This is a genomic window from Haloferax prahovense DSM 18310 (assembly GCF_000336815.1).
GTDB classification, from domain to species: domain Archaea; phylum Halobacteriota; class Halobacteria; order Halobacteriales; family Haloferacaceae; genus Haloferax; species Haloferax prahovense.
Map to the genome: position 1 here is coordinate 1 of NZ_AOLG01000011.1, position 53,449 is coordinate 53,449.

Genomic DNA, 53,449 nt, shown 5'->3' on the forward strand with positions numbered 1-53,449 from the left:
CGTCGTGACACCCGCCCCGACGGCCGCTTCCGTCAGCGCGACGTCGGGCGCTCTGAGGAGGATGTAGACGATTGCGACGCCGAAGCTGAACCCGGCGAACGCGATAATCGCGCTGAGGATGTCTCGGAGGAAGGCCACGGCGAGCGCGGCGAAGACGACGAACGTCAGCAACACCCCGTAGAGGAGTAACTGCACGTTCAGTCGCCCTCCTCATCGCTCGCGGTCCACGGTTCGATACCTTGGTCGTGGGCCGCCCGTGCGATGGCGTGAGCGGCCGTCGGGTTAGTGATGAGCATGAACAACAGAAGCAAGACCGTCTTGACGGCGGAGACCTCCGCGCCGAACAGGAGCGCGATGCCGCCGAGAGAGAGCACCGTTCCGAGCGTATCGCTCTTCGAGGTCGCGTGGGCGCGGGTGTAGAGGTCGGGCAGTCGGATGATTCCGACGACCGCGACGAAGCTGAAGAAGACGCCCGCGAGGACGAGTCCCACGACGAGGTATTCGAGCGGCGTCATCTCAGAGGACACCTCCGCGCTCGACGATGAACTTGGAGATGGCGATGCTGGCGAGGAAGTTCAAGAGCGCGTACACGAGCGCGACGTCCAGGAATCCGGAGAGACCGAACGCCGCGGCGACGAGCGCCAACACGACGACCGTGTTCGTCCCGATGGCGTTGATCGCGATGACGCGGTCTTCCATCGTCGGTCCGCGGACGACGCGGTACAGGAGGACGACCGCGAACGTGATGAACGCGCCCGCGGCACCGAGTAACACCGTCTCGAACGTCGAGAGCTGTCCGAGCATCGTTACTCGTCACCGTCCGTTTGGTCGTCGTCGGTCCACGAGGCTATCGTCCCGCGCTCGGCGGGCGTCGGGATACGCGCCGCCGAGCGTCCGTAAAAGACGAACCGAACGGCGCGTTCGAGTGCGCCGCCCGCGAGTCCGTCTCGGGCGGAGCCGGTGAGCGAGTGGATGATGAGACTGTCCCGGTCCATATCGACGGTCAGGGTCCCCGGCGTGAGCGTGATGCTGTTCGCGAGGGTCGTCACCGAGAGGTCGCCCCAAATCGCCGCCCGGTACCGCTGCATCTCCGGGTCGATGGGGAGGTCCGGGTGAAGGATGATGTAGGCCACGGAGAAGTTGGCCTTCACGATCTCCCACAGCAGGTAGGGAACGTAGAGGAGAAAGCGGGCGATGCGGGCGACGGTTCCGGTCGCGGACGGCGTGTTTACGAACGAGATGCGCGCGAAGACCGCCGTCACGACGCCGGCGGAGACCGCGCCGGTGACGAGGTTGAACGTGTCGAAGACTCCCGCGAGGAGGAGATAGAATCCGAACGAGACGCCGAACATGGCGAGGGCCTTCGAAACGTTCGCTCGGCTGGGAAGCCGGCCGCGCTCGACGACGCGGTCGACCGGCGCCTCTTCGACCAGCAACCCCGACCGCGCGAGTTCGAACTCGAGGGGCTGGAGCATCGGCGCGCTCCCGCCGGGTTGGTACTCCGGGTCGAGAACGATGCGGTCGAGGCCGCGGTCATGAGCGTACTCCAGGAGTACTTCGGCGAAATCGTTCGGTGAGAAGAGGTATCGGTCCTCGCCGACGACGGCGGTTTCGATAGAGACCGAGACGTCCTCGGCGTCGAGGTCGCCGTCGTCGTCGTAGTCGAGGTCATCGTTCGCCCAGACGCGCGCCCGTTCGAGGGCATCGGCGACGGCGTCAGCCGCCGAACGCTCGCTCTCGTCGACCAGTTGCCATCGGACGGGGTACACGAAGTGAACGGTCGATTCTTCGCCGGTTTCCGCGGCGATGCGCCGCGCCTCGCGGACCGCGTATGCGACGGTGTTCCGGAACGTGGACGACTCTCCGACCGGAACGAGAATTCGGGAACTCGTATCGGGCATCAGCCACCTCCGAAGTCGGACCGGACGATTCGTCGGGACGTTCGATACTGGCTCATTGGTACTACGTGTCTGTAGCGAAAGCCAAGCAAAACCCTTTCCGCTATCCGACGGTCAGACGCGGGTCGCGGTGTCCAATCGAGACCGCTGAAACGGCGTCGACATCCGGGGTTACGGCTCGTTCGTCGAGTCTCCGGCGAACGGGCTGTAGGGACAGGTGTACTCGTTGCGGATTATCTCTTCTTCTGCAATCTCGAACCCCATATCGCTGAGTTCGCGTCCGATTCGACTCAAGTCGTCGCTGTTTCGACCGAGCGCGACGATGTGGACGTTCTTCTCGCCGGACATAATCTCCCGAACCGAGATGACTCCCTCGACCGAGAGGGCGTTCTTCGCGAGCTCTTCTCGCTTCGAAATCGGCGCCGTACAGAAGATGATAGTGTGGAGCTGGTAGCCGAGCGCCTCGTAGTCGATGTCGAGGTGGCTCCCCCGGATAATCCCGCTCGATTCGAGCTTCGAAATCCGGTTTCGAACCGTACTCGAAGAGACGTTACGTGCGGACGCGATATCGTTTCCCGACGTGTGTCGCGCGTCTTTCTGCAGCGCATAAAGGATGTATCTATCGAGCTCGTCGATGGATGTCGACGCCATGAGCCGACCAATGGGGCTCCTGAAAATATGTGTTTTGGTCGCGTAAACCACCGATGAACGCGCGGAAAGCGGTGAACTGCCCGCCGAGGTCAGAACAACCGACGGTCGAGCGCGCGCATGAGTCGCCCGCGTCGAGCCGCGTCCTGACCGTGAACCGCGAGTACCGAACCGCTCCACTCGTCGATGACCGCCTTCGCGTCCGACGCCCCGTTCCACTCGTCGGCGGCCACAACGAGGAGGTCACTCTCGGTCGACGGGGCGTGGCGGCCACCGTCCGTGGAGAGCGTCCCCATCTCGACGGGAGCGCTACACAACTCGGCGATGTCGGCTTTGTACTGTTCGAGGGACTGTCGCCGGGCCGCCGAGTCGGTGGTGTCCCCGCAGTGACTCAGGTGGATTCGACCTTCGGACTCGCTCGCCAGCGCGTCCGCGACGGCGACTTTCGTCGGGTCGTACGGCCCCTGGCTCGCGAGCAGTTCGACGGTGCGAATCCCGTCGAGTTCGGGCCCCTTGAGTAGACCGGCTTCGCAGGGTGCGTGGCGGAGAATCCACGACGTATCGGTTCCGAAGAGCCGCTCGCTCACGCGCTTTGTCCCCGTCGGGTGCTCTACGAGGAGGAAGTCGACGTCCTGGTTGTCGGCGTAGTTGACGACCGCGTGTCGCGTGTCGTGGGTGACGATGGTGCCGCACCGTATCGGCACGCCGAACTCGTCGTCGGGCTCGTCGGTCTGTCGTTCGAACTCGACGTCTGCGGGCGATTCGACCGCTGACGCGTAGGCCAAGGACGTCTGGTCCGGCACCGTCTCGAACCGCGCGACCGTGACCCGCCCGTCGTTGGCGCGAGCGAGCCTCGAAGCCACCTGAATCAGCGCCCGCTCTCTGGCTTTCGAGATGTCGTGCGAAATTGCCACGAGGGCGTGGTACTCGTCGCGGTGCGCTTGGATGGCCGCTTCGGCTCGTTCGACCGCGTTGCGGCTGACCTCTTGGCGGACAGCGTCGGCGGCCGCGCCCTCGCGGTCGACGCGAGACCGGGCGTAGACGAAGAACCAGAGGGCGCCCGCGATTGTGAGAACGACTGCGCCGACGAGCGGGACGGTCCCCATCTGCGTGAGGAGGACGAGACCGCTGAGCGCGCCGAACACCTGTATCCACGGATACAGCGGCGAGGTGAACGACGGCTCGTACTCGACGTGTCCCTCTCGGAACGCGACGACGGCGAGGTTGATGAGGACGAACACGAGAAGCTGGAACGCGCTCGCGAGCTTCGCGATGTCGAGCAGCGGAACGAACGCGATGAGGAGCAACAGTACGACGCCCGTGAGGGTAATCGACGTGCTCGGGGTTCCGAACCGGTCGCTGATCGTCGACAGCGACGGCGGGGCAAGTTTGTCTCGGCTCATCGCGAACGGGTACCGCGACGAGGAGAGAACCCCGGCGTTCGCGGTACTGACCAGCGCGAGGACCGCAGCCACGACGACGGCGACGACGCCGGCGGTTCCGAGCGAAGCCTCCGCGGCGAGCGCCATCGGCGTCGCGCTCTCGGCGAGGACGCCGCGGTCGGTGACCCCGACCATCACGGCGACGATGAGGACGTAGAGGACCGTCGTGAACCCGAGCGACCCGAGGATGCCGAGCGGGATGTTTCGGTCGGGGTCTTCGACCTCCTCGGCGACGCTCGCTACTTTCGTCACGCCCGCGTAGGAGACGAACACGAGGCCGGTCGCGGTGAGCAAGCCGCCGACTCCGCCGTTGAAGAACGGACGGAAGTTCGTCGACTCGACGGTCGGCGTCCCGCCGAGGACGAACCAGACGAGCGCGACGAGCATGATGGCGACGATTCCGACCTGTAGCCTCCCGGTCTGTTTCGCCCCGACGAGGTTGACGACGACGAGGAGCGCCGCGAGCGCGAGTGCGACCGGCGTGACGACCGTGGAGGGGACGTCGAACAGCAACAGCAGGTACGGCACGCCGCCGACGAGTGCGAGCGCACCCTTGAACGAGAGCGAGAACCACGTGCCGATACCGGCGATGGTTCCCAACAGTGGACCCATCCCTCGCTCGATGAACAGGTAGGTGCCGCCGGCTTCGGGCATCGCCGTCGCCATCTCGGATTTCGACAGCGCCGCGGGCAGCACGAGAATGCCGGCGATCAAGTACGCCAGGATAACCGCGGGACCCGCGATGTCGACCGCAAGCGCCGGTAAAATGAAGATTCCGCTGCCGACCATCGCCCCGATACTGATCGCGAGCACCGAGAAGAGACCGAGGTCTCGTTCGAGTGTTTTTTCCACGGTTATCCACCCGCTCGGGCGTCCTCTGCCGGTTCGGCGCTCGACCCGACGACCATGTCAGTGACGAGCGACGTGACGCAGATGACTTCCACACCGAGGTCCTCGAACACGTCCGTGTTCTGCGGGTCGTTAACGAGCACGGTGACCCGGTCGACGTCGAACGTCGTCCGCGAGGCCTGCGTGAGAAGCAGGTTCGTCGGGTCGACCCGCCCCACGACGATGACCGCGTCCGCGTCTGCGTTCCACGCGGTTCGGAGGGACTGTGGCTCGTCGAACGCCGCGACTCGCGCGTCGATGCCGCGTTCGATCGCGTGGGCGACCACTGCCTCGTTCTCGTCGATGAACGTGACGGATTCGTACTCCTCCAGTAGTCGCTCGGCGAGCGCGCGACCCGCGTGCTCTCCACCGAGTACGAGTGGTTGGTGTATCATGGGTATGGTCGTGACTCAAACTGGGCGCAGCGTTCGGTCACTCACGCTATCTATGGGACGAAAGCATATATTTCAATCGGGTTTTGTAGCCAATCGACAAAATGAAAGGATGATATTTGTCGAATCGTCCTAGGATACTGGCGAAGGCGGAACCCCACCCGAACCACTACGCTGTCTGTTGGTTTTGGGATGAAATAACTGAAAATACGGGCAGCGTAGTTCAGCAAAAATCGGTGTGTTTGTACGATATCGAGCTCTCGGATACATTTGTTAACGGTTCCTACTAGCCACGAGGGGGTCGAAACGCCGCCCTCGAGACCGGGGTCAAATCAGGGAGTCAGGGCTCGCAGTAAACGCCGGTGTCAGGTGGTTTCCGGCCGGATTTGGCGGGGGCGAATTATTACCTCCAGTGTGACCCTCAAATTTATAATACTGACTCACAATCGGACATGCATGATACGTCCAGGCGCGCGCTCCGGGCAGGGAGACGCGCAGCGTCAGGGCAAGGGGGGAAACGAATGATAATCGACCCGTCACGAATGGCATCCGCCAACGGACCGGGACCCGACAGCGAGGTCGCAATGGACGCGCTTCGGGGGACTGCGAAGGGGGCAGTCTCTCTGGTCGCCGTCTACGGTGCGACGGCGTTCGACCTATTCCACGTCGGCGAGGCCGTCCGAGAGGATTTTGGGAGCCGCGACGAACTCGTGACGCATCTGAGTTCGCTCGCCGAAGAGACTCGGCGCGAGTTCATGGAGCGCGGACTGTTTTCCGGGCTTAGTCCGGTGCAAAGCAGCGTCGAGTATCGGTTCGAGGAACGCGACGGCTACGGCGTGTTGCAGGTCTACTGCGGCGGCCGCGGCATGTTGCTTTTCGTCGAACCCGACGAGACGGTCGAGCCGCTGGTGAAGACCGCCTCGAAGCTTCTCGGCGGAATGTAACCGTCCACGGAGCGGGGCGCTCCGTGCAGAGACTGTTGTCGGAGAGCGGTCGCGCTCGGCGTCGGTCGGTCCACGGTAGTCGATACCGCGAGACGTGGGTCGGCGTGTCCGAGAGCCATCGAACCGCCACATTTTATGCCTAACCGGGGAAACGAGCGCCATGGACCAGTTGCGGCAGTCCCTTCTCGACGCGCCGATCATCGAAAAAGGAGATTACGAGTACTTCGTCCACCCCATCAGCGACGGCGTTCCGATGCTGAAACCGGGTCTCCTGCGCGAAATCGTCATCAAGATTATCCGCAAGGCGAACCTCGAAAACGTCGACAAAATCGTCACGCCCGCGGCGATGGGCATCCACATCTCGACGGCCGTCTCGCTCATGACGGACATCCCGCTCGTCGTCATCCGCAAGCGCGAGTACGGCCTCGACGGCGAGGTCTCGCTCCACCAGCAGACGGGCTACTCCGAGGGCGACATGTTCATCAACGACGTGAACGAGGGCGACCGCGTGCTCGTCCTCGACGACGTGCTCTCGACCGGCGGCACGATGAAGGCTGTCCTCGACGCGCTCGACCACATCGGCGCGGACGTCGTCGACACCGTCGCCATCATCAAGAAGGCCGGCCCGAACGAACTCGACGACTCGGACCACCACGTCAAGACGCTCATCAACGTCACCGTCGAAGACGGCGAAGTCGTCATCGTCGACGAACACGGCGACGACTGACCCGACACCGACGCGGCCGCGACGCCTCACCGTCGCGCCGCCCTCCCCCGCGGATTTCCGCCTCCGCGGGGCCTTTTTGTGGCCGGACCGTACCCGGGAGCGATGACATCGGCGCTTTTCATCGTCAGCGAAGACGGCTACTGGGGAGAGGAATGTATCGAGCCGCTCACTACCCTGACCGACGCCGAGGTGGACGTGACGGTCGCGACGCCGACGGGCGCGCCGCCGGTCGTCGACGAGCGCTCTATCGACCCCGAGGAGGTCGGTGAGGAACTCGCCGAACGCGTCGTCGAGGTCCACGAGAACGACGAGCGACTGCAGAATCCGGAGCCGATTGCGCAGGTCGACGCCCGCGAGTACGACGCCGTGGTGTTCCCCGGCGGCCACGGAACCGCGTGGGACATCAATCAGGACCGACACGCCCGACAGGCGCTCTTGCAGGCGGTCGCTGGCGACGACTCGAAGGCGCTCGTCGTCTGTCACGCGGTCGGCATCCTCGGGTTCACCCGCGAGGCCGACGGCTCGTTCCTCGTCGAGGGACGCGAGGTCACCGGCTTCCCCAACGAGTGGGAGGACGGCATCGTCGACGAAAACGACCTGATGCCCGACGGCCGGAAGCTCCCGTACTGGGTCGAAGACGAGGTGAAGGCCGCCGGCGGCGTCTGGGACGCCGAACTCGACAGCGACACCAGCGTCACGGTCGACGGCGACCTCATCACCGCACGCGGTCCCGGCTCCTCGTCGGCGGCAGCGCGGGCGCTCTTGGACGAGTTAGACGCGGCATAAACGGCACCGGCCGGAGGGAACGAACCATCGTGGGGAACCCTTTTTCGTGACTCGTTCGTCGGTTCCGTCGTGAAACTCGCAGGGCTCTCGCTCGAACCCGGAGAGCGGTTGAGCGGGTCGGAACTCCGGTCCCGATTCGACCGCGGAATGACGGGCCGCGGCATCGAAATCTGTTACGACGACGACGACCAGCGGTATCTCCGCCTCTTTTCGAGCGACACCGGACCGTACGGCGACGACGTGACCGGCGGCCAGTTCACGTACATCGGAGAGGGGCGGACCGGCGACCAGACGCTCACCGGTGGCAACAAGTTCCTCGCGCGGGCCAAACACCATCCGTTACCGATATTTTTCTTCCATCGAGGGTCGGCCGGGGCTGACTGGGAGTACCAGGGTCAGGTCGAAGTCGTCGACTACGCGCACGGCCCGTTCGAGGGAGACGACAGGGACGTCTACCGATTCGTGCTCCGCCGCCGTCACGAAAGGCGAGAGCGGATCGACGAGGAAGAAGCCGCGGCCGACCTCGCGCCCGCGGAACGCACCGAGACGACGCGAAGCCGAATCATTCGAAACACGGCGCTTGCGACCGAGTTGAAAGAGCGGTACTCTCACACGTGCCAGGTCTGTGGAGAGCGTCGCCGTCGAGGTGTCCACGACGGCTACGCGGAGGCGCACCATCTCAAACCGCTCGGGCGACCCCACGACGGCCCGGACGTCGAGGCGAATCTCCTCGTTCTCTGTCCGGACCACCACGCTGACTTCGACTACGGAATGATAGCCGTCGACCCCGAGACGTACACCATCGCCCACGCCTACGAACGCGAGTTGGACGGCACCTCGCTTTCGGTCCGCGAGGACCACGGCCTCGACGCCGACTTTCTCGACTACCACAATCGGACCGTGGCGTCGTTTTAGACCGACCGACTACTCGATTTTGAACACGGCCTCTTCGATGCCCTCGCTTCGACACTCCGGGCACCGCGAGGGGTAGTTCACGGGGTCGTCGAAGGCGCTGAAGCCGCAGTGTTTGCACTCCGGCGGCGCGACGAGGAACTGCTCGCCGTCCGCTCCGTGGACTGTTTGGGCGACGTGCTGGAGGTGGCCGTACACCGACGACACCGAGACGCCGACGCTCGCCGAAAGCTCGGAGGCCGTCGCGGGGTCGTCGCGGAGGGCGTCGGCGATGCGCTGGCGGGCCGTCGTGTCGGACTCCCGGACTGTCATATCGCTCGATTGGGAGTCGAAGGGAAAATCCCTTGCGCCGCCTTCCGCCCGGAAGTGTCAGAAAGATAGAGAGGATGCAAAAAGGCCTTGTCCACGTGGTGGGATTTGGGGGATATGAAGGCAGTCGTCCTTGCCGGTGGGTACGCAACGCGTCTGTGGCCGATTACCAAACACCGACCCAAGATGTTCTTACCCGTCGGTGACCAGACGGTCATCGACACCATCTTCGAAGACCTGGAAGCCGACGACCGGGTCTCTGAGGTGTTCGTGAGCACGAACGAGCGCTTCGCCGGCGCATTCGAGGAGTACATCGACGAATCGCCGTTCGAAAAGCCGACGCTGTCGGTCGAAGACACCAGCGAGGAAGACGAGAAGTTCGGCGTCGTGGGCGCGCTCGCCCAGCTCATCGACCGCGAGGAGGTCGAAGAGGACCTCGTCGTCATCGCGGGCGACAACCTCATCAGCTTCGACGTGGGCGACTTCGTGGACTTCTTCTACGAGAAAAACGAGCCGTGTCTCGCCGCCTACGACGTGGGCGACAAGGAGCGCGCGAAGTCCTACGGCCTCGTCGAACTCGACGGCGACCGCGTCATCAACTTCCAGGAGAAGCCCGAAGACCCCAAGAGCACGCTCGTCTCCATCGCCTGCTACGCCTTCCCGGCGGACGACCTGCCCAAGTTCGACGAGTATCTCTCCGGCGACAACAACCCCGACGAGCCCGGCTGGTTCATGCAGTGGCTCCAGCAGAACGGCGACGTGTTCGCCTACACGTTCGACGGCGCGTGGTTCGACATCGGCACGCCCCAGAGCTACCTCGACGCCGTGGCGTGGTACCTCGGCGGCGAAAACTTCGTCCACGAGTCGGCGACGCTCACGAACACCGAGGTCGGCACCAACGTCCACGTGATGGCCAACGCGGTGGTCGAAGACTCCGTGCTCGAAGAGTCCGTGGTCTTCCCCGGCGCGGTCATCCGAAACGCGGAGCTGAAGAACTCCATCGTCGACGAGGAGACTCACATCGAGAGCCTCGACCTCTCGAACGCCCTCATCGGGGCGCACTCGCGGCTGACGAACGGCCAGTAACGCGGTCCGAACTGCAACCGCGGACGCTCTTTCTTAGCCGAGATACGCGTCGGTGATGTGGAGCCTGCCGCGAGTCCCCTCCCACTCCGTCTCGTACTCCAGTTCGATGGGGCGGTCCATGTGCGGACCGTCGGTGACGAGCGTCTCGAACTCGCCGCCCTCGCCGAGGATGTGGACGCCGTACTGCTCGTTGAGCGCCTCCAGTTCGTCGAGCGCGTCGGCGTCGAGCGTCCGGCCGAGCCACGACTCGTCGAGACCGTGGGCCGCGACCTGGATGATGGTGATTTCGAAGCCCGCCTCAAGCATGGCGTCGCCGAGTTCGCGGGGCTCTTCCTGCCACAGCGGGGCGAACAGGTCGATTTCGAGGCGGTCGCACATCGCCTGAATCCGGTTGGTCTGGAACTCGCTTTCGATGGCTCCGGCGGTGACGCCCGCGAGGTCGATGTCGGACTGGAGGTCCGACAGCGCCGCTTCGAGGGGTTCGAGTTCGGCGTCGCCCTGCGCGCTGGAGTCGGCGGCGTCGGTCGCTTCGAGGTCGCCGGGGTGGACCTCGACGAGTTCGATACCGGTGCTTTCGGCGGCGAGCGCGGCGAGGTCGGTCGCCGGCACGTGGTACATGTACGAGTCGTCGCTCGGATGGACGGTCAGAAGACGGGTGACGTTCAGACCCTCCTCGAGCGCGCGGTAGAGCGCCCACGAGGAGTCCTTCCCGCCCGAAAAGAGGCTGACCCACTCGGCTGTCATGGAGGCGATAGCGTGTTGGGGGAGATAGGCGCTACGGTGTGGACGCCGCGGACTCGTTTCGAGCAGCTCGCATTACATGTAACCCAAGTCGCGAAGCCGACCCATCAGGTCCTCTTTGTCCTGCGCGCGCCCCTCGCGCTCCGCGCTCGCGCCGAGGTCCTGCACCCACGCGGGCCGGTCGTCGGACTTCGCGGAGCCGGATTCGGTGCCGAGCGAGCGGTAGCCCTCGAAGTACTTCGGCGAGACGGGGAGGTCGGCGGGTTCGACGCCCTCGGGGAGGTCGTCGAGAGCGGCGGGGACGTGGCCCGCGGGATAGCCCTCGACCGAGTCGGGGACGATGTAGTTCCAGAACGCCGCCCACACGTCGGCCTCCTCGAACTGGAGGATGGAGTGGACGCGGTCGTGCGGCGGGTACTTCTCGGAGTCGTGACGGGGGCTGAAGAACGTCTCGTCGGCGCGGGCTTCCTGTTCGTCCCACCGGACGCCCGAGAAGACGCCGTCGAAGCCGCGGTCTTCGAGCGTGTCGTTGAGCGCGACGGTCTTCAGCAGGTGGTTGCCCTCGAAGGTGTCGGCGTCGAGGACGATGGTCTCGCCCTCGTAGCCGAGGCGGGCGAGTTCGCGGCGGGTGTCGTCGTCGAGGTCCGAGAGGGGAATCTCGTCGCCGGGCGACGCGCCGAGTCGCGCGAAGTCCTCGTTACGGGCGACGACGAGGTCGAGGCCCCATCGGTCGGCCCACTCGCGGACGAACGCCTCGGTCTCGTCGAAGTGCTCGAAGTGGTCGATAAAGACGACGGGCGGGACGGGAACGCCCATGTCGGCGGCGACCTCGCGAACGACGTAGAGGACGAGCGTGGAGTCCTTGCCGCCGGTCCACATGACGGCCGGGCGCTCGTACTGTTCGAGGGCGGTCGCGGTCACCGCGGCCGCTTTCTGGAGTTTGTCTTCGAGCGTCGGGTAGTCGGCGGCGGTCTGGTCTCGGCCGTCGGCGTAGTCGAGGTCGAGATAGTCGGGGAACGCGAGGCTCATGCCACAGATGTCGCTCGCTGAGGATATCCCTGTTTCCGCTGCGAGACAGTCGCAGTCGCAGTCACTCTCTGCAGTCGGCGTCGGGGAGCCAGCGTCGAAAAAGAACGTCTCGTCGGGTTAGCCGTCGACCGACTTCACATGTAGCCGAGGTCGCGCAGGCGCTCCATCAGGTCCTCTTTGTCCTGTGCGCGGCCCGCGCGCTCGGTCGTGTTCTCCATGTCCTGCAGCCACGCCGGTTCCTCGGCGGACTTGTCGGTCGAGACCTCGCTGCCGAGACTCCGGAAGCCGGCGAAGTACTTCGGCGAGACGGGCACGTCCTCCTGCGTGACGCCCTCGGGGAGGTCGGTGTCGCTCGTGGGGACGTAGCCGTCTTCGGGGTAGTTCTCGACGGTGTCCGGGACCGCGAAGTACCAGAAGGCGTCCCAGACGGCGCTCTCTTCGAACTGGAGGATGGGTTGGATGCGGTCGTGCGGCGGGTAGATGTCGGGGTTGTGACGGGGGCTGAAGAACGTCTCGTCGGCGCGGGCTTCCTGTTCGTCCCAGCGGACGCCGGAGATGACGCCGTCGATGTCGTACTCCTCGAGGGTGTCGTTGAGCGCGACGGTCTTCAGCAGGTGGTTGCCGACGTAGGTGTCGAGCAGGAAGGGGAAGGTGTCCTCTTCGTACTCGAGGATGTTGCGGATGTGGTGCTGGTTGTGCTCGGAGAGTTCCGAGACGGGGATGTCGTCGCCGGGTTCGAGGCCGTTCTCGTCGACGTACGCGCCGACGTCCTCGTTACGGGCCCAGATGACGTCGAGGTCCCACTCGTCGGCCCAGTGCTTGACGAAGTCCATGATCTCGTCGAAGTGCTGGTAGTGGTCGATGAAGACCGCCGGCGGGACTTCGAGGTCGTAGCGCTCTGCGACCTCCTTGATGAAGTAGAGCGTGAGCGTCGAGTCCTTGCCACCAGTCCACATCACGGCCGGGTTCTCGTACTGCTCGAGTCCCTGCTTCGTGACCTCGATGGCCTTCTCGATTTTGTCCTCGATACTCGGGTAGTCCTCCGGCGTCTCACCTTCGCCGTCGGTGTAGTCGACGTCGAGGTAGTCCGGGAAGGATTCGGCTTCCGACATGATGTGTAATTACATCTAATTAGGCGGTGTAAATGCTTTTTGCCCGAGGAAGAGTGTGGCGCGTGATACCGCCGAACACGATTTGGGCCGCTGACTCACGTGGCTCGGCGGTGACAGGATGAGAAGATACGACGCGTTTAGGAGATGAACTTGTTGTCGCGCCAGTTGATGCCGCTGTCCGAGGAACCGTTCTGCTGTGGGTTCTCGACGACTTCGACGGAGGCGGCACGCACCTCGCCTTCGACGATGCGCGTCGCCTGCAGTTCGTCGCTTTCCTCGGTGATAGCGGTCAGCGTCCCCTTCTCCGAGAGCATCGCAATCTCGCGGAGGACGAGGAACATCGGGTACTGGAGCGCCGTGTTCTGGAGCACGGTTTCGAGGTCGCCCTTGAAGCAGGCGAACTCGACGAGTTCGGAGGGAATCTCCTCTTCTTCTTCATCTCCCCAGTTGGGCGCGCCCGCGCGGGGCGGCTCTTCCTCGTAGACGCGGTTTTCCGTCACGCTCGCTTTCAACTGGGCCGTCGGCGTGTACTTGCTGAGGTTGTCGTCGGCGGAGACGGCTTTGATGATGAGGGTGTTGTTTCGGCGGGTGATGTCTACGTTCTCGACCTCAGGCGGAAGTTCTGGGTCGTTTTCGAAGTAGTCCATCACGTCTTCGAGTGGCAGTTCCAACGTCGAATGGAGTCGATATACGCGGCCTGACATTGTTGGCTTCGGTATCGACGAGAGCCACGGTGCGGGCGCACCCGGATGGCGATACCTGTGTGCATGTACGAGTTCGAGGCTTATATGGCCTCCCCTTCTCGTTAGGCGACAGATAAGAAGTCGGCGTCGGGCCGCAGTCCGGCGGTCTGCCGGGGTCGCTTCCGGCGGTCAGTTCGCGCCGGTCAGCGTCGCTTCGAGTTCGCCGCGCTCGTCGAGCTCTTCGAGGATGTCGCTGCCGCCGACGAACTCGCCGTCGACGAACGTCTGGGGGATGGTCTCCCAGTCGCTTTTCTCCTTGAGCGCCTCGCGGTAGTGCGGGAGCGCGGGCAGCACGTCGACGGTCTCGAACTCGTCGACGTACTGGGAGATGAGGTCGACCGCCTTCGCGGAGTAGCCGCACTGCGGCATCAGGCGGTTACCCTTCATGAACAGGACGACGCGGTTGTCCGCGACGGCTTCGTCGACGCGGGACTGTACTTCCTCTGGGTCCAAGCTCTCCGGTTGGAACGTCATGCGCCCAGATAACCGCCGGGCGGACAAAGGAGTTGCGTCGCCGGTGGGTTCGGTCCGCAGGGCCGACTCCGACTGCGCGGCGGCCCGTGCTGGGCGTTACTGCTCGCCGACGCGGACGACGTTGATGAGCGAGTGAACCGGGACGCCGTCTATCTCTTCGACGCCCTGCTTGTCGACGATGACCACGCACGCGAGGGGTTCGCCGCCCTCGGAGCGGATGGCGTCGATAGTCTCGCGGAGGGTCGTACCGCTCGTCACCGTGTCGTCGACGATGAAGCAGTTCCGTCCCTCGACGGGGGCGAAGTTCCGGGAGAAGCCGCCGCCGAGGTCCTCGATGTCGCCTTCGTCCCACTGGTGTTTCGCGGGCGAGTAGGCGGCGAGGGTGGTTTCGAGTTCGCGCGAGACCGAGGTTGCGAGCGGGACGCCCGCTTTCTCGATACCGACGGTCACGTCGGCCTCGCCGTTCGTCTCCATGAGCAGGTCGGCGAGCGCGCGCCCGACGTAGGTGAGGCGCTTGCCGCCGCTCCCGATGGCGTTCCAATCGACGTGGATGTCGTCGGGGCCGTCGGGCTCTACCTGGGGCTCGGGTTCGGTCGCCGCACCGCTCCGTTCGACCAGCCAGCTTGCGGTCTCGCGGGAGACGTTCAACTCGTCGGCAATCTCGCCCTTCGAGAGGCCACGGTCCGCGAGCTCCGCCGCGCTGGCGATGAGGTCGTCGACGTTCTTCATACAGTACCGAATTCGATGGCCGTTTTTATAGTGGTGTCGTCGTCTTCGAATGCTGCTTCGAACTCCGAAAGCGGGTGGACGCCGGTGACGAGGTCGCGGAGGAACCACCGCGGAAGCTTAGTGAACGTCACGGTCGCGGCCTCGAAGTGCTTGACGTGGGAGTTGACGCTGCCGACGAGCGCCTTGTTGTGGAGGACCATCTCGCGGTGGAACGCGCCGGCGTCGACTTCGAACTCCCAGTCGCTCGGCACGCCGAGGAGTGCGGCGACGCCGTTCGGCGCGAGCGCCTGGACCGACTGGATGGCGTGTTTGGGGAACCCGGTCGCCTCGTAGATGAAGTCCATGTGCTCGTGTGCGCCCGGAATCTCCTCGACCGAGGTCTCGCGGGAGTCGACGTAGGTCGCGCCGAGCTTTTCGATGATGTCGATAGTCGGGTCGGGTCGGTCGCGCCGACCGAGGCAGTAGAGGTCCTCGTAGCCCTTGTCGTCGGCGTTCAGCATGGCGAGCGTCAGGAGCCCGAGGCTCCCGTTGCCGAGGACGAGCGCCGACGAGGGGTTCCAGTCGAACGCGGAGCGGCTCGCGTAGGCGTGCTCGCGGGCCTTCTCGGTGATGGAGATGGGCTCGATGAGGAAGCCGAGTTCGGCCTGCGAGCGCGGGATGCGGACGAGGTAGTCCGACGGGCTGGTGAAGTACTCGGACATGAACCCGTGTGCGCCGACGATGCCGCGCTCGGCGTACATCCCGTCGGGAGCCATGTCGGGTTGGTCCTTCTCGAAGTACTCGTTCGTCCCCGACGCCGGCGGGCGGCGGACCGTCGGCACGACGATGTCGCCTTCCTCCAGTTCGGTGTCGTTCGGGTCGACGACGATGCCGACCGCCTCGTGGCCGAGCACGAGGTGGTCTTCGCCCTCGGGGAACCCCCCGTGGCCGCCGGCGATGACCTCGTGGTCCGTCCCGTCCACGCCGACCCGAAGCGTTCGGACGAGCGCCTCCCCGACGTCGGGTTCCGGTCGCGGCTTCTCGATGACGACCGGTTTGTCTTCCCCGCGCTTGACGGCGATTGCTTTCATACCCCCACCAATGCACCACTCCACCAAAAGACTTATTCTATGATGAGTAAATAATTCAGCCACGGTGAGCGCCCTGCGTCGTCGCACCAGCCCATGACGAACCGTCTCGCGCGGACCAGCCTGTCCAGCCCAACCGTGCCGGCGCTCTCCGAACCCGTGCCCGAACCGCGCCGAAGCCGATACCCCGTGCCCGTCGGCTTCTGAGGCGGTCTCGGTTTTCTCCTGACGGTCGCCCGACTCAGCGACGCGTTCGACCGACCGCAGAAAAGAGAGCATGTCGATTCGGCGGAGTGACGGCCCGACGGTTCGACGGCCCGACCGGCGGTTCAGTTCTCGATGTCGTCGACGAGTTCGTCCGCGAGACCGACGTACGTCGCGGGCGTGAGCGCGAGCAGTTCCTCGCGAGTCCCCTCGTCCACGTCGAGCTCCGCAAACAGGTCGTGGAAGTCGTCGAGGGTCACTTCGCGGCCGCGGGTGAGCTCCTTCACTCGCTCGTAGGCCTGCGTGTCGCCCTCGCGGCGGAGAATCGTCTGGACGGCCTCGCCGATGATGGCCGGCGTGTCGTCGAGTTCGTCGCGCATGACCTGCTCGTTCGGGACGACCTTTCCGAGGCCAGTCTGGGTCTTCTTGTAGCCGATGAGGCAGTGGGCGAACGCCGCGCCGATGTTCCGCTTGACCGTGGAGTCCGAGAGGTCGCGCTGGAGGCGCGAGGTCGTCACGTAGTCGGCGAGGAACGTCAGGTCCGCGTTGGCCTTCGAGAGGTTGCCCTCGGAGTTCTCGAAGTCGATGGGGTTGACCTTGTGCGGCATCGTCGACGAGCCGGTCTCGCCCTCGACGGCCTCCTGTCCCAGATAGCGGTCGGAGACGTAGAGCCACGCGTCGCGGTCGAGATCGACGAGGACGTTGTTGACGCCGCGGACGGCGTCGAACAGCGCCGCGAGGTCGTCGCAGGGGTTGACCTGCGTGGCGAGCGCGGTGTGTTCGAGGCCGAGCGACCCGACGAACTCGCGGGAGAACGCCCGCCAGTCAACGCCGGGGTAGGCGGCGACGTGAGCCGCGTAGACGCCCGACGCGCCCGCGAGTTTGCCGGCGAGGTCGTCGGACGCGGCCTCGACGCGGGCGAGCGTCCGGCCGAGGCGAGCGGCGTAGACGGCCATCTCCTTGCCGAACGTCGTCGGCGTCGCGGGTTGGCCGTGGGTTCGCGCGAGCATGGGCACGTCGCGGAACTCCTGTGCGAGCGAGACGAGTTCGTCTCGCGTGTCGCGGAGTTCGGGCACGAGCACCTCTTCGACCGCGCCCTTCACCATGAGGCGCTGGGCGAGGTTGTTCACGTCCTCGGAGGTGAGGCCGAAGTGAATCCACGGGTGGACCGACTCGTCGGTCTCGGTGCGGATGAAGTACTCGACGGCCTTCACGTCGTGGTTCGTCGCCGAGTAGCCCGCCGCGCCCTCGACTTCGAGTCGTTTCACGAGATCGGCGTCGTCGGCGTCGAACTCCTCGTAGAGCGCCCGGAGGCCGGCGCGCTCGCTCTCGGAGAACGAAAGCGGCGTCGCGTCGAGGTCGGCGAGCGCGAGGAGGTACTCCGCTTCGACTTCAACGCGGGCGCGCATGAGGGCGGCCTCGCTCACGTGCGATGCGAGGGGTGCGGTTCGGGAGGCGTATCGCCCGTCGAGCGGGGACACCGCGTACAGCGGGTCGTGCCGGTCGGCGTCGGTCATGTCTGAGTCGTCACGATGGGGGAGGTTAAACGCCGGGGGTTCGTCGCCGCCGCGGAGGCGATACTTGCGCACATGTATGCCTACTCAGACGCACTCTGCGGCTGCGTGTCGTCGCATATATACATAATCGAGCATATATTACCGTCGAGGACCGCAACCACTTTGAGGGCCGCGAGTCCCCTTTCTCACATGGTCACCATCGCCGGTCTCGCGAGCAACCGCGGACGAAACCTTCGCAACATCGCCGACCGCGCCCCCGGCGGGGCGGAACTCGGCGTCGTCGTCTCGAACAGCGCCGACGCGCCCGTCCTCGACTGGGCGGACGAACACGGTATCCCCAGCGAAGTCGTCGAGCGCGGCGACGACGAGGCCCGCGAGTCCCACGAGGAGCGCATCCTCGACGTCCTCGCGGACTACGACTTCGACCTCGTCTGCCTCGACGGCTACATGCGCGTGCTCACCTCGACGTTCCTCGACGCCGCGCCGACGACGCTCAACGTCCACCCGTCGTTGCTCCCCGCATTCCCCGGCATGGACGCCCACGAACAGGTGCTCGACGCCGGCGTCAAGACGACCGGCTGTACGGTCCACGTCGTCAACGAGGAGGTCGACGCCGGCCCCATCGTCACGCAAGAGGCCGTTCCGGTCTACACCGACGACGACGCGGATGACCTCAAATCTCGCGTCCTCTACGACGCCGAGTTCAAGGCCTACCCGCGCGCAGTCCGCTGGTTCGCCGAGGACCGCGTAACGGTCGAAGACGATTCCGTCACCGTCGAGGGCGACGTTGACGCCGGGTTGCCCGAGCGCCGCGTCACCTCCGAGGACCGCTACGACGAACTCCGATACGGCGAGAACCCCCATCAGGACGCCGCGGTCTACGTGGACGAGACGTGCGACGAGGCGTCGGTCGTCGGCGCGCCCCAGCTCAACGAGGGCGCGAAGGGACTCTCGTACAACAACTACAACGACGCCGACGGCGCGCTGAACATCATCAAGGAGTTCGACGAGCCCGCCGCGGCGGTCATCAAGCACACGAACCCCGCCGGCTGTGCCACCGCCGACACGCTCGCTGAAGCCTACGCCGACGCCCTCGCCACCGACCCGATGAGCGCCTTCGGCGGCATCGTCGCGCTCAACCGCGAGTGCGACGCCGAGACGGCGGAACTCATCATCGACTCGTTCAAAGAAGTCGTCGTCGCGCCCGGCTACACCGACGACGCGCTCGACGTGCTGACCGAGAAGAAGAACCTTCGCGTCCTCAATGTGGGCGACCTCGGCGAGCGCACCGAGACCTACACCGAGAAGGCGCTCGTCGGCGGGCGGCTCGTTCAGGAGCGCGACCTCTGGACGCCGACGCTCGAGGACCTCGAAGTCGTCACCGAGACCGAACCCACGGACGAGCAGTTGGAGACGATGCTGTTCGCGTGGAAGGGGCTGAAGCACGTGAAGTCCAACGGCATCCTCTTCGCCAAGGGAACCGAGACGGTCGGCGTCGGCATGGGGCAGGTCTCCCGCGTCGACGCGGTCGAACTCGCCGCGATGAAGGCCGAGGAACACGCCGAGGGCAAGGACGCGCAGGGTGCCGTCATGGCCTCCGACGCGTTCTTCCCGTTCCCGGACGGCGTGGAAAAGGCGGCCGACGCGGGTATCGAGGCGGTCATCCAGCCCGGCGGCTCGGTGAACGACGAGGACGTCATTGCGGCCTGCAACGAGCGCGGGATTGCGATGGTCTTCACCGGGCAGCGGTGTTTCAGGCACGATTAGTGCCTGAAACTCGTGGCCGGGTGTAACCCGGACACGGTGCTTTAGGCACGATTGAGCGGAGCGAAAGAGAGCCTAAAGCTCGAAGCACGACCGAAGGGAGTGCTTCGGTGTTTCCGCCACGATTAGTGGTGGAAACTCGTGGCCGCGCGTAGCGCAGACGCGATACTTCCGTCACGACTGAACAGCGTGAAGAAGTGACGGAAGTCAGCGAGACGAGCGGTGCGAGTCTCGCGCGATTTTAGACACGACTGGGCATCTCCGCTCTCACTTCCAGACCTCCCGAGACCGTTCCCACGTCCTAACACCGACGGTGTCCCTTCAAGTGTCGGCGAGGCGAACACAGAGGTATGTACGAACACATCTTGGTGCCGACCGACGGGAGCGAGGGGACGATGCAGGCGGTCGAACACGCGCTCGAACTCGCCGACGCGGAGTCGAAGATTCACGTGCTGTCGGTCGTCGACCAGCGGGTGTACCTCGCCGCCGGCGGCGACCAACAGGACGCGGTCATCCAGTCGCTCCGCGACGACGCGGTACAGGCGGTCGAGCGGTGCGCCGAGAAATGCGAGGGGAAGGCCTCGACGGCGACCGCAATCCGCGACGGCGTGCCGCACCGGGTCATCCTCGACTACGCCGACGAACACGACGTCGACGTGGTCGTGATGGGGACCCACGGGCGGACCGGTCGCGACAAACTCACGTCGCTCGGGAGCGTCACCGAGCGCGTCATCGAGAACGCCAAGCGCCCGGTGCTCGTCGTCCACATCGACTGAAACCGGCGCGTTAAGCGCACTCCGGTGACGCTCCGGGGCGCTCGCGGAGCGTCGCCGATGGCGGCGGTGGCGGTCGGGGCTGTCGGGCGACCGGCGTCGTGTCGCAGGAGTGACGTGGAGCGTTAGGCCTAAGCCCACCGTCCGGTTTCTCACGCGTATGGAGTACCACGAGGCGGTGAACTTCCTTTTCGACCTCCGGCGGTTTCAGGTCAAGCCGGGGACCGAGTCGATTCAGCGGTTGCTCTCTCACCTCGGCGACCCCCACGAAGGCGTGTCGTTTGTGCAGGTCGCGGGGTCGAACGGCAAAGGAAGCACCGCCCGGATGGTCGACGCGATACTGCGCGAGTCGGGCGCGCACGTCGGCCTCTACACCTCACCGCACTTCGACGACGTGCGGGAGCGAATCCGCGTCGACGGCCGGAAGATTCCGAAGGCCGCGCTGTCGGCGTTCGTGGCCGAAGCAAAGCCGTACCTCGTCGAGCGGGCCGCCGACGGCGAGCCGCTGACCTTTTTCGAGACCGTGACCGCGCTCGCGCTGTGGTACTTCGACCGCGCGGACGTGGACGTGGCGGTCCTCGAAGTCGGGATGGGCGGCGAACTCGACGCGACGAGCGCCGTCGACCCGGTCGCCAGCGCCGTCACCAACGTCTCGCTCGAACACACCGCCGTCCTCGGCGACACCGTCGCGGAAATCGCGAAGACGAAAGCCGCAGTCGCGCCCGCCGACGCGCCGCTCGTGACCGGGGCGACCGGCGAGGCGCTGTCGGTCATCCGCGAGGAGGTCGGCGACGTGCTGACCGTCGGCGACGCCGGCTCCGACGCCGACGTTCGCGCCTCTTACGGCGGCCGCGTCAACCACCAGGAGGCCGCCGTCACCGTCGAGACCGACGACGAGACGCTCGACGTTCGAATCCCGCTTTTGGGCGCGTATCAGGCCCAAAACGCCGGTATCGCCGTATCGCTGGCTCGGCAGGTCCGCCCCGACATCGGTGATGAGGCGATTCACCGCGGCCTCCGAAACGCCCACTGGCCGGGTCGGTTCGAGGTCATGGGCACGGAGCCGACGGTCGTCCTCGACGGCGCGCACAACCCCGACGCCTGCGCGCAGGTCGCCACCGTCCTCGACGAGTTCGACTACGACGACCTCCACCTCGTCTACGGGGCGATGCACGACAAGGACCACAGCGAGATGGTCGGAGCGCTCCCGGAGGTCGCGTCAGTCGTCACCTGTAAGGCGGATATCTCGCGGGGCGAAGACCCCGAGATTCTGTCGTCCGTCTTCGAGCGTCTCGACGGCCCCGAAGTGGAGACCGGCGGCGCGGTCGCCTCGGCGCTCGACCGGGCGCGCGCTCGCGCCGACCCCGACGACTGCGTGCTCGTCGTCGGCTCGCTGTACGTCGTCGCCGAGGCGCGCACGACGTGGACGCGGGCGGTCGTCCCGAAATCCCACCGCACCCTCGACGACGCCTGCCGGACGCTCGAACGCGCGAACGTCGCGGACGCCGCCGACCGGGGGGCGCGCGCGAAGCGGGCGGTCGACCGGACGGTCCACACCCGCGTCCAGCGCCGACAGGCCCGAGTGCTCCGCGAGGAACTGCTGTCCGTCGGCGGCGACTGCGCCGTCTCGGGCCACGAGTTCGGCGGCGAACTCGTCGACGTGGTCCTGACCGGGACGCTCGACCAGTTCGAGCGACTGACGGCGGCCCTCGAAGCCCGGCCGTACGCGCTCGCGGGGGTCGCAGCGGAGATTCGGGAGGCGCTCGGCGTCGGCGCGAGCGGCACCGACCGCGACGGCGCCGGCGAGTACCCGTGGGACGACGGCACGGCCGTCATGGGTATCCTGAACGTGACGCCGAACAGCTTCCACGACGGCGGGGAGTTCTACGACATCGACGACGCCGTCGAACAGGCGCGGGCGATGGTCGACGCCGGCGTGGACATCATCGACGTGGGCGGCGAGAGCACCCGTCCCGGCGCGGACGAGGTCCCCGTCGACGAGGAGGTTCGCCGCGTCGCGCCCGTCATCGAGGCCATCGCCGACCTCGACGTGCTCGTCTCGGTCGACACCCGGAAGGCGGCCGTCGGCGAGGCCGCCCTCGACGCCGGCGCGGACATCCTCAACGACGTGACCGGCCTCGAAGACCCCGAGATGCGCTTTCTCGCGGCCGAGCGCGACACGCCCGTCATCGTGATGCACAGCATCGACGCGCCGGTCGACCCGTCCCGCGAGGTCGACTACGACGACGTGGTCGAGGACGTCATCGACGAACTGACCGAACTGGTGTTACTCGCCGAGAAGGCGGGCATCCCGCGGCGGAACCTCATCGTCGACCCCGGCCTCGGCTTCGGGAAGTCGAAGGCCGAGAACTTCGAACTCCTCGGGCGCGCCGACGAGTTCGCCGCGCTCGGCTGTCCGATTCTCGTCGGCCACTCCCACAAGTCGATGTTCTCGCTCGTCGGCGAAGAGCCGGGCGACAACCTCGCGGCGACCGTCGCGGGCACGGCCATCGCCGCCGACCGCGGGGCCGACATCGTCCGCGTCCACGACGTGCCGGAGAACGTCGCGGCCGTGAACGTTGCGCTCGCCTCGCGGGACCCGAGTCGGTTCGAAGACGGCCCCGAGAGCGAAGACTGAGACACCGCTGCCGGCTCAGGTCCCGTGCTCCGACAAATTCTTGTCACACATTTGATTAGTCTCGCGTATGTCCCTCCTCCCGTACTGGCTCTCGACGGAGTTCCCACACGTGCTGGTCGTCGCGGTTCCCCTCCTGTTGATACTCTTCCCCGTCGGCGGTCTCGCCGCGAACGCGCTCGCCTCGCGGATGCTCGAACCGCGGCGGGACCTCGAACGCCGAGTGGCGGAACTGGAAACGAAACTCGACGAGCGGTCCGACGAGTGAGTGGCGTCTCCCGGTCGTTCGGGAGCCGAATCAGGTGCCGGACCGGGAGCCGGAGGCGGGGACAGCAGTCGGAGCCGGTGTTTTTCTGCGCCGAGTGCCTACTCTCTTCTCGTGTGCACACTCATCCTCGCGTGGCAGGTGTTCGAAGACGCGCCGGTCGTCGTCGCCGCCAACCGCGACGAGCAACTCGGCAGGCCCGCCGAACCGCCACGGCGGTGGGACGACGGCGACGGTCCCGCAATCGTCGCCCCGCGGGACGCCGAGGCGGGCGGGACGTGGGTCGGCTACAACGACGCCGGCGTCTTCGTCGGCATCACCAACCGCTGGGTCGAAGTCGCGGGCGGCGGCGAGCGTTCGCGGGGGCATCTCGTCCGCGACGCGCTCCGCCGTGAGACCGCCGAGGGCGCCGCCCGGTTCGTCGAACGCGCGGTCGACGACCACACCTACGACGGCTTCAACCTCGTCGTCGCCGACGAGAACGCCGCGCTGTTCTTCGAGTGGGACGGGAGCCTGTCGGTGCGGAACTTCGACCCCGGCGTCCGCGTCGTCGTCAACGTCGGCACGCCCGAGTCGTGGTTCGTCCCCGAACGACGGCCCGCGGTGGGCGAGCGGCAGGCCGACAACGCCCGGCGATTGGAGGAGGCGCTTCAGCCCGAGCCCGACGAGTCGGTAACGGCGTGGCGCGAGCGGGCGAAGGCGGCGCTGGGCGACCACGACTTCGGCGTCTGCGTTCACGACCCGGAGGGTCGGTTCGGCACGCGCTCGTCGTCGGTCATCACGCTCGGTGAGGCGGAATTCGCGTACGAATTCGCCGACGGCCCGCCGTGTCAGACCGCCTTCGAACCGGTCGAACGTCAGGATTAAACCGCTCGCACGACGTGTAGGTGGTATGAGCGCGAGCGAAGCCGAGCAAGACCTTTCTTCCGACGAGCACGCGGGACTGGAACTCATCCGCGAGTCGGGCGGCATCCACCAGAGCGACTTCTGGAAAGAACTCGACATCTCCTCCCGGAAGGGGAGCCGCATCGCCGAGGTGCTGGAGTCGCTCGGACTCATCAAGCGAACCGAGACCGTCTACAACGGCCACACCACCTACTACCTCGAGCCCGCCGCGCGCGACCTCAGCTTCTCGATGCTGATGGCGGGCGACATGCTCTCGCCGCTCATCGGTGAAGAAGAGATCAACGCCAACAGCAACGCCTTCTCGCAGTGGCTCATGAACCTCGCCTACGAGGAGTACTGAGACGACCGCGGTCTCGTTCGAGAACCCGATAGACGACCGCTTTCCCGATTCTGTTTCCGGTCCGTTTTCGTTCCGTTCGGGTCTGTTTTCATCCCATCCAGCGTCTCGCTTGCACCCGTGAGCGACCGTGAGCGACGTGACCGCTCTGCCCGCCGCGTCCGAGCAGACGGCGCAGTCGCTCGGGGGATGGGAGTCGAAGAAGAACGCGCGAGAACGGGAACCGCGGGACGCGGTTTACTCTTCGGTCTGTTCGTCGTCCTCGGTCGCCAACAGGTCGTTGGCTTCGAGGTAGCTCTCGATTTCGTCGTTAGACAGCTCGACGAAGCGCTCCGTCTCCGCGGAGACGGTCGCCACGTCGACGCCGTCGGGCGAGGTGCCCTCCTCGCTGGTCGAGCCGATGGCTTCGAGCGCGAGTTCGATACCCTCGTCGAGGGTCAGGTCGTCGCGGAAGTTCTCTTCGAGGTGCTCTTGGTGGTCGCCGCGGTCGGCCCCGATGGAGACGGCCTTCCACTCGTAGGGAGTCCCCGAGGGGTCCGTCTCGTAGAGGCGGGGGGTGCCGTTTTCGACGCCGCCGATGAGGAGCGCGACGCCGAACGGGCGCGCGCCGCCGACCTGCGTGTACTGCTGGATGTGGTCGGTGACTTCCTTGGTCAGCGTCTCGATGCCGATGGGTTCGCCGTAGCGGAGGCGGTTTACCTGCGACTGGCGGCGGGCGAAGTCGATGAGCTGACGGGCGTCGGCGACGTGGCCGGCGCTCGCGATGCCGATGTGGTCGTCCGCCTTGTGAATCTTCTCGACGCTCGTCGGCTCCATCAGCGGCGAGCGAGAGCGCTTGTCCGCCGCGAGGACGACGCCCTCGGGCGTTCGCACGCCGATGCTCGCGGTGCCGCGCTTGACGGCCTCACGAGCGTATTCGACCTGATAGAGTCGACCATCCGGCGAGAAGATCGTAATCCCGCGGTCGTACGCCTGTTGTTGCGCTTGTCCCTGCATGGAATATCACTCGAAATCGAGTTGCGTCGCGCCCGTGAACCCGTCCGGACCGCCGACGTCCAAGAGTGAGTCGCGGACGACGGCGGTTCGGGATTCGTTCTCGAACACGACGGTTCTCTCCTCGGAAATTCCGGCCCGGCCGTGTAAATACCTTTCCGAACAGGCACGCACTGTCCCCGAGACGCCTCGCACTCTCACCCCGACGGGGTCGCCGCCGACCGCGTCGATGCAGGCGAGCGCGGCCCGGGCGTCTTCGACGTGACCGCGACGGGCGCGGACGATAGTCTCGGCGATGCCGTCGGCGTAGTCGAATCCGAGGACGGTCAGGTCGGCGTCGGCGCTCCCGGCGTCGCCGTAGAGGTTCTGGGCGGCGTACCAGAGTTCGCGCTGGAACGGCCCGCGGCCGAGGTCGGCGTCGGGCCACGTCTCGATTTCGACGGCGAGGTACCGCCGCCGCGGCCGGAGGTGTTTGGGCAGGTGTTTCATCGGCTCAGTTCACTCGTCGGCGGTCGGCGCTCGCTCGGCGACGAGGACGCCCACCTGCTCGTGGACGGACTCGACGGCCGTGAGGACGAACCCGGCGTCCGTGAGCGCGTCGGCGAGGAAGCCGACAGTCGCGGGGTCGTCCACCTCGGGCGAGTAAAACGGCTCGTCGGGGTCGGGCGTCCCGAAGAACATCACGTCGCCGAGGACGAACCGCCGCGGTTCGAGGTCGGCGATGGCGCCGATGGCCTCGCGTTTCTCCTCGTCGGAGAGGTGGTGCATGGCGAAGTTCGTGACCACGATGTCAACCTGCTCGTCCTCGCCCACGTTCGGTTCGCGGAACCGGCCCTCGCCGAACTCGACGTTCTCGATGCCGACTTCGGCGGCCTTGGCGCGGGCCTGTTCGAGCATCCCCTCGCTGATGTCGCGGCCGACGACGCGCTTCGCGTCGGGGGCGAGCGCGAGGGCGATAGCGCCCGTGCCGGTGCCGAGGTCGAGGACCACGTCCTCGGGGGAGGGGTCGGCGTAGTGGACGACGAGCGAGACGCACGCGCGGTACTCATCGCTGTCTTGCGAATCGTCGTACTCCGCGGCGATGTGGGAAAAGCGGGCGGCGTGTTCCTCAATCGTCTTCTTCATACCGTCCCCGTTTGACGCCGGGGGCTATGAACGACTCGGACATGCGCTCGCGGTTGCGCGCCGCGAGACGGCCCCACTCTCGGAGGCCGTCGAGCACCTGCTCGCGGTCGAAGCCGATGACCTCGCCCAGCCCCGCCAGCTCGCGGGGGCTCCGCAGGTGGAGGTGCGACGACGGGGTCGCGGAGACGACGTAGGGCGCGTCGTAGTACTCGACGAGTTCGCGGAGCTTCCGGAGGGCCGAAATCGCCTGTACGCGAGTCCCTCCGTCGCTTCGAAGCACGGGTCCGAAGTCGAACTCCACGCGGACGCCGTTGTCGCGGGCGGCCTTGGCGAGGACGTGATTGAAGTTGCCGTCGCCGTCCATCGGACGCGAGAGCACGTCCACTCGCGGCTGTTCGACGGCGAAGCGGTTGAGCGCGTTCGTGCCGCCGCGGAGGATGAGCAGTTCGCGCTGCGGGCGGTAGTTCCCGACCGCGCCGCTGGCGCGTTCCGGGTTCGACGCGTCGATTTCGACGGCGTCGACGAGGTCCACGTCGAGGTCGTCGCGCAGGCGGTCGTAGTCGGGGCTGGCGTCGAGCGCGCGGACGACGACGCCGTCGTAGTCGTACCGACCGGCGGCGACGGCGGCGCGGCTGGCCGTGCTCTCGCCGTCGGGGTGTGCGTAGACCGCCTCGTACATACGCCGACACAGGAACGGGTGGGAAAAGGGCGTTGCGTTCCGGAGCTCCGGCGCGAGGGCGGGCGACGGACTGTCAGAACCGGGCGTACGCAGCGAGCGACGCGAGGCAGAGCGCGGCGACGCCCGCACCGACGCCGAAGCCGGGTACCTCGAACCCGGACAGCGAATCGGTCGTCGTCGCCGTCGACGGCGGGGCCGTTTCGGTCGTCGCCTCCGAGGTCTCGATGTCGGGCGTGAGCGTCGAGTCACCGGGCATGTCGTACGTCACGAGCGTGGCGTTTTCTTGGTAGATGGCCTGCTGGTTGTGGCGAATCGAGACTTGAACCGGTCCGCCGCGGAGCTGGGACAGCCCCGAGAGGTCGAACGTCACGTCGAACGTGCCGTTTTCGCCGACGCGGACGATCCTCGAAACGAGGAACGAGTGGGTGTCACCGACGGACTGCACGCGGACGCCGATGAGCGTCCCGGACTCGAACGGGGTCGAACCGTGGATGTGCTCGCCATCGGCCGCGTCGAGAGTGAGTCCCTCGCCGGAGTGGTCGATAACGGTGCCGTCGGCGGCGACAGCTCCCGGAAGCGAGAGCGCGACCACGACGAGGAGGACGACGACGAGGTGGGGAGGGCGCATCGTCCGAAACGTATCGTTCGGACAACAAGTACGTTTTGATTAATTAACAGTTAGGCGGTGAGCGCGGCGACGGCGGCGCGGAGCGCGGCGGCCGCGGTTCGCACGTCGTCGGTGCGCACGTACTCTCTGTCGGCGTGCGCGACCGCGCCCTCGTCGTCGGCGAGGTCGCCGGGACCGAAGACGACGACGGGCGCGGGCGAGAAGTAGGAGGCCTCGGTCGCGGCCGTGAAGGGCCGGACGTCCGCCCGCCCGCCGGCGTCTCGGGAGGCCGCGGCGAGCGACGTCACGAGTTCGTGGTCGGGGTCGGTCGCGAACGCTTCGAGAAACGGGGTCGGGCGCTCCGTGAGCGCGAAGTCGACGCCAACGTCGTCGGGCACGGCGGCCCGGAGCGTCGATTCGAGTTCCTCGCGGAAGCCCTCGGCCGTCTCCGGCGGGACGCTCCGACGGTCGACCACGAGTCGGCAGTCCGCGGGCACCTGATTCGAGTTCGCCCCGCCGTCGACCATCGTCGGCGTCAGCGTCGCCGGACCGAGGTCGGGGTGCGCCTCGCGGTCGTCGTCGAACGACCGGAGCGCGTCGAGGGCCGGTGCGAGCGCGTCCACGGCGTTGACGCCCGACTGCGGTTCGGCCGCGTGCGCGGCGACACCCGACAGCGACACCGTTCCCTCGAACCGGCCCTTCGCGGCCGTACAGACGTCGAGGCCGGTCGGCTCGCCGACGATGTACATGTCGCCGTCGAGGTCGAGTTGGGCCGCGCCCGTCGAGAGGAGCTCCTCGTCGGGCGTGATGGCGAGCGTCACTCGGGCGCCGGGGCCGGGGTCGGCGGCGAAGAACGCTGAAAGCAGGGCCGCGAGTGGGCCCTTGGCATCGCAGGAGCCGCGGCCGTGGATGACGCCCTCGTCGCGGTCGTACGGGACGTGCGGCGAGACGGTGTCGATGTGCGTGTTGAGGACGAGGTGCGTCGCCGGCTCCGCCGCTCCCTTCGAGGCGACGGTGTTGCCGGCGTCGTCCACGGTCGGGTCGACGCCCTCGGCTTCGAGCGTCTCGACCAGCAGGTCGCGCATCTCGCCCACGTCGTCGTTCGACGCGACGGGGACGGCCCGTTCGAGGAACGCCACGGGGTCGAACCCGTCGGCGTCGCCGCTCATCGCTCGCGGAAGACGATGTCGGCTTCGCCGTCGCCCTCGTAGACGGCCGGGCCGCCGAGGAGCGCGGAGCCCTCGTCGGGGACGGTCACGGAGAGCGCGCCGCCCGGCGGGGTGACGGTTACGGGGTCGTCACCGGAGACGTGCCCGAGGCGCTTCGCGGCCGCGACGACGGCGACCGCGCCGGTGCCGCAGGACTGCGTCTCGCCTTCGACGCCGCGCTCGAAGGTGCGTTGGCGGAAGCCGCCCTCGCCGTCGGGGGAGGCGAGCGTGACGTTCGCGCCCTCGGTGAACACCGGTGCGTGACGGACCGCCGGCGCGACCGATTCGAGGTCCACGTCGTCCACGTCGTCGACGAAGGCGACGGCGTGGGGTACGCCCGTGTTGACGGCCGTGACGGTCAGTCCCTCGACTTCGGTGTCGACGAGTTCGTCGTCGGACGCGAGCGGTACGTCGCGGGGCGCAAACGAGGGCGCGCCCATCTCGACGGTCACGTCGGTGCCGTCGAGGCTCGCGCGGCGGGTGCCGGCGGGCGTGTCTATCATGACTTCGTTCGTGCCGGTCCGCTCGGCGGCCCACGCGGCCGCGACGCGAGCGCCGTTGCCGCACATGGCGGCGACGGAGCCGTCGGGCTGGACGAGGGTCATGACGACCCGCGGCGGGTCGTAGCGCGATTCGAGCGCGAGGAACAGGACGCCGTCTGCGCCGCGGCGTTCGCTCTCGTTCAGGGTGATTCCGGCCTCGCGGTCGCAGTGGGTGCGGGCGAAGGCGGGTCGGTCCGGGACCGGGTCGTCTGCGTCGACGACGAAGAAGTCGTTTCCAGTGCCGTGGAACTTTTCGAAGGGAACGGTGTTGAGTACGCTCATGATTCTGTGTTGGTGCTTGGTCAGTTGGGGATGTGCTCGGATGCGGTTCGTTCGAGTGCGGTGACGTCGTCGAGGGTCTCGCGCCGGCGGGCCAGTCGGTGGCCGTCGGCGTCGAGGACGACTTCCGGGGGGCGCGGACGAGAGTTGTAGGTGCTCGCCATCTCGTAGCCGTACGCCCCCGCGTTGCCGAGCGCGAGACAGTCGCCGCGCTCGGGGTCGGGGAGTTCGCGGCCGTCGGCGAACACGTCGCTCGTCTCGCAGACGGGGCCCGCGACGATGGTCGAAACCGGGTCGGCGTCGGGCCGAGAGAGGTTCGAAATCGCGTGGTACGCGTCGTACATCGCCGGTCGGAGCAGGGTCGTCATACCAGCGTCGATGCCGACGACGGTCGTTTCGGGGGCCTCTTTCACGGTGTTGACCCGCGAGAGGAGGACGCCCGCGTCGGCGACGACGTAGCGGCCGGGTTCAATTGCGAGTTGTGCGTCCACCTCGCCGAGCGCCTCGCGGGTCGCGTCGGCGACGGCGTCGAGGTCGAGCGGCGGTTCGTCCTCGCGGTAGGGGACGCCGAAGCCGCCGCCCACGTCGACGAATTCGAGGTCGCCGACCTCGCGGGCGAGGTCGCCCATCCGGCGGACCAACTCGCGGTGCGCCGAGAGGTCGTCGCCGGAGATGCCGCTTCCCGCGTGGGCGTGGACGCCGACGAGGTCGAACTCGTCGCGCGCGTCGGCGGCGATGTCGGGGACGCGGTCGATGGGGATGCCGAACTTCGCGTGGCCGCCGGTCGTGACCTTCTCGTGGTGGCCCGCGCCGACGCCGGGGTTCGCCCGGAGGCAGAGCCGACCGTCGAAGCCGCGCTCGCGCAGGCGGTCGATAGTGTCCGCCGCGCCGACCGTGACGGTCATCTCGGGGTTCGACTCCCACCGTGAGACGACGTGGTCGAGGTCGGCGTCCGGCGGGTTGACCGCCGTGTAGCGGACGCGCTCGCCGGGGAAGCCGGCGTCGAGGGCGCGCTCGACCTCGCCCGCGGAGGCGCACTCGGCGTCGACGGCGGCCTCGCGGACGGTTTCGAGCACCGCGCGCCCGGCGTGGGCCTTGACGGCGTAGCTGACGTGCGCCTCGGGGAACGCCTCGCGGAGTCGGTGACAGTTCTCGCGGACGCGACGGAGGTCGGTCACGTACAGCGGCGAGCCGAACTCGTCGGCGAGCGACAGCAGGTGCTCGCGGTCCCAGTCCGAGAGCCGCCGGACGGCCGGCCCGCCGCCGCTCATTCGCGCAGCGCCTCCTCCCGACGGGTCGCGTCGAGGGTGTCGTCCTCGATGTCGAGGGCGACGACCGCGGGCTTGTACGCGCCGCCGGCGAACAGGTCGTGGTCGCCGAGCGACGACTCCACGAAACGCGTGAAGGCGCGGCGGTTCGCGGGCAGGTGGCCGTAGTAAATCTCCTCGTCCACGAGGTCGTAGACGGGGATTCGGGGCGTCAGAAGCGTGTTCTCGCCGACGATGGAGTTCTCGCCGACGACGAAGCCGGAGGTGACTCGACAGCCCGCGCCGAGCGCCGCGCCGTCTTCGACGACGACCGGGGCGTCCTCGACGGGTTCGAGCACGCCGCCGATGAGCGTGTTCGCGCCGAGCTTGACGTTCGCGCCGATTTGCGCGCAGGAGCCGACGGTGTCACAGGAGTCCACGAGCGTGCCGTCGCCGACGTGCGCGCCGACGTTCACGAACGAGGGACTCATCATGATGCAGTCGGAGCCGAGGTACGCGCCGCGGCGGATGGCGGTGCCGTCCGGGGTGTTGCGCGTGCCGCGCTCGCCGAGGTCCTCGGTGTCGCGCAGGGGGAGCACGTCGTGGTAGCGGACGTCGCCGTACTCGCGGGCGAGCGTCTCGCGCAGGCCGAAGTTGAGCAGGATGCCCCGCTTGACCCACTCGTTGGCCTCCCACGAGGTCACGTCGGAGCCGGTCTTCTCGGCGGCGCGCACCTCGCCCGCTTCGAGGGCGTCGAGGAACGCGTCGAGCGTGTCGAGTTCGTCGACGGTCGCCGATTCGGCGTCGACGTCGCCGTCATTGTATCGCTGCCACAGGTCTCGTACGTCGGATTCCAGGTTCATTCGAGTACCTCGGTGAAGTCGTACCACCCGGCGTCGCGGTCGGCGAGCCACGTCGCGGCGTCGAGTGCGCCAGCGGCGAAGACCCCCCGCGACCCCGCGCGGTGCGTGAGTGAAAGAGACTCGTGATTTCCAGCCAGTAATACCTCGTGCTCACCGGCAATATCCCCCGCCCGGCGAGCGTGGACGCCGACTTCGCCCTCGGACCGGGGCGCTTCGCCCTCGCGGCCGTGGACGCGCTCGGACTCGCCACGCACATCGTCGATATCGTCAAGGATAGTCAGCGCCGTCCCGCTCGGGGCGTCGCGCTTGGCGTTGTGGTGCGTCTCCGTGAGTTCGATGTCGTAGCCGTCGAGGGCGGGAACCGCCTCGCGGACGGCCCGGCGGAGCGCCGCGATGCCGCGCGAGAAGTTCGAGGCGTACAGCACCGGGACCTCCGATGCGGACTCGCGGAGCGCGTCGAAGCCGCCCTCGCTCAGCCCGGTCGTCCCGGTGACGAAGCCGACGCCCGCCTCCGCGCAGGCCGACGCGTATTCGATGCAGGAACCCGGACCGGTGAAGTCGACCACGACGTCGGGGTCGTGCGAAGCGAGCAGGTCGGCGAAGTCGGCCGCGTCCTCGACGGCGACGCCCTCGACCTCGTCGCCGGGCGAGCGACTGACCGCGAAGGCGACAGCGAGGTCGTCGCGGTCGGCGGCCGCGGCGAGGACTTCCCCGCCCATGCGGCCGGTCGCGCCGGTGACGCCGAGAGAGACCGTCACTCGGCAGCACCCCCGTCCGGAATCGCCTGTTCGGCTTCGAGGTCGGACAGCAGGCGGCGCAGTTCCTCGGTGTTCTCCTCGGTGAGGCGGGTGAGCGGCGGGCGCAGGCGCGCCGGGCCGTAGCCCCGAATCTCCATGGCCTCCTTGACCGGGATGGGGTTCGTCTCGGAGAACAGGTGGCGGTTCAGCGGGGCGAGGTCGTGGTGGATGTCCCGGGCGCGCTCGTAGTCGCCCTGCAGCGCCGAGTGGACCATCGCGCCGACGCGCGCGGGTTCGACGTTCGCCGTGACCGAGATGGCTCCGACGCCGCCGACCGAGAGAATCGGGAGCGTGAGCGCGTCGTCACCCGACAGCACCGCGAACTGCTCGTCTCGGGTCCGCTCGACGACCTCCGAAATCTGTCCGAGGTCGCCGCTGGCGGCCTTGTAGGCGGTGATGTTCGGGTGCTCGGCGAGCGTCGCGGCCGTCTCGGGCAGGATGTTGCTCCCGGTGCGACCGGGGACGTTGTAGACGATCTGGGGCAGGTCGATTTCGTCGGCGATGGTCCGGTAGTGCTCGACGAGGCCGGCCTGCTCGGGCTTGTTGTAGTACGGCGAGATGAGAAGCAACGCATCGGCCCCGGCGTCGGCGGAGCGCCGGGAGAGTTCGAGCGCCTCGCGGGTCGAGTTCGACCCGGACCCGGCGACGACGGGCACGTCCTCGACGGCCTCGACGGCCGCCTCGACGACCTCGACGTGTTCGTCGTGGGTGAGCGTCGCCGATTCGCCGGTCGAGCCGACGGGGACGATGCCGTCGACGCCGGCTTCTTCGAGGCGTCGCACGTCGGCCTGGAACTGTTCGAAGTCGATACTGCCGTCGTCGTGGAACGGCGTGGTCATCGCGGGATAGACGCCGCGGAAGTCGAATGATGTCATGTGTCGGTGATGGGTGTGGTGACGGTCGTGGGAAGGTCGGTATCGGTCGTGTGACCGGAACGTGCGTCAGCCGAAGGCCGCCCGAGACGGGGTCGCTACTCCCGCAACGAGCGATTCAGTACGCACGTTTTTTCGAAAAGAAAGCGGCACGCGACGGCGACGCTGTCGAGGATGTGGTGACCTCCGAGGGCCGCGTCGCGTCGTTCACACCGGATGCAGGTGCTGGAAGCGTAATATAACTTGCGTCGTCTGCAGGACCTGCCGGACCTCGACGGCCCGCCTCCGGCGGCTTTGGGGCGCTCTCCGTCCGGTTTTCGGTCACCGAGGTGGACACCCGTCCGCCGCACCCCCGTCTCCCCGGACGGTTATTAGCCCGCGCCGCCCAAGCGTCGTACGAATGACCGAGATTCACCCCAACCAGCGCGTCGCCATCCTCGCCGACGCGCAGAACCTCTACCATACGGCACAGAGTCTGTACTCGCGGAACATCGACTACTCGTCGCTCCTCAAGAAGGGAACGGCGGGCCGCGCGCTCACCCGCGCCATCGCCTACGTCATCCGAGCGGACTCGCCCGACGAGGTGAGTTTTTTCGATGCACTCGTCGACATCGGTTTCGAGACGAAAATCAAGGACATCAAGACGTTCGGCGACGGCTCGAAGAAGGCCGACTGGGACCTCGGCATCGCGCTCGACGCGGTCAGCCTCGCCGACCACGTGGACACGGTCGTCCTCTGTTCGGGGGACGGCGACTTCGAGCGGCTCTGTACCCACCTCCGCCACGAGGGCGTCCGCGTCGAGGTGATGGCGTTCAAGGAGTCCACCGCGGACGAACTCGTCGAGGCGGCGGACACGTTCATCGACCTCTCCGAACGAAAAGAGACGTTCCTGCTGTAGGTCGCGGGGCGATTATTCGAACTGCGGAATCACCGAGTCGCCGTCGATGTCCGGGCCGGCCGTTCCGGCCGGTCCGTTCGACCCCGAGTCGTGCGCCTCGAAGAAGGCGACCGCGTAGACGTACTGGAACGTCGCCAGAACCATCTGCGTCGCCATCGAGATGGCGGCGATGGCGGCGATTTCGGCCGGCGAGAATCCGAGGCCCGCCTGCGCCGCCGCGGGAGTCGCCGCGTCCTGTACCTGCTGGACGTTCTGGAACGTCCGAAAGACGATGAATCCCGTGACGGGGATGCTGATGACGAGGCCGACGACGAACCGGATGACCGAGTAGCCGAGCGAGGGGACGATGTTGTTCCGGACGAGTCGGTAGCTCTCGCCGAACGACTCGATTGCGCCCTTGTCGCCGACGACGACCGCGACAGGGTAGAACTGAACGAGGAAGATGACGACGAAGTACGCCAGCCCGATGAGGCCGAGCACGGCGAGGCCGACGAGGAAGCCGCCGCCGAGAGCGAAGTTGGAGACGTCACCACCGCCGGCGGCGAGGCCGCCGAGGCCGAGCGAGATGGCCATGACGACCGCGACGATGAGGAACACGATACCGAAGGCGATGACGATGCCGAGTTGGACGATGTTCGCGAGGAGCATCGGGACGTACTTCTCGCGGCCGACGTCGGTCAGGGTCGACAGCGAGGTCGAACCCCCGCTGTCGACCGCCTCGTCGGCCATCCCGTAGAGGCCGGCGGCGACGAACGGCGTGACGAAGAACGTCACCGCCATCAGGGCGGTCGGGACGATGGGTATCTGCGCCAACTGCGTGGCGAGTTGCGGGAGCGTGACGAGACCTAAGGCGAGCCCGGCGAGGAACAACACGGGGTTCGACCGGATGCCTCGGAGGGCTGTCTGGAGGGAGTTGATCGCGGCCATACCTCGACGTGTCGATGCGATAATACGTAAAACGGGTGGGTCGAGACGGCGGCGTACTGGGGTCGCGGCCGAGCCCGCGAGCGGCGTGTCAGGCCGTTGGCGTCGCCAGTCGGGCGACGGTGGCGACCGCGCCGAGCGCCGCGATGGCGGCGAGCACCGTCGGGAGCCGCCAGTCGAGCGCCGTCTGCGTGAGAAGCATACTGCTCGCGAGCAGCAGCACAGTCCCCACGGCGGCGAGTCGAACGTCCACAGACATACTCCGACGGGGGTCTGTCCCGTACTTAGGGCTTTCCGTCTCGAACGTGCGTGCTAACCCGGTACACGCGGTCGGACGGGACCGCGACCCACTTTAGCCGGCGGGGCGAACGACGGGGTATGACCGAAGGCCACGCGACCGATTTGGACGACCTCCGGGTCGTCGCCGACTACCAGTTCGGGGCCGGCGCGGGCGACGCGCTGTTCCCGGCCGAGGCGGACATCGAACTCTCGCGCTCGCGCAGCGGCCGCCCGCGACAGGTGTACGTCGAGGGCGACCGCGTCACCTCCTACGGCACCGACGGGCGGTTCACCCTCGGCGTCGCCGGCGGCCGCCGCCTCTACGACGCCCTCGGCGGCGACGCCTACGTCGTCCGCGTCGGCGACGAGTCGGTCCCGTTCGTCAGCGACGGCAAGAACGCGTTCGCCAAGTTCGTCACCGCCGCCGACCCGGCGGTTCGCTCGGGCGACGAGGTGTGCGTCGTCGGCCCCGACGGCGACCTGCTGGGCGTCGGTCGCGCGGAACTCTCCGCGGACGCGATGCTCGACTTCCAGACGGGGATGGCGGTTCGCGTCCGCGAGGGCGCGGACGAAGAATGAGGTAAAACCGGGGAACCCGGGCGGTACGTCGCTGTTGAACTTCTAGATAAGTGATAGAACCGGCGTGCAAGACGTAGAAGATGAGTTCAGCAAGATTTCGATGTTCGATTCACGCGACCAGCGATGAAACAGTCGTTAGGTAGGTGTTCATTGCTATCCTCGTGGTTATCTAGCGCTCACCCGCTTCATCAAGGCGGCGAGAGTTGTACTTTTGAAAGAAATGCAACGACAATCCCACAATAATTAGCATGAGGCCGAGTGGGAGCGATATTAGTGCAAGAATCGCACCGGCAATAGCGATGTAGATGAATTTCATGTGTTAGTTATATGATATCTATAGAGTGATAGCCCTTGTGGGAGTTATAATAAAAATCCCCATACCTAACATCGATACCGGCAGGTTCTGTGACCGACTTGCGCCCTGTATTCAGCACAGCCGCAACAAACTGTCACTGACAGAGATTTTCGACGGAGCCGCGTTTCAGAGGTACGGCGCGAGTCCGAGCGCGGAGACGAGCGGGACGCCCGCGACGACTGAGCCGACGAGGTAGCCGCCGATTGCGCCGCCGTTGAGAAGCGGCAGGCCGGCGTGCGCCCGCCCCTTCATCACGGCCCACATCAGCCCGGCGAACCCGGCGAACGTCCCGACCATGGCGAGGAGCGCCGGGAGGTTGAGCGCCGGGAGTGCACCGACACCCAGCGACGGCGCTTCGGAGAAGAACGCGCCCGAGGCGACCATCACGGTCGGCATGACCGCGTCGCCGAGACCGATGAAGAAGGCGTCGCGCTCGCCGGAACCGGAGTCCTCGGCGTCGGTGTCGGCAGTGGTGTCAGCCGTCTCCGCGTCGGCCACCGCTGCCGGTTCGCCCCCGTCTGTCGCGTTCTCGCCATCGCCGACCTCGTTGGCGTCGCGGGCGAAGTCGTCGTCGAGAAGCGAGTACGACAGCGTCGTCGGGATGACGAGCACGACCGGGATGCGGAGGTCCATCACGCCCTCCGCGAGGTCGAGCATGTGCTTTGTCTTGTAGACGCTGATGGCGTCGTAGATGGCGAGGACCGAGAGGAGCACGATGGCCGGCAGCAGGCCGAAACTGATGCCGAACAGGGCGGCCGCGCCGGCACCCATGAGCGCCCCGGCGGCGTCGATGACGTACCACTCGGGGTAGACGAGGAGGGCGAGCGAGACGCCCGCCGAGAGGGCGATGGCGACGAGCGCGTTGGGGACGAGCGCGGCGAAGACGTACCACGCGAGCAGGCCGCTCGTGAACACGATGATGAGGCGGATAAGCTGGTCGAGGTCGTACTTGAACGCCGCGAGCATGAACGCGGTCATGGCGATAATCGCGCCGATGTAGAGGAGGCTGTTCGTCGGGTCGGTGGGGTCTTCGACCGTCTGGTACCCCTGTTCGAAGAACGTCGGCACGAGGGCGAGCGCACCCACCTGCACGACGAGGAAGATGAGGGCGGCGAGGGCGACCCCCCGATAGGCGCGGCGTGACATGCAGGGGCGTTCCCACCCGAGGGGTATGGGGGTTGCGCTCTGGAGTCGTCAGCGAGCGTAGAGCTTGCTGCCGACGAGCCGCGCGGGCGAGCCGTCGTCTGCCGTGACAGCGACGTAGGGGCGGTCGACCGGGCCGAACACGTCCACGATGCGACCGACCGTCGACAGCGACTCGTCGAGGACCATGGTTCCGATGTCGGGCGTGTCGTCGTCGTCGAGGCGGACGATAGCGAGCCCCTGCGCCGTTCGGGAGACCGTGCCGATTCGCCGCATCAGTCGCGGAGGATTCCGACGTAGGCGGCGACCGCCTGCACGATGTCGTTTTTCGTGGCGTCGTCGGCGTTGTTCACGAGGACGCGCCCGCGAGTGTCGAACTCCCGAGAGTACCGCTTGTCCCGTTCGATGACGGCGTCGTAGCCGACCTGCTGGACGGCCTTCGCAATCTCGTCGACGGTCGGCGCTTCGACCGCCGCGGACTGGGCGACCCGTCGGCCCTCGCTGCGCGAGAGCGCGGCGTCGAGGTAGGCGGGGTAGATGACGTTCTCGACCATACCCGTGTGTCCGCCATCCGCCGGTAATACGGTTGTGGTCTCACGGAGCCGGACGACGAGAAATGGAAAACGACGCGCGAGTCGGTCCGGTTACCGGCGACGCGCGAGCAGGACGACCGCGCCGATGGCGGCGAGGCCGGCGACGACGCCGAATCCGGGCGCGTCGCTCTCGGTGGTCGATTCCGACGACTCGGTCGTCGCGGGCGACTCGGTCGCGTCGGTTTCGGTCGCATCCGCGGCCGTGGTCGTCTCAGTTGCGTTCTCGGTGGGCTCCGTCGCCGACTCGTCTTCGAGCTGCTGGTAGCGCTCGTAGGCGTCGGGGTGGACGGCTTCGAGAATCTCCTCGCTCGCCTCGACGGCTCGCGGGGCGGGCTGTTGGAGCTTGTGCGCCTCGATGACGATGACGTTGCCCTCCTGTATCGCCGTCGTGCTGTTGTACGCCGGACTGCTCGGCACCGGCGCGTGGTCGGGGACGACGATGTACTCGGGGTTCATGTCGACGACGAGTTCCTCGTTAATCTGGGCGAAGCCGGTGAGGTTCGCCTCCGCCGCGCCGTTGCGCAGGCCGGCGGTCGTCATAATGTCGGAGATGAACGTCTCGGAGCCCGAGGTGTAGCCGAAAAAGGAGTTGAGACCGACGGGACGCTCCGCGTCGTCGAGGGCCTGTTGCATGTGCTCCATCGACTCGCGCATCTCGCCCGCGCGCTCGACGCCGGCCTCGCAGTTCCCGGTCATGCGGCCGACGCGCTCGGTCTTGTTGGCGACGGCGTCGAGCGACTTCCCGGACTCGAAGACGACGACCGAGATGTCCGCCGAGCGAAGCTGTCCGACGCGGTCGGGCTCGGCGTTGTACGAGGAGTTCGGGACGAGCACGAGGTCGGGTTCGAGGCCGATGACGGCCTCGACGTTGAGGCCGCCGGAGCCGGAGACGTTCCCCTTCTCCGATGCGCCGTCGAGGTACATGGCGTACTGCGAGACGCCGACGACCTCGTCGCGCGCGCCGAGTTCCCACATGGTCTGGGCGGCGCTCGGGTTGGTCGTGACGACCCGGTCGGGGTCGTCGGTGATGGTGACTTCGGTTCCCGTGGCGTCGGTGACTGTCATCGGGAACGTACACTGCGCGGTCTGCTGCTGTGCGGTCTGGTCTACCGCGGCCGCGGCCGGTGCCGGAACCCCGGCGAACACGGTCGCGAGCGCCAGTAGGGCGACGACGAGTTGTCGGTTCACGGTAGTGGCCTCAGCGACTGTTCAATAAATATTTACCTACTGAAAGCGCGGTTGTGTTCAATGAGCGTTCGCACGCGGGCGACCACGTGGTCGCTCGGCCTCTCCGGGCTCTTGCTTCTCGTCGTCGTCGTGAGCGCCGGCATCGGGGCCGTGACCATCCCGCCCCGGACCGTCGCCGCCATCCTCGCCGACGCGGTTCCCATCCCGGTCGGCGTCTCCCTCGGCGGCGCGACGGTCCTCCCCCTCGTCGGGTCGGTTCCGACGCCGACGCTGGAGTTCGTCTCGCCGTTCGCGTTCTCCGTGCCGAGGCCCGCCCGCATCATCGTCCTCTCGGTCCGCCTGCCGCGCATCCTCCTCGCGGCCCTCGTCGGCTTCGCGCTCGCCACCGCGGGAACCGTGATGCAGGGCTTCTTCCGCAATCCGATGGCCGACCCCTCCATCGTCGGCGTCTCCTCGGGGGCCGCCGTCGGCGCGGTCGCGACCATCGTGCTTTCGCTTTCGATTCCGTTCGGTCTCGAGGGCGCGGCCTTCGTCAGCGCCGTCGTCACCGCCTTCGTCGTCTACCTCCTCGCCAGCGAGAACGGTCGGACGCCCGTGGCGACCCTGCTTCTCGCGGGCGTCGCCATCCAGACGTTCCTCGGCGCGGTCATCTCGTTTCTCCTCCTCCAGAGCGGCGAGAGCCTCCGGCAGGTCGTCTTCTGGCTCATGGGCCATCTCGCGGGCGCGACGTGGAGCGAGGTCGGCATGCTGGCGCTCGTCCTGCCGCTTCCGTTCGTCGTCTTGTTGGTCCACGCCCGCGACCTGAACGTCCTGCTGCTCGGCGAGGAGGACGCCCACGCCCTCGGCATCGAGGTCGAGCGGACGAAACAACTGCTCCTCGCCACCGCGAGCGTCGTCACCGCCGCGGCCGTCTCGGTCTCCGGCGTCATCGGCTTCGTCGGCCTCGTCGTCCCCCACATGCTCCGACTCCTCGTCGGGCCCGACCACCGGGTGTTGCTCCCGGCGTCGGCGCTGGCGGGCGCGTCGTTCCTCGTCGCCACCGACACCGTCGCCCGCTCCGGCGGCGCGGAGATACCGGTCGGCGTCGTCACCGCCGCCGTGGGCGCGCCGTTCTTCCTCTACCTGCTCCGCACGCGGGAGGTGCGCTCGCCGTGAGCGACTTCGACCGCTCCAGCGGCACCGACCTCGGTGCCGACGCGGACTCCGCCGACTCCGACCCCTTCGGCGACGCCGACCCGGCGATTCGACTCGACGACGTGTCGCTCTCGCTCGGCGGACACTCGATTCTCGACGCCGTCTCCGTCGACGTGGGCGAGGGCACCTTCGTGGGCCTCATCGGTCCGAACGGCGCGGGGAAGACGACCCTGCTCCGGACGCTCAACGGCGCGCTCGCGCCCGACGAGGGGTCGGTCCGCGTCGTCGGCGAGGACGTGCACGCCCTGTCGTCGAAGGCGGCGAGTCGGCTCGTGGCGACGGTCCCCCAGACCACGAGCGTCACCTTCGACTTCCCCGTCCGCGACGTCGTCGAGATGGGTCGGACCCCGCACCGCGGGCGGTTCGACGGCTGGCGCGAGCGCGACACCGCCGCTGTCGACGACGCTATGCGCCGGACCGCCGTCGAGTCGCTTGCCGACCGCCCGGTGACGGAGGTCAGCGGCGGCGAGCGCCAGCGCGTCCTCATCGCCCGCGCGCTGGCACAGGAGACGCCCGTCTTGCTCCTCGACGAACCCACCGCCAGCCTCGACATCAACCACCAGGTCCGCACGCTCGAACTCGTCTCCGACCTCGTCGCGGACGGGACGACCGCGGTCGCGGCCATCCACGACCTCAACCTCGCGGCCCACTACTGCGACGCGCTCGTCCTCCTCTCGGGCGGGCGCATCCTCTCGGCGGGCGACCCCGCGGCGGTGCTCTCCGAGGAGCACTTACGCGAGGCCTTCGACGCCGAGGCGGTCGTCTCCCGGCACCCCGTCACCGGTTCGGTGTACGTGACCGCCCTCCCGCCGTCGTCGGACGACGCCAACGGTCGGGTTCACGTCGTCGGTGGCGGCGGCACCGGCGCGCGGGCGCTCCACCTGCTCTCGGCGGCCGGCTACGCCCTCTCCGCCGGCGCGCTCAACGAGGGCGACACCGACGCCGAGGCGGCCCGCCGAGTCGGCGCGGACCTCGTGACCGTGCCGCCGTACTCGCCCGTGGACGACGCCGCGCGGGCCGCGGTCGAGTCGCGGGTCGAAGCCGCCGACGTAACCGTCGTCGCCGACGTGGAGGTCGGAGACGGCAACCTCGCCAACCTCGGCGCGGCCGCCGAGGCCGACCGCCTCGTCCTCGTCGAGGAACGCCCCTTCTCGGAGCGAAACTACGCGGGAGACGACGGCTTCGCGGTCTACGAGCGCCTCCGGGAGCGCGGCACCATCGTCGAACCCGGTGACTTGCTCTCGGTCGTCGGCGAACTCGCCTGCGACTCGTTCCGCGAGCGTGACGCCGGCGGGGACGGCACCGGCGACGGCGAAACCGGTCCGGGCGACGCCGACGCCGGCGCGAACGACGCAGAATCGACCCACGACGACGCCGTTGGCGACGACACGGCGGCCGACCTGTTCTCCGATTAAGCTGTCGTTGCACAGCGCTACGCACAGCATATTCAAGGCCTGAGCGCGCGTCTAGTGGTTCGTTTTCTGAGAGGAACACGGACATGAAACTCGCACTCATCGGTATCGGACAGGCTGGCGGCAAGGTCGTCGACGTCCTCGTCGACTACGAGCGACGGACGAAGACGGGGTTCGTCGTCGACGCTATCGCGGTCAACTCGGCTCGCGCGGACCTCCGGGGGCTCCGAAACGTCCCCGAATCGCGGCAGGTGCTCGTCGGTCTGACGCGCGTCAAGGGCCACGGCGTCGGCGCGGACAACGAACTCGGCGCGGAGGTGACCGCGGAGGACGTGGGCGACGTGCTCTCGATGGTCGACGACCTCCCGGTCCACGAGATAGACGCGTTTCTCGTCGTCGCTGGGCTCGGCGGCGGCACCGGCTCCGGCGGCGCGCCCGTCATCGCGCGCGAACTGAAGCACATCTACACCGAGCCCGTCTACGGCCTCGGTATCCTCCCCGCGCGGGACGAAGGCGGCATCTACACGCTCAACGCCGCGCGGTCGCTCCAGACGTTCGTCCGCGAGGTGGACAACCTCATCGTCTTCGACAACGACGCCTGGCGGAAGACCGGCGAGTCGCTCGAAGCCGGCTACGGCAGCCTCAACGCGGAGCTCGCCCGCCGCCTCGGCGTGCTGTTCAGCGCCGGCGAGGGCGACGGCTCCGGGGCAGTTGCGGAGTCCGTCGTGGACGCCTCCGAGATAATCAACACGCTCGGGAGCGGCGGCGTCTCGACTATCGGCTACGCCGCCGTCGAACTCGACCGCCCCAAGCGCGGCCTGCTCTCCCGGCTCTCCGGCGGGAACGCCGTCGCCGAAGACGGCGGCGACTCGACGAACCGCATCACCAGTCTCGTGCGTCGCGCCGCCCTCGGCCGGCTCACGATGCCCTGCGAGATTGCCGGCGCGGAGCGCGGCCTCGTCGTCGTCGCCGGCCCGTCGGACGTGCTCTCGCGCCGCGGCATCGAGCGCGCGCGGACGTGGCTCGAAGACGAGACCGGGACGATGGAGATTCGCGGCGGCGACTACCCCGTCGACTCGGACTTCGTCGCGGCGGTCGTGCTCCTGTCGGGCGTCTACGACGTGCCGCGGGTGAAGGAGCTGCAGGCGGTCGCCATCGAGACCCAACGCGACATGCTCGCCAAGCGCGAGTCCAGCGCGGCGTCGCTCGACGACCTCGTCTCGACCGGCGACGACCGCATCGAACCGCTGTTCTGACCGTCTCTCCGGCGGTTCCTCTCACTTTCATCACGGGGAAGGGTCATAGTGCCGCGGTACCAATTGGCGACCGATGGCCGAGTACCCGCTGAAACAACGGTTCGTGCTCGACACCTCGCTGTTTCTCTCCGAGGAGATTCGAGACGACGACGAGACGTTCGAGGAGGGAATCGAACGGCTCCTCGACACCATCGCCGCCGCGCGACTGGACCTGAACATCTCGTGTTACATGCCGCCGTCCATCGCCGCGGAGTTGGAACACATCCTGCGCGAGCGCGGCGTCTCGGAGGACGTACTCGGCAAACTCGACACGTGGGTCATCAAGAAACACCCCGACCGCTACGAGGTGTACATCCCCGCGGAGGTCGTCTACCGCTTCATCGACGAGATGTCCGACCGAGTCAACCGCGGCCTCCGCGTCTCGGAGAAGGCCGTCCGCAAGGCCGAGGAGTCGAAACAGCGGTCCAACGGCGGGTCGAAGCTCTCCGACGTGGATAAGGTCATCTCCGACCTCCGCGAGGACTACCGCGGCGCGCTCAGACAGGGCGTCCTCGACTCCCGCGAGGACTTCGACCTCCTCATCCTCGCCCGTGAACTGAACGCCGGCGTCGTCACGGAGGACACCGGCATCATCAGTTGGGCCGCCGACTTCGGCCTCCGAAACCTCCGCGGGCGGGCGTTTCCGACCCTCTTAGAAGAGTACCTCATGGCGCTCGACAGCCCGCGCCCGTGGAGCAAGGGCGACGACGGCGTCGACGCCGACCGACTGTAACGCCGCGCTTACTCCATCGATTCGAGGTCGACGAAGCTCCCCTCGAACGCCGATAGCCACCGGGTCAGTTGCGCTTCGGGCGTCGCGTCGGCCGGGTAAATCGTGCACTCCTCGCGCCCGTCGGGATGGGTAGTCATCCGAGATGCGAGCCGCGGGCGCACGGGGTGTTCGCGCCCCGAGTCCGGCGGGTGTGCCGGTTCCGACCCCATCAGCGGTCCCCGCCGAGGGCGACTTCCAGCCCCCGTTCGTCGTCCAGCGAGACCGTGACCGACTCGACGCTCGACCGGTACTGGTGGGTGTGGGTCCCGTTCGCCCGCAGTTGGAGCGTCTCTTCGAGCAACGCCGCCTCCGAGAGCTGTTCGACCTTCCGGTAGGTCGTCGACAACGGTACGTCGCACACCTCGGAGAGGTCCTGTGCGGTCATCGGCTCGGTCGCGCCCTGCAGGGTCGTGAGAATCTGCCGGCACGCGCGGTCCGAGAGCGCTTCCAGCACCTGTTCCGCCTCCAGTTCGGCGGGCTTCGGTCCGGTCGGCTTGCGTCTGAGGCCGGTCTGCATGCTCACCCGTAGCTTCGGCCGCGTCGTCCGTCGAAGGGCACCCAGAATATACAGGGCGCTTTATACACCCCGTGACCCGCCGTGGTCCGCGCGACGGCAGTCGTCGGGTGGAAACGAACCACGATATAAAGGCCCGGTGTATCGGGGGTGTTTATATCAGGGGCTGGAGAGACTGCATACTCTTATGACGAGCGCAGCGGGCATCAGAGCGGAGTTGAAAGTGACGGGGCCGGACGGCTGTCCGGTCGCGACCGTCTCCGAGGGCGACACCTCGGGCTACGCGCTCTCGCGGAGCATGGCTCCCAACGAGCGCGGGTCGGTCGTCGAGGAGTTCGTCTTCGACGACGACACCGAGGTCCCGGAGGAGATGGAGGAGTTGTTCGCGTACGGCGACGGGAGCGTCTACCGGTTCGACCGCGAGGGCGGCATCGGCTGTCCCTGCGAGCGCGTCGAGGCGTTCGACTGCCCGGTCGTGGACGTTCAGACGCGCGACGGCGCGCTGTTTTTGACCTTCCACGCGCCCGACGTTGAGACGCTCCGCGACGTGGTCGCCTCCCTTCGGGAATCGTCGGGCTCCGTGGACGTGCGCCGACTGCTCCAGTCGTCGTCCGACGAGTCGCGGGACCTCGTGTTGGTCGAGCGCGGCCAGCTCACCGACCGCCAGCGCGAGGTGCTGGAGACGGCCCACGAGATGGGCTACTTCGACCACCCGCGGCGCGCCAACAAGGGCGAGGTCGCAACCGAACTCGGCATCACGACCTCGACGTTCTCCGAGCACCTCGCCATGGCGCAAAAGAAGCTCATGGGTGCCATTCTTCAGGGGTGACGAGATGAGACGCACCGACGGGGTATCAGCCCCCCGCGAATGCAGGGTGCGCCCCCTCGGACCTCCACGGCGTACCACTAGTCGGTGAGCAACGATGCGCGAGTTCGACGTGACCTGTCCCGAGTGCGGCGAGCGCTATCGGGTCAACGAGCCGATGATGCGGACGCTCCGGGAGACCGGCTGCGTCCTCTGTACCGCGCCGCTGAACGACGTCCTACGGTCCGCATGACGCCGACACCGGCCGGCCTGCCCGCGGACTGAGGGGGCTGGGGAGTTCACTCGCCCGCAACGACGCGAAGACGACGACGTGCGCTTACTCGACGACGACGACGCCGACCATGCCGAGCGTCTCGTGAGGGACGCAGACGTACTTGTACTCGCCGGACTCCTCGAACGTGTACTCGAAGGTGTGGCCCTCGGAGACGGTGAGGTCCGACTCGAACAGCCCGTCTTCGCGGTTGACGACGTTGTGGGTGCCGCCGTTTCCGGTCCACTCCCAGACGACCGTCGTTCCCGGCGAAACCTCCACCGCGGCGGGAGCGAACGCGTAGCCGCCGCCGTTGCCGGCCGCACCGACCGCGACCGTGACGGTGTCCTGTCCCGTCAGGTCGTGGACGCCGTCGTAGTTCCCCGTCCGGTCGAACCAGCCGCCGAAGTCCCGCATCTCGCGGTCGGCGGTGTCCTCCCCGCCGGACGAATCGCCGCCGGAACCGCCCCCGTCGTCCGCGCCGCCGGAGCCGTCGCCGGACGAACTCGAACAGCCCGCCAACAGCGCGATACCTGTCGAAGCCGCCGTTGCGCGGAGAACCGACCGCCGGGTGAACCGTTGCGTCATTAGCTGGCCGTAGTGAGTGGCCGAACAAGTCTAAAGCTTCGATTCCCACGCGCTGAAAACGGGCGAAACGAGCGTGGCCGCCCCGCCCGAAGGCGACGACATGGACGACGACGACCCGAGGCGACGACCGCGAATCGACGGCAGCCGCCAGTGGGAAGTGTTCTACCGCGACGCGTCGGCCGAGCCGATGCGCCACGTCGGCAGCGTGAGCGCACCCGCCGAGGACCTCGCGACCGAGCAGGCGCGGACGCTGTTCGGCGACGGCGACGCGGACCTCTGGCTCGCGCCGGCCGACGAGTTCCTCCGACTCGGCGGGAACGACCTCGCCGCGAACGGCGACGCGGCGGACGGCGAGACGGCGGGGGCCGCCCGCGGTGCCGAAAACGGGGTGTCGGTCGAGTGATTTCCATCAGCAAGCTCCTGTGCGGGCAGGGCGCCGAGGGCGACGGCCTCCGCTACGACGACCCCGACGCCGACATCGACCAGATACGCGAGGAGAAACAGAAACGTCCGGTCGTGGTCTGGAACACGACGCGGCGCTGTAACCTCTACTGCGAACACTGTTACGCCGGGGCCGACCTCGACCCCGCGCAGGGCGAACTCTCGACCGCAGAGGCGAAGGGGCTCATCGACGACCTCGCGGCCTACGACGTGCCCGTCCTGCTGTTTTCGGGCGGCGAACCGCTCGTCCGAGAAGACCTCGTCGAACTCGTCGACTACGCCACCGACGCCGGCATCCGGGCGGTGCTTTCGACCAACGGGACGCTCATCACCGAGGAGAAGGCCCGAGCGCTCCGCGACGCGGGGCTCTCCTACGCCGGCGTCTCCGTCGACGGGTTGGAAGAGCGCAACGACCGCTTCCGCGGGAAAGAGGGCGCGTTCGACGCCGCCGTCCGCGGCATCGAGAACTGTCTGTCGGTGGGGCTCAAGACCGGCCTCCGGTACACCATCACCGAGCACAACGCCGCCGACATGGAGGACGTGGTCGACCTGCTGTACGACGTCGGCGTCGACCGCTTCTGTTTCTACCACCTCGACTACGGCGGCCGCGGCGGCGACATCGCCGACGCCGACCTCGACGACGAGGCCCAGCGCCGCGCCGTCCGCCGACTGTTCGACATGACCCGCGAGTACCACGCCGAGGGCGAGGAGATAGAGACGCTGCTGGTCGGCAACTACGCCGACTCCGCCTACGTGGTCGAGTACGCCCGCGACGAACTCGACGCCGACCACGCCGAGCGGATTCACCGGTACCTTCGCGTCAACGGCGGCGACCCGACCGGCGAGCGCGTCGCCGACGTGGACTACCGCGGCGACGTCCACCTCACGCAGTTCTGGCAGGGCTACAGCCTCGGCAACGTCCGGGACCGCCCGTTCGGAGACATCTGGGACGACGAGTCGAACCCGCTTCTCGCCAAGCTCCGCGAGCGCGAACGGCATCTCACCGGCAAGTGCGCGACCTGCCAGTATCAGGACGTGTGCCGCGGCTCCTCGCGGCTTCGGTCGCTCGCGGCGACGGGCGAACTGTTCGGCCCCGACCCGCAGTGTTACCTGACGCCCGAAGAGCGCGGCGCGGGGGCCGACGCGAGTCCGGGCGCGGCCGACTGACGACTGCGGGCGGGCCGCGTCCGTCGGACCACAACCGCGTCCCGTTTCACCCGCTGGGAACGCTCCGCACGCTTATTTTTCGGCGAGTCCAACCGCGGGGTATGGAAACCAAACGAGGGGTCCCGAACATCCTCGGGAACGGTCTCGTCGGCGTCGGGCTCGTCCTCTTCGCCGTGGCGGTCGCGGGCGCGGTCGGCGTCGTGGACGTGCGCTTCTCGCCGGGGGTCTACCTCATCTTCGTGGCGATTAGCTTCATCCTCGCGTGGCTGTTGCGGTCGCTGACGTAGGGAGCCGAAGAGAAATCGAGTGAGATGAAACCCGAACGCCGAGCGTTGAGGTCGCTCGCTCGCCTTACTCGGCCGCGCCCGCGGCCGCCCGCTTTTCCTCGCGTTCGAGTTCTTCGAGGTAGTCGTCGGCGTCGAGGGCGGCCTTCACGCCCATGCCGCCGGCGGTCGCGGCCTGCTGGTAGTGGTAGTCGACCACGTCGCCCGCGGCGAAGATGCCGGGCACGTCGGTCGCGGTCTGGCCGCCGCCGGAACCGCCCTTGGCGACGATGTAGCCGTCGTCGTCGCGCTGGACGCCCGTCCCCTCGAGGTAGTCGGCGTTCGGCGTGTGGCCGATGGCGTAGAACACCGCGCCCACGTCGAAGTCGAACTCCTCGGTCTCGGGGTCGTCGAGCTTGTCGCTCGGGTGCCCCTCGGGGTTGCGGACGAGCGTCACGTGGTCGACGCCCTCCTCGGGCGAGCCGTGAAGCTCTGTCGCCTCGGTGTTGAGCATGAGTTCGATTTCGCCCTCGTCGACCTTCTCCATCAGGCGGTCGACCCAGTAGTCCTCGGCGCGGAACTCCTCGCGGCGGTGGACGAGGTAGACCGTCGAGGCGAACTTCGTGAGGAAGTTGGCCTCCTCGACGGCGGCGTCGCCTCCGCCGATGACCATGATTTTCTCGCCGCGGAAGAACGCGCCGTCGCAGGTCGCACACGTCGAGAGCCCGTAGCCCATCAGGTTCTCCTCGCCGGGGATGCCGAGGGTGCGGGCCGACGCGCCCGACGCCGCGATGATGGCGTCTGCGGTGTACACGTCGCCGTTCTTGAGCGTGACCGTGAACGGGCGCTCGGAGGCGTCCACGTCCTCGATGATGCCGTGGCGAATCTCCGTGCCGAAGCGCTCGGCCTGCTCTTTCATGTTGTTGATGAGTTCCGGCCCGGAGATGCCCTCGGGGAAGCCGGGGTAGTTGTCCACCTCGGTCGTGAGCGTGAGCTGTCCGCCCGGCTCGTCGCCCTCCAGCACCAGCGGCTCGTTGTTGGAGCGGGCCGCGTAGATAGCCGACGAGAGCCCGGAGATGCCCGAGCCGGCGACGATGAGTTTCCTGTGTTCCACGAACGAATCGGCGTCCTCTGTCATAGCCGATAGTTCGCTACACCGGTGTCTTAAGGTTTCGCTGTATTGCGAGGAGCGCTACAACACCGGCACGATAACGCATGCCACGGGCTCCGAAGCGCGCGGAGCGAAAGACCGGTATCCGTCGCCGACGCATCACTCCGCATGGCCGCCGACCTACAGGAGAAGACGAACCGCTACGAGGGGATGCTCGCCGACGCGCTCGACGAGGCGGTGCAGGCCGTCCCCGACGAGACGCACCTCGGCGAGGCAGCCGCCGACTGTCTGGAGATGGCAGAATCATACCTCGACGACGGCCGGCACTTCAAGGCCGCCGACGACTGGGTGAACGCGCTGGCGTCGTTCTCGTACGGCTACGGCTGGCTCGACGCGGGCGTCAGGATGGGGCTGTTCGACATCCCGGACGACTCGCACCTGTTTACGATGTGAGCGTCGAGGGGGCGGTCCGGACCGTCGCCACTCGGGTTACTCGAAGCGGAACGTCGCGCCGTCGGGACCGTCTTCGACCTCGACGCCGAGCGCCGTCAGGTCGTCGCGCAGGTCGTCGGCGCGCTCGTAGTTGCCCGCCTCGCGCTCGGCCTCGCGCACGTCCAAGACGAGCTGCACGAGGTCTTCCGCGACCGACACGTCACCGCCCTCGCCCGCACCGCCGAACGAGAGCCCGAACACCTCGCCGCCGAGGTCCTCGAACGCCTCGATTGCCCGCCGGAGCGCGCGGTAGTCGTACTCGTCGGCGTCGGCGACGTGGCGGTTGACCGCGCCGGCGAGGCCGAGCAGTTCGGCCATCGCCTCGCGGACGTTGAAATCGTCGTTCATCGCCGCGCGGAAGCGCTCGCGGGTCTCGGTCACCGTCTCGCGGAGCTCCGTCGCCTCGACTTTCGTCCGGGCGTCGGGGCTGTCGACCGCGTCGACGGCGGCCTCGTAGGCCCGTTCGAGGCGCTCCCAGCGCTCTTCGGCCTCGGCGATGGTCTCCTCGGAGTACGTCTGTTCGGAGCCGTAGGCAGTCGAGAGGTAGAACGTCCGAATCACGTCCGCGCCGAACTCGGCGAGGGCGTCGCCGACGGTGAAGAAGTTGCCGAGGCTCGAACTCATCTTGTCGCCCTCGGTCTGGAGCAGGCCGACGTGGAGCCAGTAGCGGGCGAACTGCTGACCGGTCGCCGCCTCCGACTGGGCGATTTCGTTCTCGTGGTGCGGGAACACGAGGTCGCGGCCGCCGACGTGAATATCGAGGGTGTCGCCGAGGTGCGTCATCGACATCGCCGAGCACTCGATGTGCCAGCCGGGTCGGCCCTCGCCCCACGGCGACTCCCACGTCTCGCCGCACGGCTCGTGAAGCGGTTCGAGGTCCGGGTTCCGGTGTTCGGCGGCCGTCTTGGGGTCGACCGCGCCGGCCTTCCAGAGCGCGAAGTCGGTCGGGTTGCGCTTTTCGGAGCGCTCGTCTTTCGTCGCCCGCGACTCCAGTTCCTCGAGTTTCTGGTTGGAGAGCTTCCCGTAGTCGTCGAACGTGGACACGTCGAAGTAGACGGAGCCGTTTGACTCGTAGGCGTGGCCGCGGTCGACGAGCGTCCGAATGAGGTCGATAATCTCGGGGATGTGCTCGGAGACGCGCGGGTACACCTCGGCGCGCTTTAGGTTGAGCCCGCGCATGTCGCGAATCACGTCGCCGACGAAGTGCTCGGCGACGCTCGCCTCGTCGTCGCCGAGGTCGTCCTCGCCGATGCGGGCGGCTATCTTCTCGTTCACGTCGGTGAAGTTCTCGACGTGGCGCACGTCGTAGCCCTCGTAGGCCAGCCAGCGGTGCATCAGGTCGGCGTGCATCCACAGGCGGGCGTGGCCGAGGTGGGCGTCGTCCGAGACCGTCAGTCCGCAGACGTAGAGCAACACTTCGTCGCCGTGCGACTCGAACTCCTCGCGCTCTCCCGTCAGGGTGTTGGTCACGGACAGGGTCATCACACTCGGCTACTTCCGGGACCACTTTCAACCCGTCGGAAGCGCGGTCGGTCTCTCGACGCCAATCGCCTCGTCCTCGCAGTCGTCACCCCGTAGCCGTCACCCCGTAGCCGTTACCCTCGCGGCCGTCATCCCCGTCGTCGCCGCTACTTCGTCCACTCCGGGCGGTCGGCCTCGCCGCGGCGAATCTTCGCCAGCGTCTCCTCCGAGAGCAGTCGCTTGACGAACGCCGGAATCCGGTCCGTCGGGTCGTCGTCGGTCGCATCGCCGTCGGTCGTGGCCGAACCCGCTTTGCCGACTCGGTCGCCGGTCGCGTTCGTCGGTGCCGTGTCTCTCGTGACCGCGCGGTCGGCGTTCGTCGCCGACGCGAGCGCGTAGTGGCCGCCTCTGGTCGCGACGCCGCCGTCGGTCGTCGTCTCCGCGCGCCGGCGGAACGATTCGAGGTCGGCCTCGCGGTCCAGACTGTCGACGGCCGTGTCGAGGTCGGCGGCCTGTTCGGCCTGCTCGGAGACGCTCTCGGAGATGCGGTCTATCTCCGCGGTCACCTCGTCGACCTGCGTCGCCGCGTCGTCGACGAAGGTGGCGATGTCGGAGGTGAGCGTCGCCTGCTCGTCGGTCGCCCGCGCGACCTCGTCGATGCCGTCGGTCACGTCGGCGACCGAGTCGGTTATCTCGTCGAGGCTCTCGACGGTCGATTCGACCCGCTCGATGCCGTGGTCGATGTTCTCGTCGGCCGACGACAGCGCCTCGGCGGTGTCCTCGATGTGGTCGGTCACGTCCTCTATCATCTGGCCGATGCGCTCGGCCTGCGACTTCGACTCGTTGGCGAGCGACTTCACCTCGTCCGCGACGACGGCGAAGCCGGAACCAGCCTCGCCGGCGCGGGCGGCCTCGATGGAGGCGTTGAGCGCGAGCAGGTTCGTCCGGTCTGCCACCTCGTCGATAACCTCGACGATGTCCTGAATCTCGTCGATGGCGGCCACGAGCGCCTCGACGTTCACGGTGATCTCGTCGCGGTCGTCGCCGACCTGCCGCATCGCGTCGATGGCCTCGCCGGCCTCGGCTCGGCCCTCCTCGGCCCGCGTGGTTGCCTCGTCGCTCCGGGAGGACACGTCGTCGGCGGTGGCGGCGACCTCCTGGACGGTCGCGCTGAGGTTCGATAGCTCGGCGGCGATTTCCTCGGTCATGTCGGCCTGTCGGGCCGCCAGTCCCTCGATTTCCGCGATGCTCTCGCTCGTGCCGGCGGTCTCCTCGTGGAGTTGGGACGCAACCGACTCCAGATTCCCGCGGCTCTCCCTGGCTCGGCGGACCTCCTCGCGGACGTCAAGCGAGTACGAGTAGAGGTAGGTGGCGTTGACGACCTGCCGGTCGAGATTGAGCCCGCGGACGACGGCCATCATGTCGGCGAACGCCTCCTCGACGGCGTGTTCGACGCGGTCGGCGTCGTCGCCGGACAGCGACTCGGTGGCGTCGGCGACGGCGCGCTCGCGGAGTTCGTCCGCGAAGATGCCGGTGACGTTGGCGAACATCCCGCCGAAGTAGTGCAGCGGCATGTCGAGTTTGTCGTGGAGCAGGCCGATTCGCGTGCGCGCCGCGTAGTGGTTCTGGTCGTAGTTCCCGTCGGTGAACGAGCGGTAGTAGCCGGCGACGACCGCGCGGAGGCCGTCGAGGTCGGTCTTCGAGCGGTCGATGACGTCCGTCGTCCGCTCGTTCGCGAGAATCGGCTCGACGAAGCCGTCGACGAGCGCCTCGTCGCGGGCCTCGACGACGCCCCGGAGGTCGGCGAGGCGCGCGGCGTCCTCGTCGTCGAAGCCGACGAACGACTGCCGCCAGCCCAACTCGTCGGCGTCGAGGTCGAGTTCGTCGAGGAGTTCCGTGGATGAAAGCGAGATGTTGCCGTCGTCGTCGCGGGGGCTGGGCGAAACCATTGACGAACTCACCGGCTCCGAGGTAATAAGCGCCGGCCGCCGTCTATCACGGTTGATATCCGGAAATCAGACGTATAAATCGCTGACGGCCGCTTCGACGACGCGGAGGGCGGCGGCCCCCTGTCGGCGCGGAACGACCACGGCGAGCGTGTCGCCCGCGACGCCCGCGGCGTCGACGACGACGGACTCGGCGTCGAGTCGGGAGAGGACGGCGG

At 67.4% G+C, this 53,449-nt stretch carries 63 protein-coding genes (1 of these 63 cut by a window edge); 23 read left to right on the forward strand and 40 right to left on the reverse strand.

Annotated features, from left to right (window positions below):
* The 7 genes from C457_RS05485 to C457_RS05515 all read right to left on the reverse strand — a co-directional run.
* A partial coding sequence (locus C457_RS05485; RefSeq protein ID WP_008092687.1) for a hydrogenase subunit MbhD domain-containing protein occupies positions 1-195 on the reverse strand: 195 nt, incomplete at its 3' end.
* 2 nt (positions 196-197) lie between these two features.
* Positions 198-515 carry a monovalent cation/H(+) antiporter subunit G gene (gene mnhG / locus C457_RS05490; protein WP_004977541.1) on the reverse strand — a complete coding sequence of 106 codons (318 nt, stop codon included), beginning with the start codon at positions 513-515 and terminating at the stop codon, positions 198-200.
* A 1-nt stretch (position 516) separates the two neighbouring features.
* Positions 517-804: a cation:proton antiporter gene (locus C457_RS05495; RefSeq protein ID WP_008092688.1), complete on the reverse strand. Its 288-nt coding sequence runs from the start codon at positions 802-804 to the stop codon at positions 517-519.
* Between the two features lie 2 nt (positions 805-806).
* Positions 807-1,901 carry a monovalent cation/H+ antiporter subunit E gene (locus C457_RS05500; protein ID WP_008092689.1) on the reverse strand — a complete coding sequence of 365 codons (1,095 nt, stop codon included), beginning with the start codon at positions 1,899-1,901 and terminating at the stop codon, positions 807-809.
* A gap of 168 nt (positions 1,902-2,069) precedes the next feature.
* Complete coding sequence (locus tag C457_RS05505; RefSeq protein WP_004977538.1) at positions 2,070-2,549, reverse strand: Lrp/AsnC family transcriptional regulator; 480 nt, start codon at positions 2,547-2,549, stop codon at positions 2,070-2,072.
* An 89-nt stretch (positions 2,550-2,638) separates the two neighbouring features.
* Entirely contained in the window at positions 2,639-4,840 is a 2,202-nt protein-coding gene (locus C457_RS05510) for a universal stress protein (RefSeq protein ID WP_008092690.1), read from the reverse strand.
* 2 nt (positions 4,841-4,842) lie between these two features.
* The gene (locus C457_RS05515) at positions 4,843-5,271 is read right to left on the reverse strand and encodes an NAD-binding protein (protein ID WP_008092691.1); all 429 of its coding nucleotides are present in this window, start codon (positions 5,269-5,271) and stop codon (positions 4,843-4,845) included.
* A gap of 539 nt (positions 5,272-5,810) precedes the next feature.
* Between C457_RS05515 and C457_RS05520 the strand changes: the two genes are divergently transcribed.
* From C457_RS05520 to C457_RS05535, 4 genes are all read left to right on the forward strand, one after another.
* Positions 5,811-6,212, forward strand: a complete 402-nt coding sequence (locus C457_RS05520; protein WP_008092693.1) for a hypothetical protein — start codon at positions 5,811-5,813, stop codon at positions 6,210-6,212.
* Positions 6,213-6,372: 160 nt separating this feature from the next.
* Positions 6,373-6,939 (forward strand): hypoxanthine/guanine phosphoribosyltransferase, encoded by a 567-nt coding sequence (hpt, locus tag C457_RS05525; protein ID WP_008092696.1) that lies wholly within the window; start codon positions 6,373-6,375, stop codon positions 6,937-6,939.
* 102 nt (positions 6,940-7,041) lie between these two features.
* Entirely contained in the window at positions 7,042-7,725 is a 684-nt protein-coding gene (locus tag C457_RS05530) for a type 1 glutamine amidotransferase domain-containing protein (protein WP_008092698.1), read from the forward strand.
* A 69-nt stretch (positions 7,726-7,794) separates the two neighbouring features.
* Entirely contained in the window at positions 7,795-8,640 is an 846-nt protein-coding gene (locus tag C457_RS05535; protein WP_008092700.1) for an HNH endonuclease, read from the forward strand.
* 9 nt (positions 8,641-8,649) lie between these two features.
* On the opposite strand, the gene C457_RS05540 is transcribed toward C457_RS05535, so the two are convergent.
* On the reverse strand, positions 8,650-8,949 hold the full coding sequence (locus tag C457_RS05540; protein ID WP_008092701.1) for a transcriptional regulator: 300 nt from the start codon (positions 8,947-8,949) through the stop codon (positions 8,650-8,652).
* Between the two features lie 114 nt (positions 8,950-9,063).
* On the opposite strand from C457_RS05540, the gene C457_RS05545 reads away from it, so the two are divergent.
* A complete protein-coding gene (locus C457_RS05545; RefSeq protein WP_004977531.1) occupies positions 9,064-10,032 on the forward strand; it encodes a sugar phosphate nucleotidyltransferase in 969 nt (322 codons plus the stop codon).
* A 33-nt stretch (positions 10,033-10,065) separates the two neighbouring features.
* Here C457_RS05545 and C457_RS05550 read toward each other — a convergent pair whose 3' ends face one another.
* The 8 genes from C457_RS05550 to purB form a co-directional block, all read right to left on the reverse strand.
* On the reverse strand, positions 10,066-10,776 hold the full coding sequence (locus C457_RS05550; RefSeq protein WP_008092703.1) for a diphthine--ammonia ligase: 711 nt from the start codon (positions 10,774-10,776) through the stop codon (positions 10,066-10,068).
* A 72-nt stretch (positions 10,777-10,848) separates the two neighbouring features.
* Positions 10,849-11,802, reverse strand: a complete 954-nt coding sequence (locus C457_RS05555) for a phosphoadenosine phosphosulfate reductase family protein (RefSeq protein ID WP_008092705.1) — start codon at positions 11,800-11,802, stop codon at positions 10,849-10,851.
* Positions 11,803-11,936: 134 nt separating this feature from the next.
* Complete coding sequence (locus tag C457_RS05560) at positions 11,937-12,914, reverse strand: phosphoadenosine phosphosulfate reductase family protein (RefSeq protein ID WP_008092707.1); 978 nt, start codon at positions 12,912-12,914, stop codon at positions 11,937-11,939.
* Between the two features lie 137 nt (positions 12,915-13,051).
* A complete protein-coding gene (locus C457_RS05565) occupies positions 13,052-13,618 on the reverse strand; it encodes a DUF7110 family protein (protein WP_004043858.1) in 567 nt (188 codons plus the stop codon).
* Positions 13,619-13,786: 168 nt separating this feature from the next.
* The gene (locus tag C457_RS05570) at positions 13,787-14,131 is read right to left on the reverse strand and encodes a glutaredoxin family protein (protein WP_004977526.1); all 345 of its coding nucleotides are present in this window, start codon (positions 14,129-14,131) and stop codon (positions 13,787-13,789) included.
* A gap of 96 nt (positions 14,132-14,227) precedes the next feature.
* Positions 14,228-14,860 carry a transcriptional regulator GfcR gene (gene gfcR, locus C457_RS05575; protein WP_004977525.1) on the reverse strand — a complete coding sequence of 211 codons (633 nt, stop codon included), beginning with the start codon at positions 14,858-14,860 and terminating at the stop codon, positions 14,228-14,230.
* Positions 14,857-15,930: a glucose 1-dehydrogenase gene (locus C457_RS05580; RefSeq protein ID WP_008092714.1), complete on the reverse strand. Its 1,074-nt coding sequence runs from the start codon at positions 15,928-15,930 to the stop codon at positions 14,857-14,859. Before C457_RS05580 ends, gfcR begins: the two co-directional genes overlap by 4 nt.
* Positions 15,931-16,256: 326 nt before the next feature.
* Complete coding sequence (purB, locus tag C457_RS05585; protein WP_008092716.1) at positions 16,257-17,648, reverse strand: adenylosuccinate lyase; 1,392 nt, start codon at positions 17,646-17,648, stop codon at positions 16,257-16,259.
* A 189-nt stretch (positions 17,649-17,837) separates the two neighbouring features.
* Between purB and purH the strand changes: the two genes are divergently transcribed.
* From purH to C457_RS05615, 6 genes are all read left to right on the forward strand, one after another.
* The gene (purH, locus tag C457_RS05590) at positions 17,838-19,415 is read left to right on the forward strand and encodes a bifunctional phosphoribosylaminoimidazolecarboxamide formyltransferase/IMP cyclohydrolase (protein WP_008092718.1); all 1,578 of its coding nucleotides are present in this window, start codon (positions 17,838-17,840) and stop codon (positions 19,413-19,415) included.
* A 347-nt stretch (positions 19,416-19,762) separates the two neighbouring features.
* Positions 19,763-20,188 (forward strand): universal stress protein, encoded by a 426-nt coding sequence (locus tag C457_RS05595; protein WP_004977521.1) that lies wholly within the window; start codon positions 19,763-19,765, stop codon positions 20,186-20,188.
* A gap of 157 nt (positions 20,189-20,345) precedes the next feature.
* Positions 20,346-22,823: a dihydropteroate synthase gene (folP, locus tag C457_RS05600; protein WP_008092721.1), complete on the forward strand. Its 2,478-nt coding sequence runs from the start codon at positions 20,346-20,348 to the stop codon at positions 22,821-22,823.
* A 67-nt stretch (positions 22,824-22,890) separates the two neighbouring features.
* Positions 22,891-23,088, forward strand: coding sequence for a hypothetical protein (locus C457_RS05605; protein WP_008092724.1), 198 nt, complete (start codon positions 22,891-22,893; stop codon positions 23,086-23,088).
* 111 nt (positions 23,089-23,199) lie between these two features.
* A complete protein-coding gene (locus tag C457_RS05610; RefSeq protein WP_008092726.1) occupies positions 23,200-23,952 on the forward strand; it encodes an NRDE family protein in 753 nt (250 codons plus the stop codon).
* Between the two features lie 25 nt (positions 23,953-23,977).
* Positions 23,978-24,331 (forward strand): helix-turn-helix transcriptional regulator, encoded by a 354-nt coding sequence (locus tag C457_RS05615; RefSeq protein WP_004977518.1) that lies wholly within the window; start codon positions 23,978-23,980, stop codon positions 24,329-24,331.
* Between the two features lie 234 nt (positions 24,332-24,565).
* Here the strand turns inward: C457_RS05615 and psmA are convergent, their stop codons facing one another.
* The 11 genes from psmA to dapA all read right to left on the reverse strand — a co-directional run bounded on the left by psmA (position 24,566) and on the right by dapA (position 33,543).
* Positions 24,566-25,324, reverse strand: a complete 759-nt coding sequence (gene psmA, locus C457_RS05620; protein ID WP_004977517.1) for an archaeal proteasome endopeptidase complex subunit alpha — start codon at positions 25,322-25,324, stop codon at positions 24,566-24,568.
* A gap of 6 nt (positions 25,325-25,330) precedes the next feature.
* Entirely contained in the window at positions 25,331-25,810 is a 480-nt protein-coding gene (locus C457_RS05625; RefSeq protein ID WP_008092728.1) for an Rpp14/Pop5 family protein, read from the reverse strand.
* 9 nt (positions 25,811-25,819) lie between these two features.
* Positions 25,820-26,446, reverse strand: a complete 627-nt coding sequence (locus C457_RS05630; RefSeq protein ID WP_008092730.1) for a class I SAM-dependent methyltransferase — start codon at positions 26,444-26,446, stop codon at positions 25,820-25,822.
* A complete protein-coding gene (locus C457_RS05635) occupies positions 26,430-27,125 on the reverse strand; it encodes an RNase P subunit p30 family protein (protein ID WP_008092732.1) in 696 nt (231 codons plus the stop codon). Before C457_RS05635 ends, C457_RS05630 begins: the two co-directional genes overlap by 17 nt.
* A gap of 73 nt (positions 27,126-27,198) precedes the next feature.
* The gene (locus C457_RS05640; protein ID WP_008092734.1) at positions 27,199-27,753 is read right to left on the reverse strand and encodes a BGTF surface domain-containing protein; all 555 of its coding nucleotides are present in this window, start codon (positions 27,751-27,753) and stop codon (positions 27,199-27,201) included.
* A 50-nt stretch (positions 27,754-27,803) separates the two neighbouring features.
* Positions 27,804-28,901, reverse strand: a complete 1,098-nt coding sequence (locus C457_RS05645; protein ID WP_008092736.1) for a M20 family metallopeptidase — start codon at positions 28,899-28,901, stop codon at positions 27,804-27,806.
* Positions 28,898-29,764 (reverse strand): diaminopimelate epimerase, encoded by an 867-nt coding sequence (gene dapF / locus C457_RS05650; RefSeq protein WP_008092738.1) that lies wholly within the window; start codon positions 29,762-29,764, stop codon positions 28,898-28,900. Before dapF ends, C457_RS05645 begins: the two co-directional genes overlap by 4 nt.
* A 20-nt stretch (positions 29,765-29,784) precedes the next feature.
* A complete protein-coding gene (gene lysA, locus C457_RS05655) occupies positions 29,785-31,032 on the reverse strand; it encodes a diaminopimelate decarboxylase (protein WP_008092739.1) in 1,248 nt (415 codons plus the stop codon).
* Positions 31,029-31,871 carry a 2,3,4,5-tetrahydropyridine-2,6-dicarboxylate N-succinyltransferase gene (locus tag C457_RS05660; RefSeq protein WP_004977509.1) on the reverse strand — a complete coding sequence of 281 codons (843 nt, stop codon included), beginning with the start codon at positions 31,869-31,871 and terminating at the stop codon, positions 31,029-31,031. The genes lysA and C457_RS05660 overlap by 4 nt, the downstream gene beginning before the upstream one ends.
* Positions 31,868-32,629 carry a 4-hydroxy-tetrahydrodipicolinate reductase gene (dapB, locus tag C457_RS05665; RefSeq protein ID WP_008092742.1) on the reverse strand — a complete coding sequence of 254 codons (762 nt, stop codon included), beginning with the start codon at positions 32,627-32,629 and terminating at the stop codon, positions 31,868-31,870. The genes C457_RS05660 and dapB overlap by 4 nt, the downstream gene beginning before the upstream one ends.
* Positions 32,626-33,543 (reverse strand): 4-hydroxy-tetrahydrodipicolinate synthase, encoded by a 918-nt coding sequence (gene dapA / locus C457_RS05670; protein ID WP_008092744.1) that lies wholly within the window; start codon positions 33,541-33,543, stop codon positions 32,626-32,628. Before dapA ends, dapB begins: the two co-directional genes overlap by 4 nt.
* A gap of 397 nt (positions 33,544-33,940) precedes the next feature.
* On the opposite strand from dapA, the gene C457_RS05675 reads away from it, so the two are divergent.
* Positions 33,941-34,438: a LabA-like NYN domain-containing protein gene (locus C457_RS05675; RefSeq protein WP_008092745.1), complete on the forward strand. Its 498-nt coding sequence runs from the start codon at positions 33,941-33,943 to the stop codon at positions 34,436-34,438.
* A 12-nt stretch (positions 34,439-34,450) separates the two neighbouring features.
* On the opposite strand, the gene C457_RS05680 is transcribed toward C457_RS05675, so the two are convergent.
* Together C457_RS05680 and C457_RS20430 are read right to left on the reverse strand one after the other, a co-directional pair.
* Positions 34,451-35,365: a DUF7847 domain-containing protein gene (locus C457_RS05680; RefSeq protein WP_008092746.1), complete on the reverse strand. Its 915-nt coding sequence runs from the start codon at positions 35,363-35,365 to the stop codon at positions 34,451-34,453.
* An 88-nt stretch (positions 35,366-35,453) separates the two neighbouring features.
* A complete protein-coding gene (locus tag C457_RS20430; protein ID WP_008092747.1) occupies positions 35,454-35,621 on the reverse strand; it encodes a hypothetical protein in 168 nt (55 codons plus the stop codon).
* Between the two features lie 119 nt (positions 35,622-35,740).
* Between C457_RS20430 and C457_RS05685 the strand changes: the two genes are divergently transcribed.
* Positions 35,741-36,220, forward strand: coding sequence for a PUA domain-containing protein (locus C457_RS05685; protein ID WP_008092748.1), 480 nt, complete (start codon positions 35,741-35,743; stop codon positions 36,218-36,220).
* A gap of 481 nt (positions 36,221-36,701) precedes the next feature.
* Here C457_RS05685 and C457_RS05690 read toward each other — a convergent pair whose 3' ends face one another.
* The 4 genes from C457_RS05690 to C457_RS05705 form a co-directional block, all read right to left on the reverse strand.
* Entirely contained in the window at positions 36,702-37,721 is a 1,020-nt protein-coding gene (locus C457_RS05690; protein WP_008092749.1) for a presenilin family intramembrane aspartyl protease PSH, read from the reverse strand.
* A gap of 48 nt (positions 37,722-37,769) precedes the next feature.
* Positions 37,770-37,994 carry an H/ACA ribonucleoprotein complex subunit GAR1 gene (locus C457_RS05695; RefSeq protein WP_004977496.1) on the reverse strand — a complete coding sequence of 75 codons (225 nt, stop codon included), beginning with the start codon at positions 37,992-37,994 and terminating at the stop codon, positions 37,770-37,772.
* On the reverse strand, positions 37,994-38,272 hold the full coding sequence (gene srp19 / locus C457_RS05700; RefSeq protein WP_008092751.1) for a signal recognition particle subunit SRP19: 279 nt from the start codon (positions 38,270-38,272) through the stop codon (positions 37,994-37,996). The genes C457_RS05695 and srp19 overlap by 1 nt, the downstream gene beginning before the upstream one ends.
* Positions 38,273-38,362: 90 nt before the next feature.
* Positions 38,363-39,499 carry a PGF-CTERM-anchored ABC transporter substrate-binding protein gene (locus tag C457_RS05705; protein WP_008092753.1) on the reverse strand — a complete coding sequence of 379 codons (1,137 nt, stop codon included), beginning with the start codon at positions 39,497-39,499 and terminating at the stop codon, positions 38,363-38,365.
* Positions 39,500-39,559: 60 nt separating this feature from the next.
* On the opposite strand from C457_RS05705, the gene btuC reads away from it, so the two are divergent.
* From btuC to C457_RS05725, 4 genes are all read left to right on the forward strand, one after another.
* Positions 39,560-40,654 carry a vitamin B12 ABC transporter permease BtuC gene (btuC, locus tag C457_RS05710; protein ID WP_008092755.1) on the forward strand — a complete coding sequence of 365 codons (1,095 nt, stop codon included), beginning with the start codon at positions 39,560-39,562 and terminating at the stop codon, positions 40,652-40,654.
* On the forward strand, positions 40,651-42,108 hold the full coding sequence (locus C457_RS05715; RefSeq protein ID WP_008092756.1) for a heme ABC transporter ATP-binding protein: 1,458 nt from the start codon (positions 40,651-40,653) through the stop codon (positions 42,106-42,108). Before btuC ends, C457_RS05715 begins: the two co-directional genes overlap by 4 nt.
* An 83-nt stretch (positions 42,109-42,191) precedes the next feature.
* Positions 42,192-43,361 carry a tubulin-like protein CetZ3 gene (gene cetZ3, locus C457_RS05720; RefSeq protein WP_008092758.1) on the forward strand — a complete coding sequence of 390 codons (1,170 nt, stop codon included), beginning with the start codon at positions 42,192-42,194 and terminating at the stop codon, positions 43,359-43,361.
* Positions 43,362-43,434: 73 nt separating this feature from the next.
* Positions 43,435-44,133 (forward strand): RNA ligase partner protein, encoded by a 699-nt coding sequence (locus C457_RS05725; protein WP_008092760.1) that lies wholly within the window; start codon positions 43,435-43,437, stop codon positions 44,131-44,133.
* An 8-nt stretch (positions 44,134-44,141) separates the two neighbouring features.
* On the opposite strand, the gene C457_RS05730 is transcribed toward C457_RS05725, so the two are convergent.
* Positions 44,142-44,342, reverse strand: coding sequence for a DUF7511 domain-containing protein (locus C457_RS05730; RefSeq protein WP_008092761.1), 201 nt, complete (start codon positions 44,340-44,342; stop codon positions 44,142-44,144).
* Positions 44,342-44,689 carry a winged helix-turn-helix domain-containing protein gene (locus tag C457_RS05735; protein ID WP_008092763.1) on the reverse strand — a complete coding sequence of 116 codons (348 nt, stop codon included), beginning with the start codon at positions 44,687-44,689 and terminating at the stop codon, positions 44,342-44,344. Before C457_RS05735 ends, C457_RS05730 begins: the two co-directional genes overlap by 1 nt.
* Before the next feature lie 184 nt (positions 44,690-44,873).
* Here C457_RS05735 and C457_RS05740 point away from each other — a divergent pair, with 184 nt between their 5' ends.
* Entirely contained in the window at positions 44,874-45,515 is a 642-nt protein-coding gene (locus C457_RS05740; RefSeq protein ID WP_008092765.1) for a helix-turn-helix domain-containing protein, read from the forward strand.
* 94 nt (positions 45,516-45,609) lie between these two features.
* On the forward strand, positions 45,610-45,744 hold the full coding sequence (locus C457_RS21015) for a DUF7560 family zinc ribbon protein (RefSeq protein ID WP_008092767.1): 135 nt from the start codon (positions 45,610-45,612) through the stop codon (positions 45,742-45,744).
* An 84-nt stretch (positions 45,745-45,828) separates the two neighbouring features.
* Here the strand turns inward: C457_RS21015 and C457_RS05745 are convergent, their stop codons facing one another.
* Positions 45,829-46,350: a halocyanin domain-containing protein gene (locus C457_RS05745; RefSeq protein WP_049913410.1), complete on the reverse strand. Its 522-nt coding sequence runs from the start codon at positions 46,348-46,350 to the stop codon at positions 45,829-45,831.
* Between the two features lie 73 nt (positions 46,351-46,423).
* Between C457_RS05745 and C457_RS05750 the strand changes: the two genes are divergently transcribed.
* The 3 genes from C457_RS05750 to C457_RS05760 all read left to right on the forward strand — a co-directional run bounded on the left by C457_RS05750 (position 46,424) and on the right by C457_RS05760 (position 48,245).
* A complete protein-coding gene (locus C457_RS05750) occupies positions 46,424-46,753 on the forward strand; it encodes an Htur_1727 family rSAM-partnered candidate RiPP (protein WP_008092771.1) in 330 nt (109 codons plus the stop codon).
* Positions 46,750-47,958, forward strand: a complete 1,209-nt coding sequence (locus C457_RS05755; RefSeq protein WP_008092773.1) for a TIGR04347 family pseudo-SAM/SPASM protein — start codon at positions 46,750-46,752, stop codon at positions 47,956-47,958. The genes C457_RS05750 and C457_RS05755 overlap by 4 nt, the downstream gene beginning before the upstream one ends.
* A gap of 101 nt (positions 47,959-48,059) precedes the next feature.
* Positions 48,060-48,245 (forward strand): hypothetical protein, encoded by a 186-nt coding sequence (locus tag C457_RS05760; RefSeq protein WP_004977475.1) that lies wholly within the window; start codon positions 48,060-48,062, stop codon positions 48,243-48,245.
* 64 nt (positions 48,246-48,309) lie between these two features.
* Here C457_RS05760 and C457_RS05765 read toward each other — a convergent pair whose 3' ends face one another.
* A complete protein-coding gene (locus C457_RS05765) occupies positions 48,310-49,359 on the reverse strand; it encodes an NAD(P)/FAD-dependent oxidoreductase (RefSeq protein WP_008092776.1) in 1,050 nt (349 codons plus the stop codon).
* Between the two features lie 141 nt (positions 49,360-49,500).
* Here C457_RS05765 and C457_RS05770 point away from each other — a divergent pair, with 141 nt between their 5' ends.
* Entirely contained in the window at positions 49,501-49,785 is a 285-nt protein-coding gene (locus C457_RS05770) for a DUF357 domain-containing protein (protein ID WP_008092777.1), read from the forward strand.
* Positions 49,786-49,821: 36 nt separating this feature from the next.
* Here the strand turns inward: C457_RS05770 and cysS are convergent, their stop codons facing one another.
* From cysS to C457_RS05785, 3 genes are all read right to left on the reverse strand, one after another.
* Positions 49,822-51,306, reverse strand: a complete 1,485-nt coding sequence (cysS, locus tag C457_RS05775) for a cysteine--tRNA ligase (RefSeq protein ID WP_008092779.1) — start codon at positions 51,304-51,306, stop codon at positions 49,822-49,824.
* 146 nt (positions 51,307-51,452) lie between these two features.
* Positions 51,453-53,234, reverse strand: coding sequence for a globin-coupled sensor protein (locus tag C457_RS05780; protein ID WP_008092781.1), 1,782 nt, complete (start codon positions 53,232-53,234; stop codon positions 51,453-51,455).
* 66 nt (positions 53,235-53,300) lie between these two features.
* Positions 53,301-53,449, reverse strand: partial view of a DUF7523 family protein gene (locus C457_RS05785; RefSeq protein ID WP_008092784.1) — the final stretch only. 346 nt of this gene lie beyond the right edge of the window; only the last 149 of its 495 coding nucleotides appear in the window; its start codon lies off the right edge, out of view — the gene reads right to left on this strand; it ends in the stop codon at positions 53,301-53,303.

Coding starts and splice junctions, on each gene's coding strand:
- C457_RS05545 (WP_004977531.1), top strand. CDS start 9,064: ATGAAGGCAGTCGTCCTTGCCGGTGGGTACGCAACGCGTCTGTGGCCG.
- C457_RS05550 (WP_008092703.1), bottom strand. CDS start 10,776: ATGACAGCCGAGTGGGTCAGCCTCTTTTCGGGCGGGAAGGACTCCTCG.
- C457_RS05745 (WP_049913410.1), bottom strand. CDS start 46,350: ATGACGCAACGGTTCACCCGGCGGTCGGTTCTCCGCGCAACGGCGGCT.
- C457_RS05770 (WP_008092777.1), top strand. CDS start 49,501: ATGGCCGCCGACCTACAGGAGAAGACGAACCGCTACGAGGGGATGCTC.
- srp19 (WP_008092751.1), bottom strand. CDS start 38,272: ATGGTCGAGAACGTCATCTACCCCGCCTACCTCGACGCCGCGCTCTCG.
- C457_RS05555 (WP_008092705.1), bottom strand. CDS start 11,802: ATGAGCCTCGCGTTCCCCGACTATCTCGACCTCGACTACGCCGACGGC.
- C457_RS20430 (WP_008092747.1), bottom strand. CDS start 35,621: ATGTCTGTGGACGTTCGACTCGCCGCCGTGGGGACTGTGCTGCTGCTC.
- C457_RS05695 (WP_004977496.1), bottom strand. CDS start 37,994: ATGCGGCGAATCGGCACGGTCTCCCGAACGGCGCAGGGGCTCGCTATC.
- C457_RS05740 (WP_008092765.1), top strand. CDS start 44,874: ATGACGAGCGCAGCGGGCATCAGAGCGGAGTTGAAAGTGACGGGGCCG.
- purH (WP_008092718.1), top strand. CDS start 17,838: ATGGTCACCATCGCCGGTCTCGCGAGCAACCGCGGACGAAACCTTCGC.
- C457_RS05725 (WP_008092760.1), top strand. CDS start 43,435: ATGGCCGAGTACCCGCTGAAACAACGGTTCGTGCTCGACACCTCGCTG.
- C457_RS05565 (WP_004043858.1), bottom strand. CDS start 13,618: ATGTCAGGCCGCGTATATCGACTCCATTCGACGTTGGAACTGCCACTC.
- cetZ3 (WP_008092758.1), top strand. CDS start 42,192: ATGAAACTCGCACTCATCGGTATCGGACAGGCTGGCGGCAAGGTCGTC.
- cysS (WP_008092779.1), bottom strand. CDS start 51,306: ATGACCCTGTCCGTGACCAACACCCTGACGGGAGAGCGCGAGGAGTTC.
- C457_RS05690 (WP_008092749.1), bottom strand. CDS start 37,721: ATGTCACGCCGCGCCTATCGGGGGGTCGCCCTCGCCGCCCTCATCTTC.
- C457_RS05540 (WP_008092701.1), bottom strand. CDS start 8,949: ATGACAGTCCGGGAGTCCGACACGACGGCCCGCCAGCGCATCGCCGAC.
- C457_RS05780 (WP_008092781.1), bottom strand. CDS start 53,234: ATGGTTTCGCCCAGCCCCCGCGACGACGACGGCAACATCTCGCTTTCA.
- C457_RS05660 (WP_004977509.1), bottom strand. CDS start 31,871: ATGAACCTGGAATCCGACGTACGAGACCTGTGGCAGCGATACAATGAC.
- C457_RS05765 (WP_008092776.1), bottom strand. CDS start 49,359: ATGACAGAGGACGCCGATTCGTTCGTGGAACACAGGAAACTCATCGTC.
- C457_RS05520 (WP_008092693.1), top strand. CDS start 5,811: ATGGCATCCGCCAACGGACCGGGACCCGACAGCGAGGTCGCAATGGAC.
- C457_RS05530 (WP_008092698.1), top strand. CDS start 7,042: ATGACATCGGCGCTTTTCATCGTCAGCGAAGACGGCTACTGGGGAGAG.
- C457_RS05605 (WP_008092724.1), top strand. CDS start 22,891: ATGTCCCTCCTCCCGTACTGGCTCTCGACGGAGTTCCCACACGTGCTG.
- C457_RS05615 (WP_004977518.1), top strand. CDS start 23,978: ATGAGCGCGAGCGAAGCCGAGCAAGACCTTTCTTCCGACGAGCACGCG.
- mnhG (WP_004977541.1), bottom strand. CDS start 515: ATGACGCCGCTCGAATACCTCGTCGTGGGACTCGTCCTCGCGGGCGTC.
- C457_RS05570 (WP_004977526.1), bottom strand. CDS start 14,131: ATGACGTTCCAACCGGAGAGCTTGGACCCAGAGGAAGTACAGTCCCGC.
- C457_RS05500 (WP_008092689.1), bottom strand. CDS start 1,901: ATGCCCGATACGAGTTCCCGAATTCTCGTTCCGGTCGGAGAGTCGTCC.
- purB (WP_008092716.1), bottom strand. CDS start 17,648: ATGACCGACGCCGACCGGCACGACCCGCTGTACGCGGTGTCCCCGCTC.
- C457_RS05760 (WP_004977475.1), top strand. CDS start 48,060: ATGGAAACCAAACGAGGGGTCCCGAACATCCTCGGGAACGGTCTCGTC.
- C457_RS05675 (WP_008092745.1), top strand. CDS start 33,941: ATGACCGAGATTCACCCCAACCAGCGCGTCGCCATCCTCGCCGACGCG.
- hpt (WP_008092696.1), top strand. CDS start 6,373: ATGGACCAGTTGCGGCAGTCCCTTCTCGACGCGCCGATCATCGAAAAA.
- C457_RS05735 (WP_008092763.1), bottom strand. CDS start 44,689: ATGCAGACCGGCCTCAGACGCAAGCCGACCGGACCGAAGCCCGCCGAA.
- C457_RS05495 (WP_008092688.1), bottom strand. CDS start 804: ATGCTCGGACAGCTCTCGACGTTCGAGACGGTGTTACTCGGTGCCGCG.
- C457_RS05505 (WP_004977538.1), bottom strand. CDS start 2,549: ATGGCGTCGACATCCATCGACGAGCTCGATAGATACATCCTTTATGCG.
- gfcR (WP_004977525.1), bottom strand. CDS start 14,860: ATGAAGAACGTCGACGACCTCATCGCCAGCGCGGCGGAGCTCGCGGAC.
- lysA (WP_008092739.1), bottom strand. CDS start 31,032: ATGAGCGGCGGCGGGCCGGCCGTCCGGCGGCTCTCGGACTGGGACCGC.
- C457_RS05640 (WP_008092734.1), bottom strand. CDS start 27,753: ATGCGCCCTCCCCACCTCGTCGTCGTCCTCCTCGTCGTGGTCGCGCTC.
- C457_RS05595 (WP_004977521.1), top strand. CDS start 19,763: ATGTACGAACACATCTTGGTGCCGACCGACGGGAGCGAGGGGACGATG.
- C457_RS05625 (WP_008092728.1), bottom strand. CDS start 25,810: ATGAAACACCTGCCCAAACACCTCCGGCCGCGGCGGCGGTACCTCGCC.
- C457_RS05645 (WP_008092736.1), bottom strand. CDS start 28,901: ATGAGCGGCGACGCCGACGGGTTCGACCCCGTGGCGTTCCTCGAACGG.
- C457_RS05515 (WP_008092691.1), bottom strand. CDS start 5,271: ATGATACACCAACCACTCGTACTCGGTGGAGAGCACGCGGGTCGCGCG.
- C457_RS21015 (WP_008092767.1), top strand. CDS start 45,610: ATGCGCGAGTTCGACGTGACCTGTCCCGAGTGCGGCGAGCGCTATCGG.
- C457_RS05580 (WP_008092714.1), bottom strand. CDS start 15,930: ATGAAAGCAATCGCCGTCAAGCGCGGGGAAGACAAACCGGTCGTCATC.
- dapF (WP_008092738.1), bottom strand. CDS start 29,764: ATGAGCGTACTCAACACCGTTCCCTTCGAAAAGTTCCACGGCACTGGA.
- C457_RS05560 (WP_008092707.1), bottom strand. CDS start 12,914: ATGTCGGAAGCCGAATCCTTCCCGGACTACCTCGACGTCGACTACACC.
- C457_RS05730 (WP_008092761.1), bottom strand. CDS start 44,342: ATGGGGTCGGAACCGGCACACCCGCCGGACTCGGGGCGCGAACACCCC.
- btuC (WP_008092755.1), top strand. CDS start 39,560: ATGAGCGTTCGCACGCGGGCGACCACGTGGTCGCTCGGCCTCTCCGGG.
- C457_RS05635 (WP_008092732.1), bottom strand. CDS start 27,125: ATGTACGAGGCGGTCTACGCACACCCCGACGGCGAGAGCACGGCCAGC.
- C457_RS05680 (WP_008092746.1), bottom strand. CDS start 35,365: ATGGCCGCGATCAACTCCCTCCAGACAGCCCTCCGAGGCATCCGGTCG.
- psmA (WP_004977517.1), bottom strand. CDS start 25,324: ATGCAGGGACAAGCGCAACAACAGGCGTACGACCGCGGGATTACGATC.
- C457_RS05685 (WP_008092748.1), top strand. CDS start 35,741: ATGACCGAAGGCCACGCGACCGATTTGGACGACCTCCGGGTCGTCGCC.
- C457_RS05630 (WP_008092730.1), bottom strand. CDS start 26,446: ATGAAGAAGACGATTGAGGAACACGCCGCCCGCTTTTCCCACATCGCC.
- folP (WP_008092721.1), top strand. CDS start 20,346: ATGGAGTACCACGAGGCGGTGAACTTCCTTTTCGACCTCCGGCGGTTT.
- dapA (WP_008092744.1), bottom strand. CDS start 33,543: ATGACATCATTCGACTTCCGCGGCGTCTATCCCGCGATGACCACGCCG.